The following is a 54,674-nucleotide window of genomic DNA, read 5'->3' as shown; positions in this document are numbered from 1 at the left end:
AACAGGGCGGTGAAGACGCCGGCGAGGGCGGCGTAGATCCCGGTCAGCTGAACGAGGTTGAGCGAGGGTTCGCCGTCAAAACCGAGATCGGGCAGAGCGGATGGCGAAAGCAGATAGGCGCAAATGAAGGCCAGTCCTGCGATGGCGAGATCGGCGAAAACGGTTTCCGCCCGGAAGGCCATGCGCTTCATGGGCCAAGCTCCGCGATTCCTACTCATGGGCACCATAAACGGGCAGGCGAGCCCGTCCAATCGATCTCAATCTGGGGACGAGCCGGGCGTCGCCGGCGCCGGTGGATCAGCCTTCTGCCCGGCGGCGCGCAACATTGCCACCGATCGTGGTGGAAACATGGTCGAAATGAGAAAGCCGCCGCCTTTCGGCGACGGCTTTCAGCGTGCACGATTTTGCAGCGCGACGCCTTAGAAGGCGGCGGTCAGGCTCGCAACGAAACGGCCTTCGGCGATGGAGCCGAGGGTGTCTTCATCGGTGTCGTGCCAGCGCAGGTCGAGACCGATGGTCTCGTTGAAGGCCACGCCCAGACCGACGTTCCAGGTGGTGTAGTCGCCGCCGCCGTCGAACTCCTGACGGCCGACCGCGCCGCTGAGGCTCAGCATGTCGGTCAGCGGGGCGGCGGCGTTGACTTCGTAGTAGAAGGCGTCGCCGATGCCGCCGAAGAATTCCGGCGAGTAGTAGACCGCAGCGCCGACCTCAGCCGGGCCCGCCGGCATGGTGCCGGCCGCGGCGAACTCCCAGTAGTTGTAGTCCGAGCCGTCGGGGGCGTTCACATAGCCATAGTAGATGGCCGAGAAGTCGAGCGAGACCGGACCGGCCGTCGGCGTCACGCCGACATAGACGTCCACTTCGCCGTCGGTGTCGTCGCCGAAGTCCACGTTCGAGGCCCAGACGCCGGCATAACCCATTTCGCCGATCGCAACGTCGACGCCGCCGAACACCTGCGGGCCCTCGTCGGTCTGGCTGACGCCGCGGAACACATAGTCCGAAGCGACGCCGAAGTTGAAGCTGACGGGCGATTCCTGGGCCGCGGCGGCGCCGCTGAAGGCGATGGAAGCGGTAGCGGCGAGAAGCGTAAGCTTAATGGTTTTCATTCGTTTATCCCCTTGAGTTCCCGATCCGGCATGGCCCGACCGACGGTCTTCATCCTCATGGTGAAGGCTGGCAGATCAATTCAGGCACGCCGCTCGCGATCGCCTCCATAGCCGCTGTTCGTTAAATCAGCATTCAGCATGCGCGGCGCCAAAAACGATGGCAGACCCGCGTTACATTTTTGCCACAATTGCTTAACGCATCCCCATCGGCGCGTAGCCCAGGTGAGTCCCCGCATCCACGAGCAGCGTCTCGCCGGTGATGTGGCGCGCCGCAGGCGAGGCGAGGAAGACGGTCGCTCCGGCCACGTCCTCGGCGGTGGAGGCGGCCTTCAGCGGCGTGGAGGCGGCCGCGCCCTGGCGCATCCGTTCGGCGCGGTCCTCCGGCAGTCCCTTGGTGAACCAGGGCGTGTCGATGAAGCCGGGGCAGACGGCGTTGACGCGGATCTTCGGGGCGAGCGCGCGGGCCAGCGACAGCGTCATGGTCGTCAGCGCCCCCTTGGACGCCGCGTAGGGCACCGACGAGCCCACGCCCATCACCCCGGCGATGGAGGAGGTGTTGACGACGGCGCCCGGCTGCGGCGCGGCTTCCAGAAGGCTTCGGCAGGCGCGGATGGCCTGATAGGCCCCGACGACATTGACCCGGTAGAGCGAGAGGAAGTCCTCGGCGTCCACCGCGTCCAGATCGGCGTGGTTGGGCGCGAACTTGGTGATCCCGGCGTTGTTGAACAGGGCGTCGACCCGGCCGAAGGGCTCGGCGGCCGCGGCGATCTTTCGGCAGTCGGCGTCCTCGGCGACGTCGCCCTGGACGAGCACCGCCTTCGCGCCTTCCTGCTCCACCTGCCGAGCGGTTTCCTCAGCTTCCTCGCGGCTGCGGGCGTAGTTGACCACAACGGCGGCCGCGCCGCGTGCGGCCGTCTCCACCGCAATCGCCCGGCCAAGCCCCGTCGAGGCGCCGGTCACCACCACCACATAGTCCTGGAAATCCTTGCCGCTCATCGGGGCCTCCTCCACTTTCGCGCGCTCTCTTAGGACACGTGCCGCGCATTCGACCGGCATAGCCACAAGCGCGCCGCGCCAAAAGAGCCCAAGGCGCCGGTGCGGCGCAGGGCGCACGTTGCAGGGCGCGCGGGCCGGGTCTAAAGCCCGCCCATGGAAGAGACCCAACTGACCCAGCTCGGTCGCGAGGTTCGCGGCTTCGCCAGCCCCGAAGACGCGGTGCTGGAGCGCGTGCCCAATCCGCAGGCCGACACCCTCTATCTCGCCCGCTTCACCGCGCCGGAGTTCACCTCGCTCTGCCCGGTCACGGCCCAGCCGGACTTCGCCCACCTGGTCATCGACTATGCGCCGAAGGACTGGCTGATCGAATCGAAGTCCCTGAAGCTCTATCTCGGCGCCTTTCGCAATCACGGCGCCTTCCACGAAGACTGCACCGTCGCCATCGGCCGCAAGATCGTCGAGGTGGCGCAGCCCCACTGGCTGCGGATCGGCGGCTACTGGTATCCGCGAGGGGGCATTCCCATCGACGTCTTCTGGCAGTCCGGGCCGCCGCCGCAGGGGCTTTGGATTCCCGATCAAGGCGTGGCCGCCTATCGCGGCCGCGGTTGAGGGGCTGCGCCCGTCGCCTTCCGCTGCGCGGCGGCATGACGGGCGAACCGTCGGACAAGTTGTCGAGGCTTCCGCCGCAAGTTCAGCGACAGCTTAACGGCAAGCTTAGCCTTGAAATTCGGGGCGCCCAGATTGGGCTGGTCTCGCCGCCGCCGCGACAAAGCGGCCCATCTCTGGCGAGGCGTCGGATAATACGCTATATGGGTTAGGCCCAACTCTCCTCGGGCGTGTCACCTTGGGCCGGGCGGCGCCGATCGGCGCCGTCCGGTCTTTGCGTTTCTGGGCTGGCGCGGCCGGCGCGCCTTGGCCGATCAGGCCGTCCAGGCGGTGACGAGGCGCCGCCAGTCGGGCCGGTCCCGCTCGAGCGGCGGCTCCTTGGCCGTGCCGATGAAGATGAAACCCGCAACCCGCTCGCCGGCCTCCAGGCCCAGGATCCGCATCGCGCCCGGGTCATAGGCGTACCAGTCGGTGATCCAGTTGGCGCCATAGCCCATGGCGGTGGCCGCATAGAGCAGGTTGGCGCAGACCGCCCCGGCCGACATCAGCTGCTCCCATTCGGGAATGTCGCCCAGCTGCGGCCGCGAAATCACCGCCACGCCCATGGGCGGCGCCTTCAGCTTGCCCAGCTTGGTCACGGCCTTGGCGTCGCCGCGGCCTTGCGCCAGGGCTTCGAGCCGCGCGGCGAATTCGGTCTTGGCCGAGGGCGAGAGCACGATCATCCGCCAGGGGGTCAGCTTGCCGTGGTCGGGGACCCGCGCGGCCAGGCGAAGCAGGATGTCGAGCTCGGCCTCTTCGGGACCGGGCGCGGCCAGGGTCAGGGCGGTCGCCGAGCGGCGCGTGGCCAGGAACTCCAGCACCTCGGGACGGGCGGAAAGGGGAAGCGGCGCGCCCAGCGGGGCGGGATCGGGGAGGGAGATGGCCAAGACGGTCCTTTTCGAAAACTCTGGGCAGGCGACTCACGTTCAAGATGGGTGGGCGCCAACTCGGTTCCAGTTGAGAATATGTCGCAAAAACCCTCCTGGCTCCAGCCCCATGGTTCGCCCTGGGCGGCGGGCGCGCCGCGCCGCCTCTACGCCAACCCGTGGATCGCCCTGGATGAGTACGACGCCGTCGCGCCCACCGGGCGCAAGGCGGTGTATGGCGTGGTGAAGTTCCAGAACCTCGCCCTCGCCGTCCTGCCGCTGCACGAGGACGGAACCATCACCCTGGTGGGCCAGAACCGCTTTCCCCACCGTGACTACAGCTGGGAGATCCCCGAAGGGGGCGGGCCCCTGGGCGAAGATCCCCTCGACGGGGCCAAGCGTGAGCTGCGCGAGGAGGTGGGCCTGGCCGCGGCCACCTGGCGTCAGGTGCTGACGGCGCAGCTCTCCAACTCGGTCACCGACGAGCGCGCCGTGGGCTTTCTGGCCATGGACCTGACCCCCGTCGCGACCGATCCGGACGAGACCGAGGACCTGGCCGTGGTGCGCGCGCCCTTCGCCGAGGCGCTGAACGCCGCCCTTGCCGGACATATTCTAGATATGCTCACGGTGGCGATGCTGCTGCGCGTCTACCATATGGCTCGTGAAGGGGCCTTGCCGGCGGATCTCGCCCGCCGGATGCTGAGCTAGGGAGAGAGCCATGGGCCGGGAAGAGACCAAGCGCCTGGAGATCATCGAGCCGGGGCATGCGCCGCCGGTCTGGCCGGCGCTGCGCAACGAGGCCGAGCGGGCCGCCCGCGACGAGGCGGCGCTCGCTTCGCTGCTGAACGCGGTGATCCTCAGCCATCACACCCTGGGCGATGCGCTCTCCTACCAGCTGGCCCGCAAGCTGGGCGATCAGGAGCTGCGGGCCATGAGCCTGCGCGACATCGCCGAGCAGGCCTACGACGCCGCGCCCGAACTGGTCGACATCGCCGAGGCCGACCTAAAGGCCGTCTTCGAACGCGATCCGGCCTGCAAGGGCTACGTCCAGCCCTTCCTCTTCTTCAAGGGCTTCCTGGCGCTGCAGACCCAGCGCATCGCCCATTGGCTCTGGGGGCAGGGGCGCGACACGCTCGCCTTCTATCTTCAGAGCAAGATGTCGGAAGTGTTCCAGGTCGACATCCACCCCGCCACCCGCATCGGCTCGGGCGTCTTCATCGACCATGGCACGGGCATCGTGATCGGCGAGACCGCCGTGATCGGCGACGACTGCTCGCTCCTGCAGGGCGTGACGCTCGGCGGCACCGGCGCCGAGCGCGGCGACCGCCATCCGAAGATCGGCCGCGGCGTCCTGCTGGGCGCCGGCGCCAAGGTGCTGGGCAACATCACCATCGGCGACCACGCCAAGATCGCGTCCGGCTCGGTCGTGCTCAAGCCCGTGCCCGCCCATTGCACGGCGGCCGGCGTGCCCGCACGTCTGGTCAACTGCCCCACCTGCGACGAGCCGGCCCGCAGCATGGACCACACCCTGGCCGAAGCTGTGTACGACTACGTCATCTGAGGCGATTTTCCGTCCCGGCCCAGGTTTCCCCGAGCGCCGCGAGCGTCTAGGTTCGCGGCTCTCTTGGTGACTTGGAAGGAGTTCCCCGTGGACGAACGCGCCATGCGCAAGATCGAAGGACACCTGCGCGGCACATTCGCCAACGCGCGGATCACGCTCGTGCCGCGGCCCAAGCAGAAGGACTCCGCCGAAGTCTATATCGCCGACGAGTTCATCGGCGTCGTCTACGAGGACGAGGACGAGGACGGCTCCTTCCTCTTCGAAATGGCGATCCTGGCCGAGGACCTGCCCTAGGTCGTCGCGCCTGGGTGCGGCGCGCCCAGGTCGCGCGCAGGCCGTCACTGTCGCTTGTGTCCGGTGAGCTCAGCGATCGCCTCGGCGAGTTCGGCTTGCGTGAAAGGCTTGGCCAGGCGAGGCGGCTGGGGGCCGCCTTCCTCGGAGAGCTCGCCATAGCCGCTGACGAGCAGGACCGGCAGGTCGGGCTGGCGCGCCCGCGCCCGACGGGCCAGCTCATCGCCGGTCATCTGCGGCATGAGCTGATCGGTCACCAGAAGGTCGATATCGTCCGTCAGCAGGCCGAGCGCGGCCTCGCCGGAGGTCGCCTGCAAGACCTCGTGCCCGAGATCCTCCAGCAGCGCGATGGTGTTGTTCAGCACCAGCCGGTCGTCGTCCACCGCCAAGATGGTCAGCGGGACGGGGGGCTTCGCCTCGGGCGCCGCCGCCGGGCTCCGATCCATGTCCGCAGGCGCCTCGCGGCTCATCGCCGGGAGCCACAGGTCGACGGCGGTGCCGGCGCCGGGCCGGCTCACAATATCGAGCTTGCCGCCGGACTGGTTGGCCAGGCCGTGCACCATGGGCAGGCCGAGGCCGGTGCCCTGACCAACGCCCTTGGTGGTGAAGAACGGTTCCAGCACGCGGGCCAGGGTGGGCTCATCCATGCCGCACCCGGTGTCGGAGACGCGGATCCGCACATAGCGGCCCTCGGCCAGGCCGCGGCCGGCGGCCAGAGTCTCTTCCGTCGCCGATATGGTGATGACCCCGCCGTCCTCCATGGCGTCGCGGGCGTTGACGCACAGATTGAGCAGCGCCGCCTCAAGCTGGTTGGGATCGGTCCTCAGGAGCGGCAGGCCCCTGGGAAGGTCGAGATCGATGCGCACCCGCGGACCCAATGAGCGCCGCAGGAAGCTGACCATGCCCTCGGCCGTTGTGGCCAGGTCGACGGCCTCGATCTTCAGTTCCTGGCGGCGGGCGAAGGCGAGCATCCGCTGGATGAGGTTGGCGCCGCGCTCGGCGCCGTGAATGGCGTTCTCCAGGAGCGGCGTGACACCCGGATCATAGGGCAACCGCTTGCGGACAAGCTCGAGCGAGCCCAGCACGGCCATCAGCAGGTTGTTGAAATCGTGCGCCACGCCGCCGGTCAGCTGACCGAGCGCCTCCATCTTCTGAGCCTGGAAAAGCGCCTCCCGCGTCTCGTCCAGGGCCTTCTGGGCCTCCATGCGCTCGGTGACGTCGCGCGTCACCTTGGCGAAACCGATCAGCTCGCCGGCCTCGTCGCGGACGGCGTCGATGACCACATGGGCCCAGAACCGCTCGCCGTCCCTGCGGATGCGCCAGCCTTCATGCTCCCATCGCCCCTCGGCGGCTGCGATGGCCAGGCCCGCGGCGGGCACGCCGGCCGTCTGGTCTTCGGGCGGATAGAAGCGGGAGAAGTGCTCGCCGATGATCTCGTCGGGCGCATAGCCCTTGATGCGTTCCGCGCCCGGGTTCCAGCTCATCACCCGTCCGTCGGGGTCGAGCATGAAGATGGCGTAGTCGGTCACGCTCTGGACCAGCAGCCGAAACTGCTGCTCGCTCTGCGCCAGGGCGGCGGCGGCCTCTCGCCGCTCGCTCAGGTCGCGCGTGATCTTGGCGAAGCCGAGCAGGGCGCCGTCGGGCGCGTAGATGGCGTCCATGACCACGTGCGCCCAGAAGAGGGCGCCGTCCTTGCGCTGACGCCAGCCCTCGGCCTCGAATCGGCCCGCCTGAGCCGCCGTCCGCAGGGCCCGTTCGGGCAGGCCCGCGGCCCGATCCTCCGGGGTGTAGAAGCGAGAGAAGTGTTGGCCGAGAATCTCGGCGGCCGCGTAGCCCTTGAACCGCTCAGCGCCGGGATTCCAGCTCGCCACGACGCCGTCGACGTCGAGCATGTAGATCGCATAGTCGGTGATCGACTCGATCAGGAGCCGGTAGCGGTCCTCCATTTCCGGGGCCCAGCTTCGTGCGGACGCCGCGGCCTGACCCGCGCCGGCGCGGGGGGGCGGCGTATCCGAAGCCTCGGACGATTGAACAGTCATTCTCTACTCATGGCGGCATATGGCGCGGAGGTCATCCCCTTCTCCGCGAGCCGGACGAACCGGGGCGGCGCCGAGGTCGACACATCCAAGGGACGTTTGACGGGTCGTTAACTACCGGGGGCCGAACCTGACCGTATTACCCATTTTGTTGAGTTTCGAATGTTCGGCACCGTTCAGCTCTGGGGAGGCGGCGTAGGGCCGCGGTTCGACGCTGACGCCCTGCGGCCGACCCTTCGTCGCATGGCGCAGGCCGCGCGGGCTCATTTTGCCGCCGATCAGGTCGAAATCGTCCTCCATGATGGCGACGACGCCTTCAAATGCGGCCTCGACGGCGTTCTTGAGCTGGTTCATGACGCGGGGCCGGAATCCCTTTTCCAGCAAGGGGTTTGGTGGAATTCGAAAGAACGGAATGCGGACCTGGGGGTCGCCGAGATGGCCTTCTGCGCCAGTGCGCCCATGCCGTTCGCCCAGGCGCGGCAGCGGGGGCGGCTCACCGTCTTCGGCCGCGAGCCACGCCTGCCCGACGAGGCTCTGGCCGCCATACTGGAGGATCTCGCCGAGGGGGTGGCCAGCACGGCCGAGCGCCTGATCGCCGCACGCGCCCAGGCCTGGGACCGCGCCGAGGCCGACGCCGCCGAGCAGCTTCTCTTCAATCTCATGGCCTCTGCGCCGGTGGCGCTGGCGGTCACCGACCGCGATCTTCGGATTCTGCACGCCAGCCCGCGCTGGAGCGCCGAACTGGGCCTGACCGGCCAGGACGTCCTGGGCGCGCGGCTGGGCGACCTCCTGCCGGAGGTGACCGAGCGCTGGAGCGGCAGGATCGCCGCCTGTCTCGCGGGTGAGCCGATCCAGGTCGATCAGGTGCAACTGCAGGCAGGCGACGGCCGCCGCATCTGGCTGCGGGCCGAGGTGACGCCCTGGCGAGATCCCGACGGACAAATCGGCGGACTCCTCTTTCTCTCGCAGGACATTTCGGACCTTGTCGAAGCGCTCGACCGCGCACAGCGTTCCGAGCAGCGGATGCGGTTCGCCGCCGAACTGGCCGACATCCACGTCTACGAGGTCGACTATCGCGCCCGCGAGCTGCTCAAGGTCGGCGCGGAGGACACCTTCTTCGAACGCGCCCTGACGTTCGAGGACCTCTATGCTGACGTCTGGGGCAGCATCCATCCGGCCGACCGTCCCGCCGCCATGGCCGCCTGGGAAGACCACCTGAAGACGGGCAAGCCCTATCGCGTCGAGTACCGGATCAACCGCACGGACGGGAAGGTCATCTGGGCCTTTTCCTCCTCCGAGCTCATCCTCGACGAGCGCGGCAAGCCCCGCCGCCTGATCGGCGCGCTCCAGAACATCACCGGCCGGAAGCTGGCCGAGGTCGAGATGGCCAAGGCCCGCGACGCGGCCGAGGCGGCGAACCGCGCCAAGAGCGAATTCCTGGCCAATATGAGCCACGAGATCCGTACGCCGATGAACGGCGTGATCGGCATGAACGCTCTGCTGCTGCGCGGGCCCCTGAGCGCCGAGCAACGCCAGTACGCCGAGACGGTGAAGACCTCGGCCGAAAGCCTGCTCGCCATCATCAACGACATCCTGGACGTCTCGAAGCTGGAGGCGGGCAAGGTCGATCTCGAGGCCATCGATTTCGACCTGACGAACCTGGTGGAGGACGTCGCCGAGCTGCTGGCGCCCAAGGCCGCCGAGAAGCACCTGGAGATCGCCTGCTATCTCGACGACGGCGCCCAGGGCGCCTTCACCGGCGACCCCACGCGGCTGCGCCAGGTGCTGCTCAACCTGGTGTCCAACGCCGTGAAGTTCACCGAGCGGGGCTTCGTCGCCGTGGAGGTGAAGTCCCAGCCGCGCCCGACCGGCGCAGCGCGGCTGCGGGTCGAAGTCTCCGACACCGGTCCGGGCCTGACGCCAGAGGCCAAGCTCGGCCTCTTCCAGAAGTTCCATCAGGCCGACGGATCGATCACGCGCCGCTATGGGGGCACCGGCCTTGGCCTGTCCATCTGCCGCCAGCTGGTGGAACTGATGGGGGGGCGGATCGGCGTCAAGGACCGCGACGGCGGCGGCTGCGTCTTCTGGTTCGAACTGGACCTGCCGCGCGCGGTCCAGGCGCCGGCGGCGGCGCCGTCCCGGCCCGACCAGCTGCGAGGCGCGCGCGTCCTCGTGGTCGATGACATCGCCCTCAATCGCGACATCTTCCGGCGTCAGCTCGAGGCCGAAGGGGCGATCGTCGCCGAAGCCGCGTCCGGCCCGGAGGCCCTGCGGCGGCTGCGCGAGGCCGAGGCGCCCGAGGCCGCCTTCGATCTCGTCCTGCTCGATCACATGATGCCCGCCATGGCCGGCGACGAGGTCGCGCGTCAGATCCGCGCCGCCCGAACCCTGCGCCAGCCGCTCATCGTCATGGCCTCGTCCATGGGCGCGCCGAGCCGCGCCGAACTGGCCAACTGGCCGGCGCTCGACGCCTTCCTCACCAAGCCGGTGAGACAGCACCTGCTGATCGAGACGCTCGGCCGCCTGGTCGCCGCGCGCGCTCAGTCGGGGACGGACGCGGCCGAGCCCGTCGCCGCCGATCCGGCCGCGGGCGAAACGGAGCGGCCGGAGGCGAAGATCCTGCTCGCCGAGGACAATGAGGTGAACACCCTGCTCACCCGAACCCTGCTGGAAGAGGTGGGCTTCAGCGTCGACTGCGTGGTCAACGGCGCCCTGGCCGTGGAGGCGGCGAGCCGCGGCGCCTACGACCTCATCCTCATGGACATGCAGATGCCGGTCATGGACGGGCTGGAGGCGACGCGGCGAATCCGCCGGCTGCCCGGGCCGGCCGGCGCGGCGCCGATCGTCGCCATGACCGCCAATGCGATGCAGTCGGACCGGGACGCTTGCGCCGAGGCCGGCATGGACGGCTTCGTCTCCAAGCCCATCCAGCCAGAGGCCTTCCTGGAAACGGTCGCCGCCGCGCTCAGCGGACGGCCGGCCGCAAGCGAGACGTCCGGACACGTCGCTTTCGCAGGTTGAGGCGAGGCCTTAAGGAAGTCGCTCGCAGCTTGCGATCGGCATCGGACACGCCCGCTCATGTTGAAGACCTTCTTGGCCGCCCTGGCGTTCGGCCTGGCGCTCTGGCTGGGCGCCGGCCTGCTCATCGAGGGCCTGTTCGCGCCGCGAACCGTCCGCGGCGAGCGGATCGAGGTCGGCGGGCGGAAGATGCGCCTGGTCTGCGCCGGTCCGGCCAAGAGCGAGCGGCCGACGGTCTGGCTGGAGGCGGGCGCGTTCGGCTTCTCCGCCGACTTCGGCGACCTGCAGGCCGCGCTCGCCGCGCGCGGCCTGCGTGTCTGCGCCTATGACCGCGCCGGCCTCGGCTACTCCGATCCCGGACCGCGCCCGCGCGACAGCCAGGCCGTGGTCGATGACGCCGTCCGGCTGATGGACGCCGCCGGCGTGACGGGCCCCGTCATCCTTCTGGGCCACTCCATGGGCGGACAGCACGTCCGCCTGCTGGCGACCCAGCATCCCGATCGCGTCGCCGGCCTCGTCCTCGTCGATGCGACGACGCCAGAAGCGGTGGAGATTCCGCTGGTGGCCCGCTTCGTGCGCGTCTTCGGCCGGCTCTCCCAGGCGGTGGCGGGGGCCAACTCCGTCGGCCTGGCCAAGCCGCTGTTCTTCCTGGGCGATCGGATCGGTCTGGCCGACGCGGGGGCCGTGCGGGAAAAGCAGGCCATGTTCGTGTCTGGCCGCCACGCGCGCAACGCCGCCGACGAGGCGGTTCACTGGCTGGACGGCGCAGCCCATGCGCGCGCCGCAGGCGGCCTGCCGCCCAGTCTGCCGGTGGCCGTGGTCACCGCCGGTCCCGCCCCGGAGAACGGCGCCGGGGTGTGGGCGCAGGCGCAGGCCGCGCCGGCCCGCGCCTCCGAGGCCGGCGCCTACGCCGCCGTGCGCGAGGCGGGGCATGCGACGATCCTTTCCCACGCGCACAATGCGGCGATCGTGGCCGCTGTGGAGCGCGTGGCGGCGGCGGCGCGTTAGGCTGCCGCCACGCCCGGCCGGCGCGTCGGGGCGCTGCGCGCGGGGCGGGCGAGGGAGGATGAGCCGTGCGGCCGCGCCGACATGACCGATGACCCCTATGATCTGGAGCGCTTCGTCGCCGCCCAGGCCGGCGCCTTCGAGGCCGCCCTTGAGGAGATCCGCGCCGGGCGAAAGCGGAGCCACTGGATGTGGTTCATCTTTCCCCAGCTCAGAGGACTGGGCGCCTCCTCCACCGCCGCCTACTACGGCCTCGGCTCGCTCGACGAGGCGCGCGCCTATCTCGCTCACCCGGTCCTGGGCCCGAGGCTGGAGGCCGCCGTGGCCGCGGTGCAAGCCTGTGGCGCACCCTCGCTGCACGCCCTCTTCGGGGCGCCGGACGACCTGAAGTTCTGCTCGTCCATGACCCTGATTGCGAGCGCCGCGCCGAGCGGGCCTTACCGTGCGGCCCTCGCGCGGTGGTGCGGCGGCCGGCCGGACGCCAAGACGCTGCATCTGCTGGCGCCGGAGGGGTCCGGCTGATGGCGCGCAGGCTCAAAGTGTTCCAGACGCGGCTCGGCTTCTACGACACCGTGGTCGCCGCGCCGAGCCAGGCGGCGGCGCTGCGGGCCTGGGGGCTGAAGCAGAACCTGTTCGAGACCGGTGAGGCCCGGCTGACCGAGGACGAGGCCGCCGCCGCCGCCGCCGTCGAGCACCCCGGGATTCCGCTGCGGCGGGCGGTGGGATCGGACGATCCCTACGCGATCGATCCGCAAGGCCTTCCCAGCCTTCCCGCAGCGCCCAAGCGGCCGCGTGCGAAGCCCGGCGCGAAGACCAGGGCGGCCAAGAGGCCGCCGCCGCCGGCCGACCGCTCCCGGCTCGACGCCGCGGAGGCCGCCCTGGAAGCGCTCAACGAAGCGCGCAAGCAGGAGGAGGCGGCCTTACGGCGCGAAGCCGAGGCGCTTGAGGCGCGCAGGTCGGCGGCGCAGACCGCCTATGTCGCCGCCCACAAGGCCGCCGCGGCCAGGGTGGCCAAGGCGCGGGACGCCTATCGCAAGGCTGGCGGGACCGAGCGGGTCTGATCGCGCCGCCCCGTCCTACTCGCAAGGTTCGGTCTGGCCGCTGTGCAGGTCCACCCGCAGGCAGCATTCCCCGCCGTTTCCGAGATCGCGGATGATCAGGCTGACATCGCCTTCGGCGTCCGCCGGCGGGTGGAAGTCTTCGAGATAGGCCAGCGCGGCGGCTTCAAAGCTGGCTTCCTCGACGATCCGGACGCAGGGCGCGGGGCCTCGGTCGGCGTGGACGCTGAAGCGACGGGGCGGTTCGGCTTGGGCCATGGGCACCTCCTGGGCTTTGAACGCCGCTCGCCCGAAAAGGATTCCTCCGTGCGACCCTGCGCCCGCTCAGGCCGCCTTGAGGGCGGCGGCGTCGAACTCCGCCCGCCAGGCCGCAAGAGTCGGACCCGTCTCCTTCTGATCCCAGGGATGGAAGCCCGGGCGGTACCAGGCGAAGTAGGTCTTCCAGCCGCGGCGGAAGATGCCAGGATCGCCCCAGACGAAGCGCTTGACCGCCTTCAGCGCCGCCTCGGGCGCGTAGCCGTCGGCCTCCAGCAGGCGCGCGGCGTAGCGGGTGATGTTGCGGGTGAACATGAGCGTGATGAAGATCATCGCCATGCACCGCCGGCGGTAGCGCAGGAAGGGCGACCAGTCCTTGGTGGCCGCCATGAAGACGTCGTAGGCCACCGCCTTGTGTTCGGTCTCCTCCAGGGCATGCCAGCGCCAGAGGCGCTCGATGGCCGGGTCGGTCTTGAGGAAGAGCTCGTCGCGATGCCGGATATGGGTTTCGGCCATCATGGCGGTGAAATGCTCCAGCGCGATCGTGGAGATCAGCATGGCCATGGGGCCGCGCGAACGGCTGAAGGCCACCCGCTCGCGCACCTGCGCTTCGATCTCGGCCGCGGGATAGCGGTCCCGGTCGATCAGCTGGTTCAGGCTATGGTGCTCGCGCGAGTGGATCGCCTCCTGGGCGATGAAGCCGCGGACGTCTTCGGCCAGCTTGCCCGAGACCTTGTCCCGGTAGTGCCGCACCGCGTCCATGAACATCCGCTCGCCGTCGGGAAAGGTCAGCGACAGGGCGTTGAAAACCGCTGTCGCCACCGGGTCGCCGTCCAGCCAATGGCCGGAAGCCGGAGGCGTGGCGTCGAAACGGATGTCGCGGGGCGTCACCTCGACATCGGCAGGCGTGGTCTTGGCGGTCATGACGTGGTCCCTTGGCGCGCGGAGTCCGGCTCCGCGAGGTGTCCTGTCCCTGGAATCTGGTGCTATCTACAAAAATGTCAATAGAGCCCGCCCGCCGTGTCCGCCGATCGCCCGAGGCCGCCCGCGCGAACATCCTCAGCGCCGCCGAGGGTCTGCTGATCGATCGGGGGCCGCAGGCGCTGAAGCTGGTGGACGTGGCCAAGGCGGCCGGCGTCTCGCACGCTACGGTGCTCCACCATTTCGGCTCGATCGATGGCGTGCAGGCCGCGCTCGCCGAGGCGATGATCCGTCAGCTGGTCGCCCAGATCCTGGAGGCCGAGCGGCCCGACGATCCCCAGTTGCAGCTGGAGAGCGTCGGGCAGGTCCTCTTCGACACCTTCGAATCGCCGCGCGGCGCACGCCTGGCCGCCTGGCTGGAACTGACCGGCGAGGCGCGACGGCTCACCGTGGTGCGCTCGGCGGTCGAGGAGGTGATCTCAGGCCCGATGGCGCAGCGCGGAATCGAGGCGCGTTCGGCGACCGACCTGGTTCTCGTCGCCGTATCCCTGGCCATGGGCGTCGGCCTGATCGGCCGTTCCCTGGCCGAACTCGTCGGCCGGCCGCCGGAGGCCACGCGTGACGCCGCTCAAACCTTCCTGAAGGCGGGCTTCACCGCCATGGCGGGAGGGGAGGGTCCCGGGCGGGGCTGACCGCCCGGGCGCGAACACGGGCCTAGAGGACGCCGAGCATCTCGGCGACCAGCGGGTGGCGGACGATATCGCGGTCCTTCAGGCGGACGACCGCGACATTGCCGACCTCGTCGAGCTTTTCGGCCACCGGGCCCAGGCCCGAGAGTTCGGGCAGCAGGTCGGACTGGGCCGGGTCGCCGGTGACCACCATGGTGGAGTGCCAGCCCAGGCGGGTCAGCAGCATCTTCAGCTGCACGTAGGTGCAGTTCTGCGCCTCGTCGATCACCACGAAGGCGTTGTTCAGCGTGCGGCCGCGCATGAAGCCCACCGGCGCGATCTCGATGGCGCCTTCGGCCATCAGCGCGCGGACGCGCTTCATCGAGAGGCGGTCCGACAGCGCGTCGTAGAGCGGCCGCAGATAGGGGGCGAGCTTGTCCTCCATCTCGCCCGGCAGGAAGCCGAGGGACTCGCCGGCTTCGACGGCCGGACGCGAAAGGACGATGCGACCCACGCGGCCGGCTTCCAGCGCCTCCACCGCCTTGGCGATGGCGAGATAGGTCTTGCCCGTACCGGCGGGACCAAGCGCGAGCACGAGGTTCTTCGCGTCGATGGCCTTGATCAGCTCTTCCTGGCCCGGGGACTTGGCCTTGATGGTTTTCAGATAGCCCTGCTCGCGCCCTTCATCGGCGCCGCCCAGCGGCGACCAGCCGCGATCCACGGGCAGCCGGCGGATTTTCGAGTCGTCGAATTGCTCGGCGTCGAAGGCGCCTTCGCGCAGCTGTCGCTTCAGGGCTCGCTTGGTCATGAAAGCCTCCATGGGGCCATGAAAAAAGGGCGAGTCCGCAACGGACCGCCCTTCGGGATCGGCAGAAGATGAAAGGGACGAATGTAGGCGCGTCCCGGCGACGGCGCGGGGCCGTCCGGTGCGGGAGGAACCCGCAAAAGCCGCAGTCGCAGCGCCATGCACGCCGTCCAACGCAAAGCTACGGACCGGAAACCGGGCCGGCGAGGGAAACGCGCCGAGTCTATGCTCGGTTCGAATCGCACCGCTAATATGATGCTAGCGTGTTTAACGGGCGGTTAAGTGCGACGTTTTGATCAAGAATGGGGTGTACGGATGAGTGTCTATAACTTGGGCGATGTGGCGCCGGAACTGCCCGGAGACGATGAATACTGGATTGCGCCCACCGCCGCGGTCATGGGGCGTGTGATTCTCAAGAAGAACGCATCGGTCTGGTTCGGCGCCACGCTTCGCGGCGACAACGATCCCATCACCATCGGCGAGAACTCCAACGTCCAGGACGGCTCGGTCCTGCACACCGACACCGGCTGGCCGCTCACCATCGGCCGCGACGTCACCGTCGGCCACATGGTCATGCTCCATGGCTGCACCATCGGCGACAACAGCTTGATCGGCATCGGCTCGATCATCCTCAACGGAGCGAAGATCGGGAAGAACTGCCTGATCGGCGCCAACTGCCTGATCACCGAGGGCAAGGAGATCCCGGACAATTCGCTGGTCATGGGCGCGCCGGGCAAGGTGGTGCGCGAGGTCAGCGCCGACCAGGCCCGTGTGTTGACGGCCTCGGCGCACCACTATGTCGAGAACTGGAAGCGTTACGCCCGAGAGCTGAGACCGATGTGACGTCTCGATTGCGCCCTGTGACCCGACAAGTCGAAGCGCCGTCGCGGGGGCGTCACCAAACCGAAGCGCACCTGCCATGAACGGTCACTAAGCACCCCCGCAACAAATCTTGGGGGTCTCCATGCGCATCGACAAACGTGCGGCCAGCCGGCTTGCGCTTCTCATCGCCGTGTCCTGGTCCGGGGCGGCCTTCGCCCAGGACGACGGCGCGGTCGCCGAACTGGTCGTGACCGGCCAGCGGCTCTCCCAGCAGCGGGCCATCGAGGTCAAGCGCGAGGCGCTCGCCGTCGCCGACGTGATCTCGGCCGACGAACTGGGCCGGCTGTCCGACAAGAATGTCGCGGAAAACCTGGAGCGCCTTCCGGGCGTGGGCGTCGCCTACGACCAGGGCGAGGGCCGCTACGTCTCAGTGCGCGGCACGCCGGCTCAGCTCAACAATGTGACCCTGAACGGGGTCGAGGTCGGCAACCCGGACGGCGACAGCCGCGCCCTGCCGCTGGACGTGGTCAACAGCCAGCTTCTCGGGCGTCTGGAAGTGGTCAAGGCGGTGACGCCCGACATGGACGCCCAGGGGATCGGCGGCACGATCAATCTCGTCACCCAGTCGCCCTTCGACTATCGCCAGAACGTCTTCGCCCGCGCCGGCGCCCAGGTCGGCTATCAGGACTTCAACGAGAAGAGCCCCGTCGAGGCCGACCTGGCGGCGGGCGGCATCTTCGGCGACGGCCGCTTCGGCCTTCTGCTCGGGGCCAGCTACGCCTATCGCGATTATCGCACCGACGGCCTCTATCCGGACGACTGGCGCAGCGTGCCCGGCGTCGCCCGCGGCGGCCTGCCGACCAACATCAAGTTCACCAACTACAATCTCAAGCGCGAGCGGATCGGGGCCAGCGGCGCCCTGGAGTTCCGCCCCAACGACGTCGACCAGTTCTACGCCCGGGGCCTCTATTCCCGCTTCACCGAGGACGAGTACCGCCAGCGCTGGCGGCTGGATTTCGCCTCCAACCTCACCCGGCTGACGCTGAACGCCGACGGCGAGACCGGCGTGGCGACCGGCGTGGAGTCCCGTCAGGATCTGCGGCTGGAATACAAGGAGAAGTCGATCTCCACCTACTCGGTCGGCGGTGTCCACGAACGCGGGCCGTGGGCCTTCGATTACGACCTCTCCTACGGCTACAACGAACTCGTCGAACCCAACCAGGCCTGGCAGTTCCGCGGCGGCAGCTTCACCGTCGACTTCGACATGGGGCCGCTGCTCTACACCGCCGAACCGCGCAATGCGCAGGCGTCGGCGCTGGGCTTCCGCCAGTACACGGCCCAGGACGAGTCCGGCGAGGAAACCAACAAGTCCGCCCGCTTCAACATCCGCCGCGACATCGACGTCGGCCAAGACAGCTTCTTCAAGTTCGGCATGAAGCTGCGCGAGACCGACAAGTCCTTCGACGGGCGCACCAATGTCTGGACGCGCGGCGCCTCGGCCAACCGCTTCACCCTGGCCGACCATGGGCTGCAGGGCCCGCCGATGGAGGTCGACCTCGGCGACTACACCTACCTGAACCGCTTCACCATCGACGCCGATGCGATGAACGCCTTCACCGACGCCAATCTCGGCGGTCCGCTGATGGTGGCCAACCTCGGCGACAGCCTGGCCAACGACGTGCTCAGCGACTACGACCTGACCGAGCGGGTCCTGGCCGGCTACGCCATGGCCAATGTCGATTTCGGCCTCGTGCGCGTGATCGGCGGCTGGCGCATCGAGCACACCGAGACCGACGTCGCGGGCTTCCGCCTGGCGGACGGCGTGGTGACCCCGGTGTCGCGCTCGGGCGACTACACCAACTTCCTGCCCAACCTGCACCTGCAGTTCCGGCCGGCCGACGACGTCGTGATCCGCACGGCCTACACCCACACGCTCGGCCGCCCGCAGTACCCGCAGATGCGGCCGGGCGGCGAGCTGGAGTTCCTGGAACTCTCCCCGGGCCGCTTCGACGGCGCGCTCGAGGAGGGCAATGTCGATCTGAAGCCCTTCCTGTCGGAGAACTTCGACCTCTCGGCCGAATGGTACTTCGCGCCGGGCGGCCTCGTTTCGCTGGGCGCCTTCTACAAGAAGATCGACGACCCGATCTTCACCTTCTCCGAGACGCTCACGGGCGTGACCCTCGATGGCCGCTACTTCGAACGGCTCGAATACGCGCAGCCGCGCAACGCCGAGGAGGGCGAGATCAAGGGGCTGGAGCTGGCCTATCAGCAGCAGTTCGTGTTCCTGCCCGGCGTCTGGTCCGGGTTCGGCGTCTCGGGCAATGTGACGGTGACCGACTCCAGCCTGACCGTGCCGGGCCGCGGCGAGGTTCCGTTCCCCGCCCAGTCGGACCTGCTCTACGGCGCCCAGCTCTTCTACCAGGGCGGCCCGCTGGAGGCGGCGCTCTCCTACCACCACACCGGCAAGGCGGTGCAGGGGCTGGGCTCGAGCGATGAGACCGACACCTTCGACGACGACTACCGCCGTCTGGACGCCAAGGTCAGCTATGCGCTCACCGACAAGATCTCGCTGACCTTCGAAGCGCAGAATCTGAATGACGAGGTGCTGCGCGAGTACCAGGGTGGGCGCGAGGACTGGCTCACCAACTACGAGCGCTACGGGCGCACCTACTATCTGGGGGTTTCGGCGCAATGGTAGGACCGCTCGCCCGCCGCCGCCTGCTGCTCCAGGCCGCGGCCATCGCCGGCGGGGCGCTCGTCCCGCAGGCTTGGACCCCGGCGCTGGCGCAGGCGCGGCTGGGCGAGGATCCCTTCCAGCTGGGCGTCGCCTCGGGCGATCCCACCGCCGACGGGGTGGTGCTCTGGACGCGGCTCGCGCCGCGTCCGCTCTCGCCGGACGGCGGCATGGCGCCGGCGCCGGCGGCCGTCGACTGGGTGATCGCCGAGGATGAGGCCCTGACGCGGGTGGCCGCCCGCGGCCAGACGCTGGCCGTCGCCGAGGCCGGCCACTCTGTCCATGTCGAGGTTTCGGGCTTAAGACCCGACCGCGTCTACTTCTACCGCTTCTACGCCGGCGGCCATGCCAGCCCCACCGGGCGCACCCGCACCGCGCCGCTGGCCGGCGCCGATGTCGCCCGCCTGCGCATCGCCTACGGCTCCTGCCAGAAGTACGAGGCGGGCTACTATCCGGCCTATGCGCACATGGTCGCCGACGCGCCGGACCTGGTGCTCTTCCTGGGCGACTACATCTACGAGGGCGATGCGACCGACAAGGGCGTCCGGCGCCATCCGGGGCCGGAGCCGATGGACCTGGCCGGCTATCGCGTGCGCTACGGCGCCTACAAGTCCGACCCGCAGCTCCAGGCGGCCCACGCCGCCGCGCCGTGGATGGTCATCTGGGACGACCACGAGGTGGAGAACGACTACGGCGGCGACCAGTCCCAGGACGACGTCGACCCGGCGCTCTTCCTGCGCCGGCGGGCGGCCGCCTACCAAGCCTATTACGAACACATGCCGCTGCGCCGCGCCGCCTTGCCGGTGGGCCCGCAGATGCAGCTCTATCGCGCCCTGACCTGGGGTCGTCTGGCCGAGATCCAGCTCTTGGATGACCGCCAGCATCGCCCCCATCGGACCTGTCAGGCGCAGGCGAACGGCAAGCTGATCCCCGACTGCGACGAGCGCCGCGATCCGACACGCAGCCTGCTGGGGCCGGAACAGGAAGCCTGGCTCATGGAGCGGCTGGCCAGCACCCAAGGCCATTGGAACCTGCTCGCCCAGCAGACCCTGATGGGCGAGGGGGTCATTCCGGGCCCTTTGTGGAGCAATGACGGCTGGGACGGCTATCCGGCGACGCGAAACCGGATCCTCGAACAGTGGCGGCGTGCGCAGGTCTCAAATCCGGTGGTGCTGGGCGGCGACATCCACACCTTCGTGGCCGGCGATCTGAAGCTCGATCCCGAGGGCCCGGTCATCGCCAGCGAGTTCGTCGGCGGCTCGATCAGCTCGCTCGGGCGCAGCAACGCCGCCATGGCGCTGCTCCAGAGCGCCAACCCGCATCTGAAGTTCGGCGACGGCGAGGTGAGGGGCTACGGCCTCGTCGATCTGACGCGGGAGACCTGCGCCGTCCGCTTCCGGGCGGTCGAGAGCGCACTCGTTCCGCAGTCGCCGATCCGCAACCTGGCCGCCTTCGTCGTCGAGGACGGCGAGCGGGGACTGAAGCCCGCCTGAGCCGGGAGCGGCGCGTGTGCGCGCGGACAAGCAACGGCGGTGTGAAGATGATGGTGGCGAAAGATTAACCAGGATCAGGGTGAAGCTCTAACAAGCTTCACCGTCAGAAGGTCCAGGTCACCGTGCTCGCACGCCGCTCTCTCTCCGAAAAGCTGATGATCGTCCTGGGCGCGGTGATCGGCGCCCTCCTTATCGCCGCCTGCCTCTGGATTGGCCTGCAGACCCGCAGCGTCGCGACAGAGCTGTCGGACGCCTATGGCTCGGCCCTTGGCGAAGCCGCCGCCGAGACGATCAGCGGCGAGTTGACGAGCGTCCAGGCCACGGCGAACAGCATGGCCGAGGCGATCGGCGCCGCCCATGCCGGCGGCGTGCGTGACCGCGCCCTGGTCATGGCCATGCTCAAGCCCAACCTCGACGCCTCCCCCCTGGTGATGGGCAGCTGGTTCTTCGCCGCGCCGGAGGCCTTCGACGGCCGCGACGCGGAATTCGTCGGCCGCGCCGACCTCGGCTCCAACAGCAGCGGTCGGTTCGAGGCCTACTGGGCCCGGGTCGACGGCGCCGACATCATGGAGCCGCCCGAGGACGCCGACGTCTTCGACGAGGCCTTCTACACGCTCTCGGCCAAGAGCGGTAAGCCGGCCATCACCGAGCCCTATCCCTACGAGGTGAACGGCAAGACCGTGCTGATGACCTCGATCACCGCGCCCGTCTTCTCCGACGGCGAGCTGATCGGCGTGGCGGGGCTGGACATCGCCCTGAACGATCTGACGGCGCAGCTCGAAGGGCTGAAGCCGTTTGGCGACGGCCGGGTGCTTCTCCTCTCGGGCGCCGGCGCCTGGGTGTCGCATCCCAATCACGAACTGCATATGAAGCCCTATGCCGACGCGGGGGCGGAGACCGTCAAGACGGCGATCGCGCAGGCCGAGAGCCTCAAGGTCGGCGGCGTCCGCGAGGGGGGAGAGGCGCTTTCGCGGCGCATCGTGCCGGTGAATCTGCAGGCTTCGAACGCCACCTGGGCCGTCGTCGTCGATGCGCCGGCCAAGACCGTCGACGCCCCGGCGCGCAATCTCGCCATCGGCCTGCTGCTCGGCGGCGTGGTGATCATCGGGGCGGTGCTGGCCTGCCTGATGTTGGCCGTGCGGAAGATGGTCGCCCAGCCGCTGTCGCGCCTCGTCCGGTCGGTTCAGGCGCTTGCCTCCGGACGCTACGACGAACCGGTGGCCGCATCGGACGGTCAGGACGAGATCGCCCAGATCGGCCGCGCCCTGGAGGATCTGCGCCACGAGCTGGCCGACGGGGTCAAGGCGCGCGGAGAGCAGGAGGCGCTGCGGACCGCCACCGAGGCCGAGCGGCGCTCCAATCAGGCCGAGCAGGAGCGGACCGCCCGCGAGCAGGCGATCGTCGTCGAAGCTCTGCAGGGGGCGCTGTCCCAACTCTCCAAGGGCGATCTGCGCGCCCGGATCAGCGCGGCGTTTTCGACCGAGTACGCCCAGCTGAAGACGGACTTCAACGCCGCGGCCGCCAGCCTCGAACAGGCGGTGTCGGCCGTCGCCAGCAAGACCGGCGCGATCACCGCCGCGGCCGCCGAAATCAGCAGCGCCGCCGACGACCTTTCGCGGCGCTCCGAGCAGCAGGCGGCGAGCCTGGAGGAGACGGCCGCCGCCCTCGACGAGATCACCGCCACCGTCAATCGGACCGCTCAGGGCGCGGGCCAGGCCCGCAGCGCGGTGGCGTCGGCCAAGGCCTCGGCCGAAGAGTCCGGCGCGGTCATGCGCTCGGCCGTCGAGGCCATGGAGCAGATCGAGCAGGGGGCTCGGGAGATCGGTCAGATCATCAGCGTCATCGACGAGATCGCCTTCCAGACCAATCTCCTGGCGCTCAACGCCGGCGTGGAGGCCGCCCGCGCCGGGGAAGCCGGCCGCGGCTTCGCCGTCGTCGCCTCGGAGGTCCGGGCGCTGGCCCAGCGCTCGGCCGATGCGGCTCGCGAGATCAAGCAGCTGATCTCCACCTCCTCGACCCAGGTGGAAGCGGGCGTCAGCCTCGTGGCCCGGACGGGCGAGGCGCTCAGCGGCATCGTCGCTCAGGTCAACGAGATCAACGCCCTGGTCGCCGAGATCGCCGGCTCGGCGCAGGAACAGGCCACCGGCCTGGCGCAGGTCAACACCGCGGTCAATCAGATGGACCAGATGACCCAGCAGAACGCCGCCATGGTCGAGCAGAGCACCGCCGCCAGCGGCGCCCTGGCCGGCGAGGCGAACGAGCTGAAGCGCCTGATGGGGCAGTTCCAGGTCGGATCCGTCGCCGCCCCGGCCTCGCCGGCGCGGCTGCAGCAGGAGCGGCTGCGCGCCGCCATGGGCGCCTGACCGGATAGCGGCGGGAACGGCGCTGCGCCCCGGCTACGGGGCTCCGTTCCCGGCGAAGGCCGCCGGCTGTTTCCACGGCGAGGCGAGGTAGGGGTCGCTCATTCGGGCCATGTCCACCGGGGCGCACCACTGAAAGGGCTCCGAGGCGCGACGTACGGCGAGGCCCCTCTCGATGAGCGCCTGGCCGAGATCCTCGCCGTCCAGGGCCACCTGGGCCAGGGGCGAGCCGTCCGGCGCTGCGCGGGCCGTCGTGGCCAGCCGGATGTCATAGGCCTGGGCCAGGAGCTCCTCGGCGGCGGCGCGGGCTTCGCGGGCGGCGACCGCTTCGGCCCAACAGCCGGCGAACGGCGGCGCCTTGGGCGCCACCGCATTGGCCAGACGGATGCGCTGGCCGTCGATCACCAGCGTGTCGGCCTCCACCACCAGCAGGTCGTGCGCCGGCAGCGCCGAGGCGCCGTCGCTGAAGATCGAGGCCGGCGGCCCGCAGCTGGCCAGGGCGAGGCTGCCGGCCGCTGCGAAGGCGCTCATCAGGATGCGCATGGGCTCATCTTCCAAAGGCGACGCCGGCCGGCCTCGCGGCCGACCGGCGGGGCGGGGCTCAGCGCCCCAGCGGGTAGCGGAGGCCGACCGTCACGGCGTGGCTGGAGAAGTCCCCGTCCAGGCGGCTGGCGCCGGCGCCCAGCTCGACCTCGCTGACGGTCACATAGCGGTAGCCGATCTCGCCGATGGCCCGCTGGCCGAGCGGCCGCGCGAGGCCCGCCTTGAACTGGTAGGCGAGGCCGGCGTCGTCATCGTCGACGCCGCCGCCGTCGAGCTCGACCGAGCCGTAGCCGACGCCCGCGCCCACATAGGGCCGCCACACGCCGTCGGGGTTGAAGTCGTAATAGCCGTTCAGGAAGGCGGCCGTGGTCTTGAGATCGCCGCCGCCGTCGCCGTCGGCCTGCAGGTAGGCGAGTTCGCCCTCCAGCCGGATGTTGGGCGTCAGGTGGGCGCCGGCGCCGCCGGAGACGATCAGTCCGTCATCGGCTTCCACCGTCGGCGAGGCGTCGATCTCGGCCTGGAACGTGCCGCCGATGTCGCCACGGACGTACCAGTCCGAAGGCTGGGCGGCGGCCGCGCCGGCGGTCAGGGCGGTGGCGGAAAGCAGGGTTGCGGCGAGAGAGGTCAGTTTCATTGTCGTTGCACTCGTAGTTCGTTACGGCCCAGGCGATCTGGGCGACTGGACGATCAGATGTGCAGGCCTCGCCGCCGCCGCTTGCATCGGCGACGCGCCGTTTTCATCGCTGTGCGGAAATCGTTTGGGCCGCGTCGATTGCGCCGCCGCCCTGGCGACCTACATGACGGCTAAGCTAAAGGTTCAGGCCGTCCCCATGTCATCGCCGCCATCCCAAGGGCTCGCCGCCGCCGGCGCGTCTTCCGTCCCGACCGCGTTGCGTGACGGGGAGGTGGCCTATGTGCAGTACGGCGGCGTGCGCATCCGCCACCAGGCCCCCGGTCCGTTCAGCCTGGACTGGAAGGGCGAGCAGCCCCTGTTGCTCTACCGGTTCAGCGGCCGGCGTGCGGCGGACGCGCAGACGCCGCCCGAAGCCTTCGTCCTTCTGCCCCCCGGCCTGAGCGCCGACTGCGACGAGGCCGGTCCCATGGAGGTGCTGGCCGTGGCCTATGACCGGCTGCCCCATCCGCTCCGCGAGGCGGTGCAGGGCCTGGGCGAGGCCGAGCCGCAGGAGCAGGCCGATCCAGGCCTGCGCGCGCTCGCCCACGAAATGCGCCGGGTGGTGCTCGGCGAGCGGCTCGACCACGGCGACTATCTGACCGGTCTGGCCCGCACCATGCTGCTCCGGGCCCTGCAGGTGGCGGGCGAACCCTCGCCTCGGCCGCGCTCGGCCCCCCTGCCGCCGGCGCGGCTGCGGCGCGTGGTGCAGGCGATCGAGGATCATCTCCCCGAACCGCTCGCCGTCGCCGAACTGGCCGACATCGCCGGCCTGAGCCGAACCCACTTCACCCGGGCCTTCGAGAGCGCCACCGGCCAGACGCCGCACCGCTTCATCCTCTCGCGGCGGCTGGCGCGGGCGCGCGAGATGCTGCAGGCCACCGATCTCGACCTCGCCTCCATCGCCGTCCGGCTCGGCTTTTCCAGCCACTCCCACCTGGCCACCGCCTTTCGTCGCGCCTTCGGCACGACGCCCAGCGCTTACCGCCGCGCCCGTCGGGAGGCGGCCGACGCCTCGCAGCGCTGGATCGGTTCTGTGGTCTAGCGCGACGGAGCGACCGTCTGGCCGCGCACGGGCCGGCCATGTTCCCGGGCCTGGCCGTCGATCCGGAGACCTGAGAAGACGGCCGGAACGCCGCGGGCCGGCGGACCAAACGTCCCACGATCCTGCAGATGAAAGTGCACATGGGGCTCGGAGGACGCCCCGCTGTTGCCACAGGCGCCGAGCCGCTGGCCGGCCCGCACCCGCTCTCCCTCCTCGACTGCGATCGAACCGCGCTGAAGGTGCCCCAGCAGGGCATAGACCCCTTCGCCCTGGTCGATGATCACGTGGTTGCCCGCCGGCGCCTGAGCGTTCATGGCGCCGACCGGGCGATTGTCCTGGATGTCTGAGACGACCTCGACCACCTGGCCGTCGGCCGGGGCGAGGACAGGCTCGCCCCAGCAGTGGTAGGCGGCTGGGTCGCTGGCGGGCCCACGAAAGGTGGCGCCGTCCCGCACCACCAGGAAGTCGTAGGCGAAGGCCTGGTCGCGAGCGGCCAGATGGTAGTTGGCCGCAGCCTCATCCCCACCCCAGTAAGTCAGCCATTGTCCGTCTGAAGGCGTTCCGAACGGCAGGGCGACGGTCCGCGGCGGGCCGGCGTCCTCCGGCGCGGCCGGCGCGGGCCGCACCTGGGCGGCCGAGACCTTGCCGTCGGCCGTCCAGGCTAGCGTCGTGACGGCCAGTCCTTGCGCATGCCTGTCCAGGCGCCGGTAGACGGTCGCGCCGTTCAGGGTCAGGACGTTCTCGCCGAGTTTCGCTTCGCGCGCGCCCAGCTGCTGGCCCAGGCCTGCGGCCATGGCGGCGGGGCCGCCGGCGCTTTCGACCACGCCGGCCAATTGTGGCGTGGCTGCGGCCGCCAGCGATCGCAGGCTTTCTGCGGAGGTCAGGTCGCCCAGCGCGCGGCCTCGGGCAAGGTCGGCTTCATCTCCGACAGGACCGGCGCCGACCAGCGCCAGCGCCGCCATCGTCAGCACGAGCGCATGTGCAGATCGCATGGTGTTTCTCCTTGTCCCGTCGGTTGCAAGTCGCCGACGCCGTCTGACGTTCCGCCAGCGGCCTCTCCGCCTTTCCGAAAATTCACTTCGGGCGTGCGGCGTCACATCCTAAGCCTGTGTGACGCATTGGGGGACAAACGCATGACTCGCACCTTCACCTCGACCCTGGCGCTCGGCCTCGCCCTCGTGGCTGCGCCGGCCATGGCGCAGACCGCGCCGGCCGCCGCGCCGCCGGCCGCAGCGCCGGCGGCCTCCGAGGACGCCCGGCTCGCCGCCTTCTTCCAGGACGCCTTTCTGGAAAGCGCACGCCTGAGCCCCGAGACCCTGACGGCGCTCGGCATGAAGGAGCGCTATGGCGAACTTGGCGACTACACCAAGGCCGGCCAGGACGAGGCTCTGGCGCTCGCCGAGCGTCAGCTGGCGCAGATGAAGCGTCAGTTCGACCGCAGCCGGCTGAGCGAGGACTCCAAGCTCTCCTACGATCTCTTCGAGCAGTCGGTGGAGAACCAGCGCCGCGCCGACAAGTGGTACTGGCAGAACTACGCCGTCTCCTCCAACGGCAGCGGACTCGACCAGCTTCCCGTGATGCTGATCAACAACCACCGCGTCGACACGGTGGCGGACGCCGAAGCCTATGTCGCCCGCCTGCAGGCGGTGGAGCGGGTGGGGGGCGAGATCGCCGCCGAGATCGAGACGCGCACGAAGGACGGCTTCCTGCCGCCGGCCTTCGTCTTCGCGCGCGTCATCCCGGATGCGAGGAACAAGATCACGGGCGCGCCCTTCGGGACGGGTGAGGACAACGCCGTCTGGGCCGACTTCCAGAAGAAGGTGGCCGCCCTCGATGCGGCGCCGGAGGTGAAGGCCAAGCTGCTGGACGACGGCCGCGCGGCCCTTCAGGGGCCCTGGCGGCGGGGCTTCGAACGCTATCTGGCCGCCCTGGAGGTGATGTCGGCGAAGGCCAAGGACGTGAACGGCGTCTGGGCCCTGACCGACGGCGACGCCTACTACGCCGACATGGTCGCCTTCTTCACGACCACCGACCTGACGCCCGATCAGATCCATCAGACCGGCCTCTCCGAGGTGGCGCGCGTGCGCGGGGAGATGGAGGCCATCAAGCAGAAGGTCGGCTTCGAAGGCTCGCTGGAAGACTTCTTCACCTATGTGAAGACCGACCCGAAGTTCCACTACCCCTCGACGCCGGAAGGCCAGCAGCAGTACCTGGCCGACGCCAAGGCCCTGATCGCCGGCTACATGGCCGTGGCCGACACTCAGTTCTCCACCCTGCCCAAGCAGGCGCTGGAAGTCCGCGCCGTGGAGCCGTTCCGCGAGAAGACGGCCTCGGTCGCCTTCTACAATCCCGGCACGCCGGACGGCTCGCGGCCGGGGATCTTCTACGTGAACCTCTCGGACATGAGCCAGGTGCTCAAGCCCCAGCTGGCGGCGATCGCCTATCACGAGGGCGCGCCGGGCCACCATTTCCAGATCGCCCGCAGCCTGGAGCAGGAGGAGCTGCCGATGTTCCGCCGGTTCGGCTACTACGGCGCCTATCTGGAAGGCTGGGGCCTCTATGCCGAAAAGCTCGCCAAGGAGGCCGGCTTCTATCAGGACCCCTACGAGGACTTCGGACGCCTGTCGCTGGAGCTCTGGCGCGCCGCGCGCCTGGTGCTCGACACCGGCATCCACGCCAAGCGCTGGAGCCGCGACCAGGCGGTCGCGTACATGCGGGCCAACACCCTGAACTCCGAGCGCGACATCCAGAGCGAGGTCGACCGCTACTTCACCAATCCGGGCCAGGCGACGAGCTACAAGATCGGCCAGCTGAAGATCCTGGAGCTGCGGGAGAAGGCCAAGACGGCGATGGGCCCGCGGTTCGATCTTCGCGACTTCCACGAGGTGATCCTGGAGGAGGGCGCCCTGCCGCTGGACGTGGTCGAAGCGCGCGTCGACGCCTACATCGCCGGCCGCTGAGGCCGAAAAGCGGAGCCTTGCGGCCCGGCGATCGTCTATTATAGTGTCCGCATGGACACTATAATAGACGACGCGGGGGAGCGCCTGGCCGCCCGCATTCGGCTGGAACGGGAGTTGCGGGGCTGGTCCCTGGCCGAGGCGGCCGATCGCGCCGGCGTCGCCAAGGCCACGATCAGCAAGATCGAGCGCCAGGAGATAAGCCCCACGGCGGTGACCCTGGTGCGGCTGGCCAGCGCCTTCGGCCTCACCCTGGCGGGCCTGCTTGTTCGGGCCGAGTCCGACGCCGGAGGCCTGCAGCGCGCCGCTGACCAGCCCATCTGGCGCGACCCGGCCACGGGCTATGTGCGTCAGCAGGTCTTCACCCGTCCCGACCACCCGGTGGAGCTGGTCCGGGTCGAGCTGCCGCCGGGCCGCGAGGTCCGCATGCCGGCAAGCTCCTACGCCCAGATTCGGCAGGTCTTGTGGGTCATATCCGGGGAACTGAGCCTCACCGAAGGCGCGGCGCGACGCGAGCTGAGAGCCGGCGACGCCCTGGGCTTTGGTCCGCCCAGCGACGTGGTCTTCGAAAACGTCTCGACCTCGCCCTGCATCTATCTCGTGGCTCTGGCGCGGAGCTGATCATGCCGACTTTCACGATCCGGCCGCTTGGCGAGGCGGCGGCCACCCTCGACCAGCTCGCCGACATCCTTGTCGAGGTGGTGGCCGACGGCGGCTCGGTCAGCTTCATGCATCCGCTCGCGCCGGAGGTTGCGCGGGCCTTCTGGGCGGGGTCGCTGGCCTCAGCCGCCCGCGGCGAGCGGATCGTCCTCGGCGCCTGGGACGGCGGCGGCGCCCTGCTGGGCACGGTGACCCTCCTGCTCGACACGCCGCCCAATCAGCCGCACCGGGGCGAGATCGCCAAGATGATGACGCGGCCCAGCGCCCGCGGCCGCGGCGTGGCCACGGCCCTGCTCGCCGAGGCCGAGCGTCTGGCGCGCCAGCACCATCGCCACCTGCTCGTCCTCGACACGGCCAGCGACGGCGGAGCGGGGAGCCTCTACGAGCGCTGCGGCTACCAGTTCGCCGGCGAAATCCCGCAGTTCGCGCTCAAGCCGCACGGCGGCCTGAGCGGCACGCGGATCTATTTCAAGCTTCTTGCGCCTTCTCGCGGCGACGCCGCCTAACCGCTGGGGCCGCGGTCGGGCGTGATCGCCGCCTGCTCGTCGCCGCCGGCCTCGCGGCTGCGCTCGGGCTCGGTCAGGTCGATCGCGATCAGCCGGCCGTCGGCCGCCTGAACGGCGACCGTCGCCGGCTCGCCCGTGTGGATCAGCTCGTGCGCCAGGCGGACGGCTTCATGGGTGGCGCGCTCCACATGGCCGAAGCTGTGGACCTCGCGGCCGTCGCGAAGCAGGCGCCACGTTCCGGCGTGGGACTCGATACGCAGTTCGACAGGCTCGGCCATACGGGCCTCCTTCAACCTACTTCTGGGTGACGACGAGCACGGCGTGCGGAACGACTTCGGCCGGTGCGTTGCGCCCGGCGCTGGTGATGCGGGCCGGGTCCAGGCCGTTCTCCACGAAGACCTGAGCCACCCGCGCGGCCCGGTCCTCGGAGGCCTCGCTGACGCGGTCGGACTGCGGGTTCGTGTGGGGGACGACGATCTGCACGCGCGCCTGGGGATGGGCGTTCAGGATGGTCACCAGGTTGGCGATCGTGCCGTCGGGGTCCTCACGCACCTGCACGCCCTGCACGAAGCTGATCGCGGTCAGCTCGAACTCGCGCGGCGCCGCTTCGCCGGACTCCAGGAAGGCCTGCAGCTCGCGAGCCATCTCCGTCGCATAGACCGTCGTGCCGTTGGCGATCGTCGTGGGCGTACGCGGCGAGGCCTGGGTGTTCGGGGGGGTGCGCATGGCCCCGGCGTCGATGGTGGCTTCGTCGAGTTCGCCGTCCTCCTGACCGCAGGCGCCCAGCGCCAGGACGAGTGCGAGGGCGGGTGCGCGCAGGTCGATGTGCGCCATCTTCGGGCCTCCCATGCCAGATGATCGCCGGCGCGCCGCCGGCGGGTCGCCACCGGCTCACCCGGCGGCAGGGGGTGAACAAGGCCGTGCCTTCGCCTGTTCCCTGCCGGGCCGGCGGCTTCAACGGCTCATCGGCGCGCAACGGCGCGGAACCGTCCTTCGCGCTCCCCCGTTCCGCACGGCCAAGGTCCGTCGAGGGACATGCGCCGAGGAGGTCATGGAGCAGGCGACGCCTCAAAGCTCAGCGGAGTCCGCACCGCAGCCTGCGCGGCGGGGCGAACCCGTCGCCGTGCCGCTCGACAACCGGCAGTTCCTGGTCGGCCTGGGCCGCGCCTTCGCCGGGGCGCTCATCTTCACCCTGCCCATGCTGATGACCATGGAGATGTGGTGGCTGGGCTTCTACATGCAGCCGCTGCGGATCGCGCTGCTGCTGGTGCTGACCTTGCCGATCCTGGTGGCGCTGTCCCGCTTCGGCGGCTTCCGCCGGACGGCGGACCTGGCGGGCGATGTCGCCGACGCCCTCGTCGCGATCGTCGTGGCCGCCGTCGCCGCGGCGGCGACCTTGAGCATCTTCGGCGTCGTCGGCCCTCAGATGAGCCTGTCCGAAGCCATCGGAAAGCTCGTCCTCCAGATCCCCTCCGGCGCGCTGGGCGCCATGCTCGCGCGCAGCCAGCTCGGCGGCCAGTCCCAGGATCGCTCCGAGGAGCCGGTCTCCTACGCCGGGGAGCTCTTCCTGATGGGCGTCGGCGCGCTCTTCCTGTCGTTCAACGTCGCGCCCACCGAGGAGATGGTGCTGATCGCCTACAAGATGACCGTCTGGCAGGAGCTGACCCTGCTCGCGGCGACGCTCCTCCTCATGCACGCCCTGGTCTACGCCGTGAACTTCCGGGGCGGCACGCCGGATGCGCACATGGCCGGGGCCCTGCTGAAGTTCACCATTCCCGGCTACGCCATCGTCCTGCTGGTCAGCCTGACCGTTCTGTGGCTGTTCGGCCGGCTCGACGGGCTGTCGACCGAGGAGGGCCTGAGCGCCGGGATCGTGCTGGCCTTCCCGGGCGGCGTCGGCGCCGCACTTGCGAGACTGATCCTATGAGCCAGGACGAAGAGCGGCCGAAGGTCGCCGAGAAGACCTCCCGCCTCGAATGGGCGGTCGCCCTGCTGGGCCTGGTCCTGGTGCTCGGCGCGGCCGGCTACATGGCCGCCTACGGTCTTGCGGGACCGAAGCGGCCGCCCGTGCTGATGATCGAACAGGTGTCGGTGGTCCCGGTGGAGGGCCGCTACGCCCTGCGCTTCGAGGCCCGGAACGAAGGCGACGCGACGGCCGCATCGGTGCAGCTGGCGGCCGAACTCCTCGAGGATGGAGAGGTGGTGGAACGGGCCGAAGCCGTGCTGGACTATCTGCCCCGGGACTCCCGTCGCGAGGGCGCCTTCCTCTTCACCCGCGATCCGCAGGCCTATGTGCTGGACCTGCGGATCGAGGGCTACACCGCGCCCTAGCCGGCGGCCAGGATGCCGCTGTCGACGATGAAGGTCAGCGGCGCCCAGAAGGCGAGCGCCAGCAGGATGGCCACCCAGAGGAAGATGATCTCTCCGTTCACGCCGCCCGAACGCTGGGCGGCGGGACGCGGATGGGCGGCGGTTTCGGTGGTGGTGACGTGACTCACGGGCAGCTCCTCAGGAAACGGGCGTCAGGTGGGGCGCCTTGCCGGTCTGGCGGGCGATGGGATCGTGGTTCTCGGCCAGGGTGGTCATGAGCGGGGCGGCGGCCTGGGCGACCGGCCCGTCGGAGTCGAGGCGGCGCGCCACGAAGACGCCGATCGCCAGCAGGATGGCGCCCACGATCAGAGCCGACATCCAGCCGGCGCTGGTGCAGAAGGCGATCACGAAGGTCGTGCCGGCCACGACGTGGGCCACCACGGCCCAGCGAACGAGGAAGAGGAAGCGGTGATAGGTCCGCGCCTGCTCGTCGATATCCATCGAGCCGGGGACATAGTCGTCGTCGGTCATGAGGCTCTCCAGTCGTTGGGGGCGAGAGCCGAACCGAGGTGACGTCCGATGGGTTCCCGGCGCGCCGCTTCAGCCGTCCGGCGACGGCGGCGGTTCGGCCACTTCGGCCGGGTCCAGGGGCAGCCGCAGGGCGAAGACCGCGCCGCCGGCCGGCGGGCTGTGGAGCGACAGAGCGCCGCCGTGCCGGCTGGCGCACTCCTGGACGAGCGCCAGGCCCAGCCCGACGCCGCCGCCGCCGCTGCGGCCGCGCACGAAGGGCCTGAGGATCGCCTCGGCCTGCCCTGGCGGCATGGCGGGGCCCGCATTGGCCACCTCGAAGACGGCGAACGCGCCATCCTGCCGGAGGGCGCAGCCGACCGGGGTCGCGGGCGCGCCATGCTTGAGCGCGTTCTCGATCAGGTTGGTCAGCGCCCGGGCGATGAGGCTGCGGTCGCCGCAGATCGGCAGGGCCACATCGTCCCCCTCGAGCGCCAGGGCGACGCCGGCCTTCTGCGCCAGCGGCCAGAGCGCTTCGACCGCCTCGACCGCCAGGTCGGCGAGGTCGAGGGGTTCGAGGGTCAGGGCGTTGGCCTCGGCGCGGGCCAGGTGGATGAAGTTGTCGGCCAGGTCGAGGGTGCGACGGGCATGGCCGCCGATCCTCTCGGCGAGGCGCGGGGGCACGGGCGGCTCGGCCGGCGTCTCCAGGAGGGCGAGGATCGCCGCCTGCGGCGCGCGCATGTCGTGGCTCAGAAAGCTCAGCAGCCGCTCACGCTGGGCGGCTGCGGCGCGGGCGTCCGTCACGTCGGAGAGGCGGACGATCCAGGCCGCCGCGCCAGGGCCGTCGCTCTCGTAAGGCGCGCGCTCGACCTGGAAGACCGCGCCGGCCGGCGAGGTCAGCTCCTCGCCGGCGGACGGGACGCCCGCCTGCGGAACGGGCGGGCCGGCGCGCCTCGACCAGCCGGCCAGCAGGTCCTCCAGCCGCCGCCCCTTGGCCTCGCCAACCTGGGCGGCGGCCGCGGCGTTGGCGAAGAGAACCCAGCCCCCCGCATTGAGGATGAAGGTCGGGTCGGGCAGGCTCTCCAGCGCGTCGGCGGCGAAGCGCCGGAGATCGCGCGCCCGCGCGATCGCATCCTCCATCAGGCCGATCTGACGCGCCACCACGTCGGCCGCAGGCGGGTCGGGGCCGCTGGCGCCGAGGATGTCCGGCTCGAGCGCGAACCTGCCGAGCTCGTCGGCCATGTAGCGGTTGGCGGCCGCCAGCCTGCGCCACGCCCAGAGCGGCAACAGGGTCACAAGCCCGACGGCGGCGGGCGCGGGCGGCGCCCAGATGCGGAAGACCAGGAGGAGGAGGGCGCTGAAGGCGATCCAGCCGAGGACGAGGCCGGCGCCGGCGACGAGGTTCGCCCGCGGCCCCAGGCGCCTCAGCGCTAGCAGCAAGGCGATGACCGGCAGGCAGGACAGGAGCGCCAGGAGCGCCGGGGGCGCGATCCGGATGGCGCGGCCCTCCAGCAGGGCTTGCAGGATATTGGCGTGGATCTCGATTCCCGGCGTCAGCTGGGCCGGGCCGCTCGTCGGCGTGGCGTAGCGATCGTGCAGGCCGCTGGCGGTCGCGCCGACCAGAACATAACGGTCTGCGAACAGGGCGGGGGGCGCCTCGCCCTTCAGGACCGCGGCCGCCGGGATCGCGCGATGGCTGCCGGGCGGGCCCACGAAGGGGACGAGCTGCGGGGGCGGCCGGATCAGGACGCCGTCCTGCGTCGGCCGCTCGGCCGCCGGCGCCGCGACGCCCTCGCCGATGGCGTGCAGCGCGACCATGAGCTGGGGGATGCGCCGGTCGCCGGCCTGTTCGAACGGCGCGGTCCGCCGGACTACGCCGTCGGCGTCGAAGTGCAGATTGGCCTGGCCGAGGGCGGCGGCCGAGCGCCCGACGGCGCCGGGCGGCTCGACAAGGTCGTAGGCCCGCCCGTCGAAGCCGGGCGTGACGACCATCAGCGGAAGGGCCACGTGGCCGGCCCGACGCAGGGCGCCGGCGAGCGCCTGGTCTTCCGCAGGGTCCCGGGCGGGCTCGATGAAGAGGACATCGTAGCCGATGGCGCGAGGGCGGGCCTGGGCCAGCCGGTCGAGCAGCCGGGCGTGAACGCTGCGCGGCCAAGGCCAGGCGCCGAGTTCGGCCAGGCTGTAATCGTCGATGGTGACTAGGATGATGCGCTCGCTCGCCGGGCGCGGCGTGGCGCGCAGGACCCCGTCGTAGAGGATGCTGTCCAGGCGTTGGGTCGCGCCGGTCAGCGCGAGCACGACCGTCAGGGCAAGCGCGAGCGCCGCTGTCAGACGCCATTCGGCGGCGAAGGCGCGGGCGCGGGCGGCGGCGGGCGCCGGCTCCGGACTCACCGGCCGATCTGGAGGCGCTGGACCGATGACCACGTTTCCGAAATCTGCCGCTCGTCGAAGCGCCGGACGAAGACTCGCCAGTAGTAGACGCCGGCCGGTGGCGCGGCGAGGCCGAAGCGAGCCTCCGACAGGTTGTCGACGTCCACCAGCGGCGAGGACATGTCCGGCTGGGCCGAGAGCTGGAACCGGTAGAGCGCCTCGCCTGCGCCGCTGGCCCGCCAGCGGAAGTCGAGGCCCGCGCTCGTCTGCTCCGGCGCCAGAAGGTCGACGGCGTTGAGCCATCGGCCGACCCCGTAGGCCGCCGGCAGGCCTTCCAGCCCGCCGGGCGTCAGGGCCGTGAAGCGTACGAAGTAGTGGCCGTTTTCCAGCCCCTCGAAGACGAAGTCGGGCGTCCGGCTGCGCTGCTCTGCGAAGACGTCGATGAAGTCGGGGTCGGTGGCGAGCTGGGCGCGATAGGCCCCGGCGCCCTCTACGGCCGTCGTGCGCAAGCGGACTTGCCGTTCGCTCTGCTCGCGCTGGGGATCGATCAGCCTGGGGGCGGGCAGAAGCGGTTCGGGCGCCCCGCCGCCGGTCGCGTCGCTCGTTCGCCCGAAGGTCGCCGGCACCATTGTCTCGGCCGCCTCACCCAGGGCCCGGTCGGCCACATGGCCCTCGACGACGCCCAGCGTGGCGCGGCCGGCCTCCTGATCGTAGCCGACGCGGAACTCGGTGCCGCGAACCGCCGCGACCGTGACGGGCGTCGTGATGATGAACCGGCCGCGCGCGTCGGGCGTCGGGGTGACGACCGAGGTGCTGCGACCGTCCTCGAGGCGGAAGACGCGATGGATCTCGCCGGTCAGCCGAAGGCGCCGCAGCCGCTCAACGCGGATCCGGCTTTGCGACGGCAGGGAGACGCGCGACCCGTCGGCGAGCTCGACGGTGACGAAGGCGTTCGGACCGGTGGTGATCAGGGCGCCTTCGCCGACGGACGCCCCGACCCGGGCGGCCCGGTCGCCGCCCCGGCCGGTGATCGTGACTTGGCCTCGAAAGGCGGCGATCCGTGCGGCGACCGGGGCGCCGCGCAGCAGGCGGACCGGAATCTGCAGGACCGTGCCTGGCTGAAGCCTGCGCGGATCGGCGACGCCGTTCAGCTGCTGGACGAGCAGATAGTCCGAAGGCTGTTCCATATAGCGGCCGGCCAGCGCGATCAGGGTGTCGCCGGCCACCACCTGATAGGCGGCCATGGGCTCCTGCGGCTGGGCTGCGGCTGCCGATTGCGCCGCGAGCCAGACGAGAAGGGCGGACAGCAGGCGCAGCATCGTTCTCACGCGTCCGCCTCGTCGGGCTGTTCGTGGATCGCTTCCAGGCGATAGCCGTAGCTGTAGACGGGCGCCAGCCGATAGCCGAATTCCGGCCGTAGTCTCAGCTTGCGGCGCACGCGCGACACGTGGGCGTCCAGCGTTCGGGTCGCCAGGTTCGGGTGGCGTCCCCAGATGCTCTCCAGAAGGTAGGCGCGCCCCAGCGGCCGGTTGAGGTTCCGGAACAGCGTCAGGGCCAGGGCGTACTCCTTGGAGGTGAGCTTGGCCGACTGGCCACTCCAGGACACCGTCTCGGTCATGGGGTCGAACTGATAGCCGGCGACGGTCTCGCGGCCGACCGCCGTCTCGCTGGGGTAGGCGCGCCGCAGGACCGCGCGGATGCGGGCCGTCAGCACGTTTCGCTCGATCGGCTTGACCACGAAGTCGTCGGCGCCGCCGTCCAGCGCCGAGACGACGTCGGCCGCGGCGTTGCGGGCGGTGATCATGACCACCGGCGGGGGCGAGGCCAGCGACGTCCGCACCCAGTTGAGCACCTCCAGACCCGACAGGTCGGGGAGATTCCAGTCGAGAAGCAGCAGATCGAAGGTCTCCTGCCGAAGGCGCGTGATCAGTTCGCGGCCGGCGCGGAAGCGGACCGCCGAATGAGCCTCGGCCCTCAGCACGGCCTCGATCAGGTCGGCGTGCGCCGACTCGTCTTCAAGGATCGCGACCCTCACCGCCGTTCCATCCCCCTGAACGGACTGCTCATGCCGTCGGTGAGGGCGAGGCGCGTGGGAGCGCGCGCCCTCGCGCCGACCGCTCCACGGCGCAGCTGCACCGTTAACATGTCGGTCGGCCGGCGTGTTCGCAACGCGCGGGGAACAGAATGTAAGAAGTTGTGAAATCGAGCCGGCGGCCGACTGGAGATGGCGTCGCTCGGGCTAAGAGCGCGGGTCAGGACGCCACGACGGACGGCTTCGTCGCGGCGGAAAGCGGAGGCCCGGCGTGACGCCCCACTCGGAAGATTTCGCCCGAACGGACGGGGCCGAGGGCCCCTTGCGTGTCCTCGTCGCCGATGACGATCTCAGGAGCCAGCGCCTCCTGGCGGCGCTGCTCGACTTCGCCGGCGCCTGCCCGGTGATCGCAAGCGACGGCTCCGAGGCGCTGGAGGCCTGGCGCCAGGCGCGCTGGGACCTGATCCTGATGGACGTGAAGATGCCCTTCCTCGACGGACTGGCGCTCACCCGGATCATACGCCACGCCGAGAAGACCGAGCCGCGCGAGCGGACCGCGATCCTGGGCGTCACCGCCTGTGCGACCTGGCAGGATCAGAAGGCCTGCCTCGCCGCCGGCATGGACGCGGTCATCTCCAAGCCCTTCTCGGCGCGGCAGCTCTTCGAGGCGATGGAGCAGCTCTGTGGCGACGTGATCCGGCCCGGCGGCCCCCGCGGCCTGGTGCACTAGGGGCTGGCGATGACCGGAGGCGCCAGGAAGGCCGGCTGGTCCGGCGGCCCGCAGGCCGCTGAAGATGCCGGTCTCCAGGCGCCGCACCCGCACGATGTGGCGATCGTCTGGTTCCTGCCGGCGGGCGTCGGCACGCTGGGCCTGATCGTCGCCGGCGCGCCTTTGGCCGCGGTCTCTGGCGGCGGCCTCCTGCTCGCCGCCGCCTGCGTCCTGGCCTGGAGACTGCTCGCCTCCAGGCCCTCGGACTTCGAGACGATCGTCGCCGTCGCGCGCGGACATCGGCTGACGGCCCTGCGCGCTCGGCGCATCTGGGCGCCGCTCAACGGGCAATGGCGCCGTCCCCGCCAGTATCGCGTGGTGGTCCGCGACCGAAGGCGGCAACTCCGGAGCCTGCAGGTGGCCTTTCCCGTCCTTGGCCGCGGGCCGGTGTGGGTGCGGCTGAGCCTGGACGGCGCGCCGGAAGGGCGGTCCTGAGCCGCCTCCGGGCGGCGCGCCTCGGGGGCGATCAGCTTCCGTCGCGCTTCGGCTGGAAACTGGGGGGATCGCTGGCGGGGAAGCTCTCTTCCACGGACTCGTCGGTCCGGGCCTCCTCGGCGTCCTTCGTCTGCGCGACCTTGTCGGCGAGCTGATCGGGCTTTTCGTCCGGGGCCAGGGGCTTGGCCGGGCGGGCGTAGGGCGCGTCGATGTAGCGGTCCTCGGGGTTGGGCCGCCCTTCCACCGCATAGTCGGCGGTCGAGTTGCTGGAACCGTGCTCGAGCGCGCGGCGGTTTTCGCGCGCGTCCTGGCGGTCAGCGCCGGGGTCCTGTCCCTCATCGGTCCGCTTCATGGGAGCCTCCTCTTCGTCTCGGGCCGCCGGGGCGGCGCGTTGAGCTGCGGAGTGGGTCAACCCGGCGGCGGCGGGGCCTGTTCCACCCCGGACGCCTCCTGGCGCGCGCGGCGCTACGACCAGACCCGGCGCGCCGTGGCGGCTGCGGCGCGGTCGGCCGTCGGGCGGCCGCCCTGGCTCTTGGGTTCGAAGCAGCCCGGCGCCGCAGGCTCTGTGATCAGGCGAGAGCGGCGGCCGAAGGTCACATATTCCCAGAACCAGCTGAAGGCGACGGCGATGCGGTTGCGCGTCCCGATCAGGAAGAAGATGTGGATCGCGCTCCAGAAGACCCAGCCGACGAAGCCCGTCAGCTGCATGTCGTTCCGCTTCACGATGGCGGCGTCGCGGCCGATGGTCGCCAGGTCGCCCTGGTGCCTGTAGGCGAAGGGCTCCGGCGGCGCAGTCCCGGCCGCCTGGGCGGCGATCACCCGGCCGACATAGGCCCCCATCTGCTTGGCCGCCGGCGCGAGCCCGGGCACGGGCTTGCCGTCTTCGGTCTTCGCCAGGGCCGTGTCCCCGATGGCGAAGATTTCCGGCGCGCCCGGAACGGAGAGGTCGCGCGAGACCAAGACGCGGCCGGCGCGGTCCTGCTCGGCGTCCAGCCACTTGCCCGCCGCCGAAGCCGCCACGCCGGCGGCCCAGACGACCGCGCCGGCGTGGAGCGTCTCCTCGCCGATCCGCACTCCGCTCGCGTCGATCTCGGTGACGGCCGCGCCGGTGCGGACCTTGACGCCCCGCTTCTCCAGGGCCTGCCGGGCGTAGTCGCTCAGGTCCTCCGGAAAGGCCGACAGAATGCGAGGTCCCGCCTCGACCAGGATCACGCGCGCCTCACGCGGATCGATGCGCCGGAAGTCAGGGGGCAGGGCCTGACGGGCGATGTCGGAGATGGCGCCGGCCATCTCCACCCCCGTCGGGCCGCCGCCGACGATGACGAAGGTGGTCAGGTCGCGACGTTCGTCGTCCGTGTCGGCCAGCTCCGCCTGCTCGAAGGCCATCAGGACGCGCCGGCGAATCTCCGTGGCGTCCTCCAGCCGCTTCAGGCCCGGCGCGAAGGCCGCCCATTCCTCATGTCCGAAATAGGCGTGGGTGGCGCCGGTGGCGAGCACGAGCCAGTCGTAGGCGAAGTCCCCGCCCGAGGTGATCAGCCGCCGCCGGGCCCGGTCGATCCCCTGCGCCTCGGCCATGTACACCTGAGCGTTCTTCTGGCCCCGCAGCATCCATCGGATCGGCCAGGCGACATCGGCCGGCGTCAGCGCCGCGGTCGCCACCTGATAGAGCAGGGGCTGGAACGACTGGTGGTTCTGGCGGTCGATCACCACCACCTCGACCGGCGCCTCGGCCAGGGCCTTGGCCGCCTGCATGCCTGCGAAGCCAGCGCCGGCGATGACCACACGGGGCGGCCTGGATCGAACTTGCGTCACAGGGACCTCCAGGAGTGTCGGGCGCGATTGACCTGGGCCAACGCGCCATGGCCGCAAAGGCGCCGGGCCGGCGCCTCACGGGCCTGTGAACGCCAGCCGGCGCCGCGCCGGCCTTGACGGACCCAAGGGCGCCTCGCCCAGCCTCCGCCGACAAGAATGGGAGGACGACCGTGGCCTACGAGCACATCAAGATCGACCGCGAGGGGCCGGTGACGGTGGTGACCCTCAACCGACCGGACGTGATGAACGCCCTGCATGCGCCGGCCCACTTCGAGCTGCACGAAGCGTTCGACGCCTTCGCCGCCGATCCGGATCAGTGGGTGGCGATCGTCACCGGCGCGGGGGAGCGGGCCTTCTCCGCCGGCAACGACCTGAAGCATCAGGCGAGCGGCGGCGGCATGGGCCTGCCGCCCAGCGGCTTTGCGGGCCTGACCCAGAGGTTCGATCTCAACAAGCCGCTCATCGCCGCGGTCAACGGGGTGGCCATGGGCGGCGGCTTCGAGATCGCGCTCGCCTGCGACCTGATCATCGCCGCCGACACCGCCACCTTCGCCCTGCCGGAGCCGCGCGTGGGTCTGGCGGCGCTGGCTGGCGGCCTGCATCGCCTGCCGCGCCAGATCGGGCTGAAGGCCGCCATGGGCATGATCCTGACCGGCCGGCGCGTGGCGGCGGCCGAGGGCCAGGCGCTCGGCTTCGTCAACGACGTGGTCCCCGCCGCCGACCTGATGGATGCGGCCCGCCGCTGGGCGGCCCAGATCTGCGAGCTGTCGCCGATGTCGATCCGCGCCTCCAAGGAGGCGGTGTTCAAAGGCCTGGACGAACCTTCGCTGGAGGCCGCGATGGCCGGCCAGATGCGCTACCCCGCCACCGCCGCCATGCTGCGTTCGGAGGATTTCAAGGAAGGCCCCCGCGCCTTCGCCGAGAAGCGCAAGCCCAACTGGCAGGGGCGTTGAGGCGGTTGCGAAGGCCTCAGAGCCGCGCAATGGTGTAACTAAACAGCGTTCAGGGAGGGGCGGTCATGGACCGGTACGACTACATCATCATCGGGGCCGGCTCCGCCGGCTGCGTGCTCGCCAATCGCTTGAGCGAGGACCCGGCCAACAAGGTCCTGCTGCTGGAGGCCGGCGGCCGCGACAACTCGGTCATGGTCCGCATGCCGGCCGGCGTCGGCGGGCTGATCAGCAAGGAAGGCCCCTACAACTGGGGCTTCTGGACCGAGGCCGAGCCCCATCTCGACGATCGGAAGCTGTGGTGGCCGCGCGGCCGCGGCTGGGGCGGGTCGTCCTCGATCAACGGCATGATCTATATCCGCGGCCACGCGCGCGACTACGACCAGTGGCGCCAGATGGGCCTGACCGGCTGGTCCTATGCCGAGGTGCTGCCCTACTTCAAACGCTCCGAGGCGCTGGAGGGCGGCGGCGACCAATGGCATGGCGGAGAGGGGCCTCTGAAGGTCTCCAAGGCCTCGTCGACCAATCCGATCTACGCGGCGACGATCGAGGCCGGCCGCCAGGCGGGGCATCCGATCACCAAGGATTTCAACGGCTTCCAGCAGGAAGGTTGGGGGCCGTATCAGCTCACCATCCACGATGGCCAGCGCTGGAGCGCCGCCCGCGGCTATCTGCATCCGGCCCTGAAGCGGCCCAACCTGACCTGCCTGACCGGCGCGCGCACGACCCGCATCGTCGTCGAGAACGGCAAGGCGACCGGCGTCGAGTTCATTGACGACAAGACCAAGGCCAAGCGCGTGGCGCATGCCAACGCCGAGGTGCTGCTCTGCGCCGGCGCGGTCCAGTCGCCCCAGATCCTGCAGCTCTCCGGCATCGGCGATCCCGACGACCTGCGCCAGCACGGCGTCCCGGTGGTCCACGAACTGAAGGGCGTCGGCGCCAATCTCCAGGACCATCTGGATGTGACGCTGAACTGGGAATGCCCGCTGCCGATCACGGCCTATTCCATGCGCAAGGGGCTCCTGCGCACCCTCGGCGTCGGCATGAACTATGTCTTCTTCAACAAGGGGCCGGGCCGGCAGCAGTTCCTGGAATCGGGCGCCTTCCTGCGCTCGCGGCCCGACCTTGACCGGCCCGACCTGCAGATCCACTGCGTGCTCGCCATCATGCAGGAGCACGGCAAGGTGGCCATCGCCAAGGACGGCTTCACCTTCCACGTCTGCCAGCTGCGCCCCGAAAGCCGCGGCAAGGTCAGCCTGCGCTCGGCCGATCCCATGGATCATCCGGCCATCTTCGCCAACTACCTGGCCACCGAAGAGGACCGGCGTGCGGTGCGCGAAGGCGTCAAGATGATGCGCGACGTGGCCCGCCAGAGCGCGCTCGACCCCTATCGCGGCGAAGAGATCAATCCGGGGCCGGCGGTCGCCAGCGACGCAGACATCGACGCCTGGATCCGGCGCACGGCCGAGACGATCTATCACCCGGTCGGCACCTGCAAGATGGGCGCGGACGGCGACGCCATGGCCGTCGTCGACGCCGAGCTGAAGGTGCGCGGGATCGCCGGCCTGCGGGTGATCGACGCCTCGGTCATGCCGACCCTGATCGGCGGCAACACCAATGCGCCGACGATCATGATCGCGGAGAAGGCTTCGGATATGATCCTCAAGCGCCCGGCCCTGCCGGCCGAGGACGCGCCGGTCTATGAAGGAGGTCTGCAGGCCGCCTGACGGAGACCGCCTGATCATAACAAGGGGAGGGAGGTCCTCATGGAACTGCGCCGACTGGGTCGCTCGGAGCTGAAGATCGCACCCCTGGTGCTGGGCACGAACGTCTTCGGCTGGACGGCCGACGAGAAGACTTCCTTCGCCATCCTCGACACCTTCGTCGACGGCGGCTTCAACGCCGTCGACACCGCCGACGTCTATTCCCGCTGGTCGCCGGCGGGCGCGGGGGCCTCGGAGACGGTCATCGGGAACTGGCTCGCCCAGGGCGGCCGGCGCGACAAGATCGTGCTCGCCACCAAGGTCGGCTCCGAGATGGGCGAGGGGATGAAGGGCCTGTCGGCCAAGTACATCGAGCAGGCGGTCGAGGCCTCGCTCAAGCGCCTGAAGACCGACTATATCGACCTCTACCAGTCCCACCGCGACGATCCCGACACGCCTCAGGAGGAGACGGCCGAGGCCTATGCCCGGCTGATCAAGGCCGGCAAGGTGCGGGCCATCGGCTCCTCCAACTTCACGCCCGAACGGCTGAAATCGGCGCTGGACGTCGCCAGGGCCAAGGGCCTGCCGCGCTATGAGAGCGAACAGCCGCTCTACAACCTCTATGATCGCGCCGGCTTCGAGGCGGGCCTGCAGAAGCTGTGCCTCGAGGAGGAGGTCGGGGTGATCCCCTATTACGGCCTCGCCAGCGGTTTCCTGACTGGCAAGTACCGTTCCGAGGAGGATCTGTCGAAGAGCCCCCGCGGCCGTGGCGTGAAGAAGTACCTCGACGATCGGGGCCTGAAGATCCTGGCCGCCCTCGACGAGGTCGCCGCCGGCCATGCGGCCACCAACGCCCAGGTGGCGCTCGCCTGGGTGATGGCTCAGCCGGGCCTCACGGGCCCCATCGCCAGCGCCACAAGCGTCGATCAGCTGAACGATCTCATGGCCTCGGCGCGGCTGAAGCTCTCGGATGCAGACCTGCGTCGCCTCGACGAGGCCAGCGCGCCAGCGCCTGCGGGAGGATGAGCGCGGCGGGGCGGAGCCGCACCCGGTGCTGACCGATCCCTTCTTCTACGCCATGGCCGTGCCGGCCGTGGTCCTGATGGGCCTGGCCAAGGGCGGCTTCGCCGGCGTGGGCGCGATCGCCATGCCGCTGCTGGCGCTCGCCATCTCTCCGGTCAAGGCCGCGGCGATCCTGTTGCCCATCCTCATCCTGCAGGACGTGGTCGGCGTCTGGGCCTTCCGGCGCAGCTGGGACCGCGGCGTGCTGGCCCTGATGATCCCGACGGCGGGGATCGGAATCCTGCTCGGTTATCTGCTGGCCGCCCAGGTCTCGGCCACCGTGGTGCTCGGCGTGCTGGGCGCGATCAGCATCGTCTTCGCCCTTCACCGGCTCTGGCTGATGCGAGGCGGCGGCGTCCGGGCGCCGAAGGACGCGCCGCCGGCCCTCGGCGCCGCCCTGGGCGTGGCGGCTGGTTTCACGAGCCAGATCGCTCATGCCGGCCAGCCGCCGTTCCAGATGTGGGTGCTGCCCAAGAACCTCGCCCCGCCGGTGCTGGTGGGGACCACCGCCATCTTCTTTGCGACAGTGAACTGGCTGAAGGTCCCCGCCTATCTGGCGCTCGGCCAGTTCACGCGCGAGAACCTGATGACCGCCGCCGTGCTGGCGCCGGTCGCCGTCGTCTCGACCCTGGCCGGCGTATGGCTCGTCCGGCGCATCCGTCCCGACCGCTTCTACCTGGCCATCTACATCCTCATGATCCTGGTCGGCGGCCAACTCCTGTGGGAGGCACTTACGGCCTGACCGCCTCGTCAGGCGATGCGGCGACCGTCCAGCGTGGCCAGGCGCAGGCGTGGGGCCGCTTCGTTGGCGGGGCCGCCCTTGCGGATCTCCTCGATGGCGAAGCTCAGGATCGGCGCGCCGCGCAGGCGTGAGACCATGGCGAGCGGCTGATAGAGGACCAGGAAGCGGTCGGGGCCTTCGTCGGGGCCGGCCAGCGGCGCGAACAGGATCTCCATGCCGATCGAGACGCCCTCGGCGCGGGCCTGGGCGGTGACGACGATCGGCTCGGGACGGCGCCGCGCCATCTCCAGGGCCGACTGCAGGTCCATGCGCTCGCGGGGCCCGAACAGCGAGATGGCGTTCTGCTGGCGCAGGTCGCGCTGGTGCAGTTCGCTGACCAGGCCGCCCACCAGGCGGATCGGATAGACGCCCGAGGAGACGCGGCCGACCATCATCACCTGCGGCAGCAGATCGGCGAAATCGGCCGGACTTATCGCCGTGCGTGCCGGCGGCGCGCCGGGTCGAGCGCGCTCGCGCCAATAGTCTATCAACCGTTCTGTATTTGAATGGCACATCGACATCGCTGCCGGCTCCGGTCGCGGCCAATACGTGGCCGCATGGGGCTTGCAGAAAGATGCGGGCCATGCCGCCCCTGTCCCCCGATGGGACGCGCTTCGGGAAGGGCGCAGGCCAAGTCGTCCGGAAGGGCGACGCGGCCTGATTCTTGCAAGGTCCGAGTGACCGTTTTGGAGGCCGTCATGGCGCCGCAAAAGACCCTGCTGGGCCTCGTTCTGGGCCTCGGCCTGTTCCTTCTGGCGAGCGCGACGCCCGAGCGTGCGGAGGCCCAGTGCTGTGAGCCGCCGCCGCCGACCTGCTGCACGCCGCCGGCGCCGCCCGTCTGCTGCACGCCGGGGCACGGGGTGAAGGTGCCGGGCGTCAATGTGGTGGTCGCCCCCACGGTGGTCGTCAACGCCAGCGCCAGTGCGACCGTCACGGCCTCGGCCCGCGCCGGGGCGGGGGCGGGCGGCGGCGCGGCCGTCTATTACGGCGGCGGCGGGGGAGGGGGCTACTACTCCCCGCCCGTGGCCACCGGCCTGATCCAGGGCCTGAACGTCGAGGGCTCGCGCAGGAAGAAGCGGGTGGCCTACGAGGCCAGCCGGACCCGCACGCGCCGCGTCGTCATCCAGGCGGTCTGCATCGACGCGCGGCAGACGCCGCACCCCGCCTCGCAAGTGTTCCCCGAGCGGGAGGTGCAGGACCTCTACGACGGCGAGCTCTACCGCTGCCTGGCCGGGACATGGCTGCAGGCGACCATCGCCGAGTTCTCGGGCGAGGTCGATTTCTCCGGCGGCCAGACCCTCGTCTGCGGCAAGGACGAGGCCCTCTATCACGCGCCGGGCGGTCAGGTGACCTGCCGTCCGCAGAAGCCTGCCCGCGACTGCAACGAGCGCTCCCTGCTGCGTCGCTTCGGCGCCGGCGTGAAGATCCTGACCATGGTCTCGACGGAGACCTACACCGCCTACCGCGAGGAGGAGGAGGTGTCCGAATCCTCCAGCTCGATGGCACTCAGCCTCGACGGGGGCGTCGGAGGCACCGTCTACTGAGACGCGTGGTCAAGCTTGCCTCCGCAGGGCCGCCGGGCGATCAACAGGCGGGGGCGAGCGGAGCCAAGATGACCACGAGACTTCTGGCGGCGTGCCTGTTCGCCGCAACCACCTGCCTGACCTCATCGGCCTGGGCGGCCCCGGGCGACCGGGCGTTGCAGGATGTGCAGGTCCTGGCCGCCGACGAGATGCAGGGCCGCGCCACCGGCACCGACGGCGCCGCCGCCGCCCGCATCCACATTCTGCAGCGCTTCGCCGAGATCGGCGTACAGCCGGCCTATGGCCGGTTTCAGGCGCCCTTCGTCTTCGCCTCTGCGGACGGCGCAAGCCGGGAGGGCGTCAATCTGGTCGGCCAGATCCCCGGCCGGGGGCCTGGGCCGGTGCTCCTGATCACCGCCCATTACGACCACCTGGGCGTCAAGGACGGTGAGATCTTCAACGGCGCCGACGACAACGCCTCGGGCGTGGCGGGCCTGCTGGCCATCGCCGAGGCCTTCGCCGAGGAGGCCCCGCGACACACCGTGCTGTTCGCCGTCCTCGACGCCGAGGAGCTGGGCCTGGCGGGCGCCAAGGCGCTGGCCGCCAATCCTCCGGTCCCGCTTTCGCAGATCGCCCTGGCGATCAATCTGGACATGATTTCGAAGAGCGCCGAGGGCGAGCTCTACGCCGCCGGCGCGGCGCACTTTCCTTGGCTGCGACCGCGGCTGGAGGCCGTCGCCGCCGCCGCGCCTGTCCAGTTGCGGCTGGGGCACGATGGCCCGCCGTGGACGGGCCACGACGACTGGAGCGAAGCCTCCGACCATGCGGCCCTGGGCGCGGCGGGCGTCCCCTGGGCCTATTTCGGCGTCGAGGACCACCCGGAGTACCACCAGCCGACGGACGACGTCGGCGGCATCCCGCGGGACTTTTTCGCCGATGCGGTGGCCACCGTGGTCCTGGCGGCCCGGCGGTTCGACGCCGAACTCTCGACCATCGCCGAGGCCGCGAAGCGGCCTGCCCCGTCCGCGCCGGAGGCCGCGCCCTAGGAGGCCGGCGCCTCCGGCACGACCTCCATCTTCCAGGCTGCGGCGGGGTTCAGGATCCGCCGGGCGGCGCGCTGGACGTCCTCGCTCGTGACCCGCTCCGTGCCGGGAACCGCCGCACGGATGGCGTCCAGCCGGCGCGGGTCCGCCTGGCCGCCGGAAAGCTCGCTCAGCCAGTACTCGTTGCCGACCCGGGCGCGCTCGATGCGTTCGATGCGCGGCTGCTTGGCGCGTTCCAGCTCGTCCTTCGAGATGGGCGTGGCGCGCAGATCGGCCGCGATCTTCGCCACATCGTCGAAGAAGGCGGGCAGACCGGCGGGCGGGATTTCCACGCTGGCCGACATGTAGCCCCAGCCTTCCCAGACATAGGAGTGGTTGTAGCCGACCGACGGCGAATAGGTCGCCCCCTGGCTCTCGCGCAGCTCGTCGAGCAGACGCAGGCGCAGGACCTCGCCCAGCACCGCCGCCTCCCGCGCCGCCTGCGGATCGGCGAAGAAGTCGGTGGTGGGCCAGGCCACGAAGCCGATGGCCTGATCCTGACGCCCCTTGTGGGTGCGGACGACCGGCTCGGCGGTCGGCGCGGGGAAGCGAACGCCCTGCGCCAGCGCCGCGTCCTGCGGCGCCGGACGCGGCGGCAGGGCGCCGAACGTGCGGGCGACGGCCTCGATGGCCTTGTCCACCGTCGTGTCGCCGACCACGACGACCTCGACGGGCGCCGTGGCGAGCGGCCCGGCGAGCTGCGCCTGGAGGGCCGAAAGCTCGGCGTCGGCGATCTGCGACTTGGAGGGGAACTGGAACCTCGGATCGCCCGAGTGGAGCAGTCCGGCCAGATCGCGCGACAGGACGCCGCCGGCGGTCGACTCGTACTGCTCGTGGATCGTCGCACCCGCCGCCTGGATGCGGGCGAAGGCTTCCTCCCGCCAGGCCGGATCGGCCAGATAGGCGGCGAGCACCTCCATCTGCACGTCCAGGTCCTCCGGCCGCGTGGAGCCCGACAGCACGAAGGCTTCGTCGGTCACGCGCAGGCGCGCGCCGTAGACGTTGGAGGCGAGCACCCGTTCGATGTCCTCGGCGGTGATCTGGCCAAGGCCGCCCTCCGTGAAGGCCTGGGCCGCCCAGGCGAGACTCGGCGCGTCGCTGGGCAGGCTCTGCTGCCCGTCGCCCACATTCACCCGCACCAGAATCTCGTCGTCCTGGAACCGGGTCGGTTTGACGGTCAGCCGCACGCCATTCTCGAAGCGGACGAAGACCGTGTCCAGGTCGGCCACTTCACGGGTCTCCACGACCTTGCCGACCGCGCCGAAGCCGCCATAGGGCCACTCCAGAGCCGAAAGGGCGGCAGGCTCGGCGACCGGCGTCTTGCGGGCGGCCTCGAAGGCCTCGAGCACGGCGGCTTCCCCGCCGTTCACCGCAGTGGGCGTGGCCAGGAAGATGAGCGGGCCTTCGCCCTGGAAGGCCGCCTTGAGCGCGGCGCTCACGCGCTCGGCGGTCAGGCTCGCCACCGTCTCCTCGAAGAGGGCCAGATCCTGGGCGGGGCTGGTGACCACCTGATCCTCGGCCGCGGCGCCCAGGATCTCCTGAGCCAGGGCGGCGGGCCGACGGGTGGCGGCGCCGGCCACCTCGGCTTTCAGGCGGGCGCGCAGCTCGGCGATCTCCCGGTCGAGTTCGTCCTGGCGGACGCCGTAGCGGACGGCGCGCCGCTGCTCCTGTTCGATGGCCGCCAGCGCCTCACGCCAGCGCCCCTCCTGAGCGTTGGCGATCAGGCTCGTGGTCTCGGCGGAGTCGAACTCGTCGTTCACGAAGGCCGCAGCGCCGAGGAAGGGCGGGTCAGGCGCCCGCGCCAGGGAGGAGAGCCGGCGGTTGAGGACCGCAAAGCCCAGCTGCTCCGTCAGATCGGCGACCCGGGTGGCGCGCGTGTCGGGCCGCTGGTCCGGCGGGCGCACCCACGCCACCTGGAGGGATTCCTGCACGCCAGGCTCGACGTGGACCTTGGCCTCCAGCTGGCGGTCGGCCACCGTGCCGAGCTCCGGATCGCCGCCGTCGTCCACGGCGGGCGCCCAGTCGGCGAAGGCCTCGCGGATCTCCCGCTCCATGAGATCGACGTCAAAATCGCCGACGGCGACGATCACGGCCCGTTCGGGCCGGTAATAGGCTTCGTAGAAGTCGCGGATCCGCTCGGCCGGCGCGTCCTGCAGCACCTGCGTCACGCCGATCGGATAGCGCTCATTGACCCTCTGCCCCTTCAGGAGGAAGGCCAGGCGCGCCTTGTAGGTGCGATAGGCGGGCGTGTCCCGGGCGCGCTCCTCCGACAGGACGACGCCGCGTTCGCGATCCACCGCGTCGGGGGCGATCAGCAGATTGCGCGCCGTCTCGCGCATCAGCATGAGACTGGTGTCGACCGTCTCGGCGTCCGTCCGCGGCAGGTCGAGCTTGTAGACCGTCTCGTCGAAGCTGGTGGAGGCGTTGGTGTCTGCGCCGAAGGCCAGGCCCAGCCGCTCGAGGATCTTGATCATCTCCCCTTCGGGCACGGCCTCGGAGCCGTTGAAGGCCATGTGCTCGAGGAAGTGCGCCAGGCCCTGCTGGTCGTCGGCCTCCATCAGCGAGCCGGCGTCGATGCGCAGCCGCAGGGCGGCCTGTCCCTCAGGGATCGTCTGCCGGCGGATGGCGTAGCGCATGCCGTTGGGCAGGGTCCCGAAGCGGATGTCCGGATCCACGGCGATGTCGGACCGGGCCTGGGGCCACTCGTCCGGAGCGAGCTTGATCGGCCTTTCGGCGGCCGGGGCGGCGGCGAAGTCGGGGCGAAGATCGGGAAGGGCCGAACAGGCGGCCAGGGCGAGGGCGGCGAGGAGCGCAGACGCCGCTCGCGGAAAGAAGGTCATCGAAAAATCCGCAGACGCGCAAGAACAGGGGTTCACCATCGCCGCGGCAGGAGGCGAGGGCAAGGCGGCAAGTCGGCGGAATGTGGCGAGCGCCTTGCGGCCCTACGGGCTCGGCTGGCTCACATAATAGGTGGCGGTGTTGCCGATGGCGTTGGCGACGCCGGTGGCCGACCGGGCGTAGCCGGTGACCGTCACATTGGCCGTGGCGCCGACATCGACATTGTTCACCTGCTGGCTGGTCGCCGTGATGCGCCCGTCGCAGTCGCTGCAGGCATAGCCGGTGGCGGCGTTGCCGATGGCGGTCGCCGAGGCCGATGCGTCATAGCCTTCTGCGCCCGTATAGCCGGCGATCACCTCCACGCCGCCGCCGTCGTTCAGCTGGACCGCGTCGATCACCGTCTCCGGACCATAGTTGCCGGCCAGGAGAGAATTGCCCACCCCATAGGCGAGGCTCGCCCCGGCGCCGAACTGGTAGCCCGAGGACTCCGTCTGGGCCCGCACATAGGTCTGGTTCTCCTGGGTCGTCGTGACGTCCAGAAGGCCGCCTTCGTTGGTGGCGGCGATGTTGTTGCCCGTGGCGGTCGAACTGGTGGTCGTCAGATAGCCGTTGCCGAAGGCCGTGAACTGGCTGGCCTGGGTCAGGCCGGCCGAGTTCGTCTGGTTGATGACGTAGCGTTCGCCGGCCGCGCCGACGGCCGTGCTGGTGACGTTGTTGCCCGCCGCCGCGCCGGCGAAGGTGGCGTCTCCGGTGACATAGCCGTAGGTCCCGCCGCCATCGGCCACCACGTCGGCTTCGTTCGTCTGGTTCACCAGGGCGCCCACCGCGCCATAGGAGACGCCGAAGCCCTGACTGTTGCCCGAGGCCTGGACCGAGGCCGAGACGTCGCCCGCCTCGGCGTCGGGGGCCTCGACATGGCTGTGGCCGTAGATCGTGCCCGGGCCCGTCGTCTGGTTGTAGACGCCCGTCAGCACGCCGCCATAGATGTTGGAGTCGCCGGTGTTGCCGGTCGCTGCGGTGCTCAGCACCGTCGTCTGGCCGGAATAGACCGCCGCGTCGAGCCGCGTGTCGGCGGTGACGTCGGCCTGCAGGTTCTGGTTGGCGCGGACGTCCAGCGTCACGCCCTCGCCCGAGCCCTGGAAGGCGTTGCCGGTCGCCGTCGTCGTTGCGGTGGTGGTCTCGGTTACCTCGACCACGTCCAGGCTCTGGCCGGAGAAGATATCGTCGACCTGGACCTGATCGCTGACGATGACGCTGTCGAGCGTCTGGCTAGTAGCGGCCGCGCACGGCAGAATCGCGACGAGAATTCCAGCGGTTAGGATCTTCGCGGGTCTGCGCATTGTTCGTCCCGAGGTTGTTGTAGGCGGGCACGTAGGCGCCGGTCAGGCCGACGGTGCCGCCGCCCAGGGGGTCGGAAGAGAGGCAGGCCTGCGGACCAGGCATGCCATAGAGGTTGGCCGTCATCTCGACCACGGCGCGCTCCACCAGGGAGCGGACCGCCAGCTGCATGGGCTCCAGGGCGCCGGTGCCGGCCGAGACGTCGAAGACGTTGCCGCCCAGGAAGTCGAACAGGCCCACCCCCACTTCGCGCCCGATCACCTGCTTCTGGTAGGAGATGACGTCGACGACCTCGAGCGTGCGGGTGTTGATCAGCCGCAGGTCCATGCCGATGTTCATGATGAAGAGCCGCGCGCCGAGCGTGCCCTTCAGATCCTCCGGGTCGGGGTCGCCCCCCGCCATGTCGAAGCCGGAGGACCGGATGTTGAAGTTCAGCTCCGTCAGGCCGCCGGCGACATAGAAGTCGGAGCCGGGCACCTGGCCGGCCAGGATGCGGCGATAGTCGGCCGGCTCGTTGGGCGCCCGGTTGGGCACGTCGGAGATCAGCTTGTTGTTGGCGTATTTCAGCTCGAGCTCGGACACCGAAGTGTCGAAGCGTTCGACCAGCGGCATGCCCGCCTTGGCGAAGGCCGACATGGCCATCAGCGAGGCGCCCTGGGTGATCTTCCGGCCCGAACCGTCGGACTCCGTCTTGCCGGTGTAGTCGGCGATCCGGCCGACGGCGATGCGCGGGGCGGTGACGTTGCTGGCCCGCGCATAGTTGGCCATGCAGACCAGCGCGTCCGAATAGGGCGTCGGGTTGGCCGTCACTGGCGCGCCGCCGATGGGCCGGCTGTAGTTGCCGCCGGGGCCGGCCACTGGCGTGGCGCAGGCGCTGAGCGTCAGAGCCGAGGCCGCCAGGGCCAGGGCGGTGCGGGTGAGGCGGCTAGTTGTCATCGCCGACCCCGCCGGAATTGATCTGACTGTTGGCGATCACGTCGCCATTGTTGATCTGGCTCGAGTTGACGATGACCGTGTTGTAGTTGCCCTGCGTCACCACCACGAGATTGTTGCCGATGGCGCTGGCCCCGCCGCTGCTGGAGCCGACCCCGGAATAGGCGTCGCCCGAACCCCAGGAGCGGGCGAAGGAGGACTGGTCCTCTCCGCGCAGGATGACGCCGTCGACGATGACGCGGTTGCCGTTGGCGTCGCGGGTGGAGACGTCCACCGGCTGGTTCTCGCTGCCGGCGTAGCGCCCGTATCCGGCGTTGAAGTCGGCGGAGTTGGTGGTCATGTACTGCGCCTGGGCCGCGCCGGCGCCGGCGGCGCCGACGAGAAGAGCGGAAAGCCAGAGCGCGGGCCTGGCGGCGAGGGGGGCGACGGCCATGGGCTTAAGCGAACTCCGCAGTGGGCGTGACGGGCGCACGGTCGTTAAGCAAACGACGTGCCAAATTCGGACAGGCCCGATATGGCGGCGCCAACCCTGGCGATTTCGTTAAGGCTAGAGAGGACTCTGGGTTTAAGTGACCATTCCTGAAGGCGAAATCCCCCCGCGCCGCGAGCCGGTCTTCAAGGCGCCGTGGCCGTCCATGACGCTGGTGGGCGCGCTCCTGGGCGCCTATGCGCTGCAGGTCTTCGTCCTGGGCGAGGCCGCCTATCAGGCGTTCGGTTTTTCGCCGGCGGGCCTGGAGACGGGCGGCTGGCCGGGCCTCTTCACCGCCCTCTTCGTCCACGGAAACCTGGCGCACGTCCTGATGAATACGGCCGGCGCCCTGGCCTTCGGGGCGCCGGTGGCCCGCCTGCTGGGCGTTCGCGGTCTCGGTCCCGTCGTCTTCTTCGCATTCTTCCTCGTGTGCGGCGCGCTCGCCAACTACGGCTTTGCGAGGCTGCATCCGGGAGCGGACGTTCTTCTGGTGGGGGCGTCGGGCTCGGTCTTCGGCCTGATCGGGGCGGCGACCCGGATCCTGGCCGGGCGCGGCGGCTTGGCGCCGGTGTTCGCTCCCCGCGTGCTGGCGATGACCGCCGCCTGGATCGGGCTCAACCTCGTGGTCGGACTCCTCGGCGCCTCGCCCGGACTGGACGCGGGTCAGGCCGTCGCCTGGGAGGCGCATGTCTTCGGTTTCCTGGCCGGACTGCTTCTGATCGGGCCGGCCGTCTGGATCGCGCGGCGCGGGCAGGGCGCCCGCGCCTGACGCGGCCTCGCAACATCCTGATTGTCCTGGCGATTGCCAGAACCGACGTTATGCGACAGGCTGCGTTCTTGAGGGGATAAGGGAGAGGTAGAACCATGCTGGTGTCCCAGATCCTGAAGGCCAAGGGCGACCTCGTCTTCACCGTCACGCCCGGCGACACCGTCGCTGCGGTGGCCGCCTTGCTGCACGCCCGGCGGGTGGGCGCCCTGGTAGTGGTGGACGGCGGGCGCGTCGTCGGCATCGTGTCCGAGCGCGATCTCGTCCGCATCGTGGCCGAGGCGGGCGCCGGGGCCCTGGACCGGCCGGTCTCCAGCTGCATGACCTGCGACGTGCTCTATGCCCGCCCGCAGGAGACGGTCGACGCCCTGCTCGAGCGGATGACCGATCGGCGCATCCGCCACCTGCCGGTGTGCGAAGACGACAAGCTGCTGGGCATCGTCTCCATCGGCGACCTGGTGAAGCACAAGATTTCCGAGGTCGAGGCCGTGGCCGACGAGCTCAAGGCCTATATCGCGGCGGGCTAGTCCGCCCGCCTCAGGCCGCGCGCCTCAGGCCGGCTGCCGCAGGACTTCGGCGCCGGCGCCGGCCGCCGCGTCGGCCAGGCTGTAGCCCTCCAGAACCTCGGCGGTCGCATCGCGGGCGCGCAGGAGCGCCTCCCGGAGGGAGCAGGTGGCGAGGTCGGGGCAGTCGTCGCACTTGCGGAAGGCCGTGCGGCTGACGCAGGGGGCGAGGGCCAGCGGCCCGTCCAACACCCGTATGACCTCGGCGAAGGAGATGTCGCCGGCGCCTCGGGAAAGAGTGTAGCCGCCGAACTTGCCCCGCCGGCTGATCACGATGCGGTTGCGCGCAAGCTCAAGCAGGATCGCCTCCAGGAACTTGCGCGGCGCGTCCGCGCGCACGGCCAGTTCGCCGGAGGTCAGCTGCGTTCCTTCGACCCGGGCAAGTTCCACCAGGGCGCGCAGGGCGTAGCGGGTCTTCTGGGACAGCATCGCAGCGGCGCCTCCTTAGCGCCACGTCTTCTCATAGGGGCCGAGCCGAAGCTTCTGCAAGGCGCGGAACGCCGGAGGCGAAAAGGTCGCGACGATTGCGGGGCCGATGCGATTGACTCGGCGCGGGGGGGCGCATAGAAACCGCGCCTCGCCGGGCCGACGGGGTCTGAAGCGGCAAGAGGGGCGCCGAAAGGGCCTTGATTTCCAGCTTCGAACTCGCTAGGTTCCGGTCCTTCAATCGAATCGCTGCGGACTTGGAGGGTAGCCCCTCGGCGGCCCGAAGTGATTTTTGCGCCAAATTCCTCCTAAGGGGGCGGCGTAAAGAAAGCCTGAAAAGGCCGATTGACACCTCCGAGGTCGGCCACTAGATAGCCGCCTCCGCCGGCCACCGGCGCTAAACAGTGGGGCGGGCGAGAGCCGGTCACGGTCTTTGACATTGTTGAAAAGGAAAGAGAAACGCAGGCGGCGGCGTTCTGGCGGTAGGCTTTATGGCCTATCTGGACGCTGACGAAATCTGCGGTCTCTTGAAGACAATACCATGTCGCCGCGGGGCCTTTCGGGGTTTTGCGGTGGATGGGAACTCGTCAAGAACTACGTAGACCAATGCCAAGTGGCGTCGATGCTTTCGGGTGTCGGCGTTGTGAGACGTTGGGTCAGATGTCAACTCAACCTGAGAGTTTGATCCTGGCTCAGAGCGAACGCTGGCGGCAGGCCTAATACATGCAAGTCGAGCGCCCTTTCGGGGGAGCGGCGGACGGGTGAGTAACGCGTGGGAACGTGCCCTATGGTGCGGAACAACTGAGGGAAACTTCAGCTAATACCGCATGAGCGCTACGGCGGAAAGATTTATCGCCATAGGAGCGGCCCGCGTTGGATTAGCTAGTTGGTGGGGTAATGGCTCACCAAGGCTACGATCCATAGCTGGTCTGAGAGGATGATCAGCCACACTGGGACTGAGACACGGCCCAGACTCCTACGGGA

Annotated in this window: 56 protein-coding genes and 1 rRNA gene (1 of these 57 running past the window's edge); 30 read left to right on the top strand and 27 right to left on the bottom strand. The window is 70.1% G+C overall.

Annotated features, from left to right (window positions below; all coding sequences use genetic code 11):
* The 3 genes from H2041_RS13200 to H2041_RS13190 form a co-directional block, all read right to left on the bottom strand.
* Positions 1-191 carry the start of a polysaccharide biosynthesis protein gene (locus H2041_RS13200; RefSeq protein ID WP_293413318.1) on the bottom strand. 1,747 nt of this gene lie to the left of the window's left edge, so only the first 191 of its 1,938 coding nucleotides appear in the window; it begins with the start codon at positions 189-191; its stop codon lies off the left edge, out of view.
* A gap of 228 nt (positions 192-419) precedes the next feature.
* Positions 420-1,106: a TorF family putative porin gene (locus H2041_RS13195; RefSeq protein WP_293413317.1), complete on the bottom strand. Its 687-nt coding sequence runs from the start codon at positions 1,104-1,106 to the stop codon at positions 420-422.
* 192 nt (positions 1,107-1,298) lie between these two features.
* Positions 1,299-2,102, bottom strand: coding sequence for an SDR family NAD(P)-dependent oxidoreductase (locus H2041_RS13190; RefSeq protein WP_293413315.1), 804 nt, complete (start codon positions 2,100-2,102; stop codon positions 1,299-1,301).
* A gap of 153 nt (positions 2,103-2,255) precedes the next feature.
* Here H2041_RS13190 and queF point away from each other — a divergent pair, with 153 nt between their 5' ends.
* Entirely contained in the window at positions 2,256-2,711 is a 456-nt protein-coding gene (gene queF / locus H2041_RS13185) for a preQ(1) synthase (RefSeq protein WP_293413313.1), read from the top strand.
* Positions 2,712-3,022: 311 nt separating this feature from the next.
* Here queF and H2041_RS13180 read toward each other — a convergent pair whose 3' ends face one another.
* Positions 3,023-3,634, bottom strand: a complete 612-nt coding sequence (locus H2041_RS13180) for a nitroreductase (protein ID WP_367133779.1) — start codon at positions 3,632-3,634, stop codon at positions 3,023-3,025.
* Positions 3,635-3,712: 78 nt separating this feature from the next.
* On the opposite strand from H2041_RS13180, the gene H2041_RS13175 reads away from it, so the two are divergent.
* The 3 genes from H2041_RS13175 (at position 3,713) to H2041_RS13165 (ending at position 5,468) form a co-directional block, all read left to right on the top strand.
* Positions 3,713-4,321 (top strand): NUDIX hydrolase, encoded by a 609-nt coding sequence (locus tag H2041_RS13175; protein ID WP_293413311.1) that lies wholly within the window; start codon positions 3,713-3,715, stop codon positions 4,319-4,321.
* Positions 4,322-4,331: 10 nt separating this feature from the next.
* Positions 4,332-5,174 carry a serine O-acetyltransferase gene (gene cysE, locus H2041_RS13170; protein ID WP_293413309.1) on the top strand — a complete coding sequence of 281 codons (843 nt, stop codon included), beginning with the start codon at positions 4,332-4,334 and terminating at the stop codon, positions 5,172-5,174.
* Positions 5,175-5,261: 87 nt separating this feature from the next.
* Positions 5,262-5,468, top strand: a complete 207-nt coding sequence (locus H2041_RS13165) for a DUF3126 family protein (RefSeq protein WP_293413307.1) — start codon at positions 5,262-5,264, stop codon at positions 5,466-5,468.
* 44 nt (positions 5,469-5,512) lie between these two features.
* Here H2041_RS13165 and H2041_RS13160 read toward each other — a convergent pair whose 3' ends face one another.
* Complete coding sequence (locus tag H2041_RS13160; RefSeq protein WP_293413305.1) at positions 5,513-7,504, bottom strand: PAS domain-containing sensor histidine kinase; 1,992 nt, start codon at positions 7,502-7,504, stop codon at positions 5,513-5,515.
* Positions 7,505-7,615: 111 nt separating this feature from the next.
* Entirely contained in the window at positions 7,616-7,855 is a 240-nt protein-coding gene (locus tag H2041_RS13155; protein ID WP_293413303.1) for a hypothetical protein, read from the bottom strand.
* Between the two features lie 81 nt (positions 7,856-7,936).
* Between H2041_RS13155 and H2041_RS13150 the strand changes: the two genes are divergently transcribed.
* From H2041_RS13150 to H2041_RS13135, 4 genes are all read left to right on the top strand, one after another.
* Positions 7,937-10,522 (top strand): response regulator, encoded by a 2,586-nt coding sequence (locus tag H2041_RS13150; RefSeq protein ID WP_293413301.1) that lies wholly within the window; start codon positions 7,937-7,939, stop codon positions 10,520-10,522.
* Between the two features lie 57 nt (positions 10,523-10,579).
* On the top strand, positions 10,580-11,527 hold the full coding sequence (locus tag H2041_RS13145) for an alpha/beta fold hydrolase (RefSeq protein WP_293413299.1): 948 nt from the start codon (positions 10,580-10,582) through the stop codon (positions 11,525-11,527).
* 81 nt (positions 11,528-11,608) lie between these two features.
* Positions 11,609-12,046, top strand: coding sequence for a DUF1810 domain-containing protein (locus tag H2041_RS13140; RefSeq protein WP_293413297.1), 438 nt, complete (start codon positions 11,609-11,611; stop codon positions 12,044-12,046).
* On the top strand, positions 12,046-12,585 hold the full coding sequence (locus H2041_RS13135; RefSeq protein ID WP_293413295.1) for a hypothetical protein: 540 nt from the start codon (positions 12,046-12,048) through the stop codon (positions 12,583-12,585). Before H2041_RS13140 ends, H2041_RS13135 begins: the two co-directional genes overlap by 1 nt.
* A 15-nt stretch (positions 12,586-12,600) precedes the next feature.
* Here the strand turns inward: H2041_RS13135 and H2041_RS13130 are convergent, their stop codons facing one another.
* Both H2041_RS13130 and H2041_RS13125 read right to left on the bottom strand, forming a co-directional pair.
* Entirely contained in the window at positions 12,601-12,840 is a 240-nt protein-coding gene (locus tag H2041_RS13130) for a DUF5961 family protein (RefSeq protein ID WP_293413294.1), read from the bottom strand.
* Between the two features lie 66 nt (positions 12,841-12,906).
* Entirely contained in the window at positions 12,907-13,761 is an 855-nt protein-coding gene (locus H2041_RS13125) for a metal-dependent hydrolase (RefSeq protein ID WP_293413293.1), read from the bottom strand.
* 74 nt (positions 13,762-13,835) lie between these two features.
* Between H2041_RS13125 and H2041_RS13120 the strand changes: the two genes are divergently transcribed.
* Positions 13,836-14,450: a TetR/AcrR family transcriptional regulator gene (locus H2041_RS13120; RefSeq protein WP_293413292.1), complete on the top strand. Its 615-nt coding sequence runs from the start codon at positions 13,836-13,838 to the stop codon at positions 14,448-14,450.
* A 22-nt stretch (positions 14,451-14,472) separates the two neighbouring features.
* Here the strand turns inward: H2041_RS13120 and H2041_RS13115 are convergent, their stop codons facing one another.
* The gene (locus H2041_RS13115; RefSeq protein WP_293413290.1) at positions 14,473-15,246 is read right to left on the bottom strand and encodes a PhoH family protein; all 774 of its coding nucleotides are present in this window, start codon (positions 15,244-15,246) and stop codon (positions 14,473-14,475) included.
* A 300-nt stretch (positions 15,247-15,546) separates the two neighbouring features.
* On the opposite strand from H2041_RS13115, the gene H2041_RS13110 reads away from it, so the two are divergent.
* From H2041_RS13110 to H2041_RS13095, 4 genes are all read left to right on the top strand, one after another.
* Positions 15,547-16,074, top strand: coding sequence for a gamma carbonic anhydrase family protein (locus H2041_RS13110; protein ID WP_293413289.1), 528 nt, complete (start codon positions 15,547-15,549; stop codon positions 16,072-16,074).
* Positions 16,075-16,195: 121 nt separating this feature from the next.
* Positions 16,196-18,751 (top strand): TonB-dependent receptor, encoded by a 2,556-nt coding sequence (locus H2041_RS13105; protein WP_293413287.1) that lies wholly within the window; start codon positions 16,196-16,198, stop codon positions 18,749-18,751.
* The gene (locus tag H2041_RS13100) at positions 18,745-20,280 is read left to right on the top strand and encodes an alkaline phosphatase D family protein (protein WP_293413285.1); all 1,536 of its coding nucleotides are present in this window, start codon (positions 18,745-18,747) and stop codon (positions 20,278-20,280) included. The genes H2041_RS13105 and H2041_RS13100 overlap by 7 nt, the downstream gene beginning before the upstream one ends.
* A 122-nt stretch (positions 20,281-20,402) precedes the next feature.
* Positions 20,403-22,643, top strand: coding sequence for a methyl-accepting chemotaxis protein (locus tag H2041_RS13095; protein WP_293413283.1), 2,241 nt, complete (start codon positions 20,403-20,405; stop codon positions 22,641-22,643).
* A gap of 33 nt (positions 22,644-22,676) precedes the next feature.
* On the opposite strand, the gene H2041_RS13090 is transcribed toward H2041_RS13095, so the two are convergent.
* Positions 22,677-23,183 (bottom strand): nuclease, encoded by a 507-nt coding sequence (locus H2041_RS13090; RefSeq protein WP_293413281.1) that lies wholly within the window; start codon positions 23,181-23,183, stop codon positions 22,677-22,679.
* A gap of 58 nt (positions 23,184-23,241) precedes the next feature.
* Positions 23,242-23,817 carry an outer membrane beta-barrel protein gene (locus H2041_RS13085; RefSeq protein WP_293413279.1) on the bottom strand — a complete coding sequence of 192 codons (576 nt, stop codon included), beginning with the start codon at positions 23,815-23,817 and terminating at the stop codon, positions 23,242-23,244.
* 196 nt (positions 23,818-24,013) lie between these two features.
* On the opposite strand from H2041_RS13085, the gene H2041_RS13080 reads away from it, so the two are divergent.
* On the top strand, positions 24,014-24,898 hold the full coding sequence (locus H2041_RS13080; protein WP_293413277.1) for a helix-turn-helix domain-containing protein: 885 nt from the start codon (positions 24,014-24,016) through the stop codon (positions 24,896-24,898).
* Here the strand turns inward: H2041_RS13080 and H2041_RS13075 are convergent.
* Positions 24,895-25,890, bottom strand: a complete 996-nt coding sequence (locus H2041_RS13075; protein WP_293413275.1) for a M23 family metallopeptidase — start codon at positions 25,888-25,890, stop codon at positions 24,895-24,897. The genes H2041_RS13080 and H2041_RS13075 overlap by 4 nt on opposite strands.
* A gap of 141 nt (positions 25,891-26,031) precedes the next feature.
* Between H2041_RS13075 and H2041_RS13070 the strand changes: the two genes are divergently transcribed.
* The 3 genes from H2041_RS13070 to H2041_RS13060 are packed head-to-tail and all read left to right on the top strand — an operon-like array spanning position 26,032 to position 29,021.
* Entirely contained in the window at positions 26,032-27,858 is a 1,827-nt protein-coding gene (locus H2041_RS13070; protein WP_293413273.1) for a DUF885 family protein, read from the top strand.
* A 51-nt stretch (positions 27,859-27,909) separates the two neighbouring features.
* On the top strand, positions 27,910-28,476 hold the full coding sequence (locus H2041_RS13065) for an XRE family transcriptional regulator (protein ID WP_293413271.1): 567 nt from the start codon (positions 27,910-27,912) through the stop codon (positions 28,474-28,476).
* 2 nt (positions 28,477-28,478) lie between these two features.
* The gene (locus tag H2041_RS13060) at positions 28,479-29,021 is read left to right on the top strand and encodes a GNAT family N-acetyltransferase (protein WP_293413269.1); all 543 of its coding nucleotides are present in this window, start codon (positions 28,479-28,481) and stop codon (positions 29,019-29,021) included.
* Here the strand turns inward: H2041_RS13060 and H2041_RS13055 are convergent.
* Both H2041_RS13055 and H2041_RS13050 read right to left on the bottom strand, forming a co-directional pair.
* The gene (locus H2041_RS13055; RefSeq protein ID WP_293413267.1) at positions 29,018-29,299 is read right to left on the bottom strand and encodes a hypothetical protein; all 282 of its coding nucleotides are present in this window, start codon (positions 29,297-29,299) and stop codon (positions 29,018-29,020) included. The two genes, H2041_RS13060 and H2041_RS13055, sit on opposite strands and share 4 nt — an antisense overlap.
* Before the next feature lie 16 nt (positions 29,300-29,315).
* Complete coding sequence (locus H2041_RS13050) at positions 29,316-29,855, bottom strand: hypothetical protein (protein ID WP_293413265.1); 540 nt, start codon at positions 29,853-29,855, stop codon at positions 29,316-29,318.
* Between the two features lie 217 nt (positions 29,856-30,072).
* Between H2041_RS13050 and H2041_RS13045 the strand changes: the two genes are divergently transcribed.
* Positions 30,073-30,948 (top strand): TIGR02587 family membrane protein, encoded by an 876-nt coding sequence (locus H2041_RS13045; protein ID WP_293413263.1) that lies wholly within the window; start codon positions 30,073-30,075, stop codon positions 30,946-30,948.
* A complete protein-coding gene (locus H2041_RS13040) occupies positions 30,945-31,352 on the top strand; it encodes a hypothetical protein (RefSeq protein ID WP_293413261.1) in 408 nt (135 codons plus the stop codon). Before H2041_RS13045 ends, H2041_RS13040 begins: the two co-directional genes overlap by 4 nt.
* On the opposite strand, the gene H2041_RS13035 is transcribed toward H2041_RS13040, so the two are convergent.
* The 5 genes from H2041_RS13035 to H2041_RS13015 form a co-directional block, all read right to left on the bottom strand.
* Positions 31,349-31,519, bottom strand: coding sequence for a hypothetical protein (locus H2041_RS13035; RefSeq protein WP_293413259.1), 171 nt, complete (start codon positions 31,517-31,519; stop codon positions 31,349-31,351). The two genes, H2041_RS13040 and H2041_RS13035, sit on opposite strands and share 4 nt — an antisense overlap.
* Before the next feature lie 10 nt (positions 31,520-31,529).
* The gene (locus H2041_RS13030; protein ID WP_293413257.1) at positions 31,530-31,862 is read right to left on the bottom strand and encodes an aa3-type cytochrome c oxidase subunit IV; all 333 of its coding nucleotides are present in this window, start codon (positions 31,860-31,862) and stop codon (positions 31,530-31,532) included.
* A 69-nt stretch (positions 31,863-31,931) separates the two neighbouring features.
* Complete coding sequence (locus H2041_RS13025; protein ID WP_293413255.1) at positions 31,932-34,229, bottom strand: CHASE2 and HATPase_c domain-containing protein; 2,298 nt, start codon at positions 34,227-34,229, stop codon at positions 31,932-31,934.
* Positions 34,226-35,527 (bottom strand): FecR domain-containing protein, encoded by a 1,302-nt coding sequence (locus H2041_RS13020; protein WP_293413434.1) that lies wholly within the window; start codon positions 35,525-35,527, stop codon positions 34,226-34,228. Before H2041_RS13020 ends, H2041_RS13025 begins: the two co-directional genes overlap by 4 nt.
* 5 nt (positions 35,528-35,532) lie before the next feature.
* Complete coding sequence (locus tag H2041_RS13015; RefSeq protein WP_293413253.1) at positions 35,533-36,243, bottom strand: response regulator transcription factor; 711 nt, start codon at positions 36,241-36,243, stop codon at positions 35,533-35,535.
* A 319-nt stretch (positions 36,244-36,562) separates the two neighbouring features.
* Between H2041_RS13015 and H2041_RS13010 the strand changes: the two genes are divergently transcribed.
* On the top strand, positions 36,563-36,970 hold the full coding sequence (locus H2041_RS13010; protein ID WP_293413251.1) for a response regulator: 408 nt from the start codon (positions 36,563-36,565) through the stop codon (positions 36,968-36,970).
* A 9-nt stretch (positions 36,971-36,979) separates the two neighbouring features.
* Positions 36,980-37,444, top strand: a complete 465-nt coding sequence (locus tag H2041_RS13005; RefSeq protein WP_293413249.1) for a hypothetical protein — start codon at positions 36,980-36,982, stop codon at positions 37,442-37,444.
* 31 nt (positions 37,445-37,475) lie between these two features.
* Here the strand turns inward: H2041_RS13005 and H2041_RS13000 are convergent, their stop codons facing one another.
* Together H2041_RS13000 and H2041_RS12995 are read right to left on the bottom strand one after the other, a co-directional pair.
* Positions 37,476-37,796, bottom strand: a complete 321-nt coding sequence (locus H2041_RS13000) for a hypothetical protein (protein WP_293413247.1) — start codon at positions 37,794-37,796, stop codon at positions 37,476-37,478.
* Between the two features lie 113 nt (positions 37,797-37,909).
* Positions 37,910-39,256 carry an NAD(P)/FAD-dependent oxidoreductase gene (locus H2041_RS12995; RefSeq protein ID WP_293413245.1) on the bottom strand — a complete coding sequence of 449 codons (1,347 nt, stop codon included), beginning with the start codon at positions 39,254-39,256 and terminating at the stop codon, positions 37,910-37,912.
* A gap of 170 nt (positions 39,257-39,426) precedes the next feature.
* Here H2041_RS12995 and H2041_RS12990 point away from each other — a divergent pair, with 170 nt between their 5' ends.
* The 4 genes from H2041_RS12990 to H2041_RS12975 all read left to right on the top strand — a co-directional run bounded on the left by H2041_RS12990 (position 39,427) and on the right by H2041_RS12975 (position 43,713).
* A complete protein-coding gene (locus tag H2041_RS12990) occupies positions 39,427-40,209 on the top strand; it encodes an enoyl-CoA hydratase-related protein (RefSeq protein WP_293413243.1) in 783 nt (260 codons plus the stop codon).
* 65 nt (positions 40,210-40,274) lie between these two features.
* The gene (locus tag H2041_RS12985; RefSeq protein WP_293413241.1) at positions 40,275-41,933 is read left to right on the top strand and encodes a choline dehydrogenase; all 1,659 of its coding nucleotides are present in this window, start codon (positions 40,275-40,277) and stop codon (positions 41,931-41,933) included.
* A 39-nt stretch (positions 41,934-41,972) separates the two neighbouring features.
* Entirely contained in the window at positions 41,973-42,935 is a 963-nt protein-coding gene (locus H2041_RS12980) for an aldo/keto reductase (RefSeq protein ID WP_293413239.1), read from the top strand.
* A gap of 25 nt (positions 42,936-42,960) precedes the next feature.
* A complete protein-coding gene (locus tag H2041_RS12975) occupies positions 42,961-43,713 on the top strand; it encodes a sulfite exporter TauE/SafE family protein (RefSeq protein WP_293413432.1) in 753 nt (250 codons plus the stop codon).
* A gap of 8 nt (positions 43,714-43,721) precedes the next feature.
* On the opposite strand, the gene H2041_RS12970 is transcribed toward H2041_RS12975, so the two are convergent.
* Complete coding sequence (locus H2041_RS12970; protein ID WP_293413430.1) at positions 43,722-44,267, bottom strand: PAS domain-containing protein; 546 nt, start codon at positions 44,265-44,267, stop codon at positions 43,722-43,724.
* Positions 44,268-44,450: 183 nt separating this feature from the next.
* Here H2041_RS12970 and H2041_RS12965 point away from each other — a divergent pair, with 183 nt between their 5' ends.
* Both H2041_RS12965 and H2041_RS12960 read left to right on the top strand, forming a co-directional pair.
* A complete protein-coding gene (locus H2041_RS12965) occupies positions 44,451-45,296 on the top strand; it encodes a hypothetical protein (RefSeq protein WP_293413237.1) in 846 nt (281 codons plus the stop codon).
* Between the two features lie 68 nt (positions 45,297-45,364).
* Entirely contained in the window at positions 45,365-46,321 is a 957-nt protein-coding gene (locus H2041_RS12960; RefSeq protein ID WP_293413235.1) for a M28 family peptidase, read from the top strand.
* Here H2041_RS12960 and H2041_RS12955 read toward each other — a convergent pair.
* The 4 genes from H2041_RS12955 to hfaA all read right to left on the bottom strand — a co-directional run bounded on the left by H2041_RS12955 (position 46,318) and on the right by hfaA (position 51,899).
* The gene (locus tag H2041_RS12955) at positions 46,318-49,197 is read right to left on the bottom strand and encodes a pitrilysin family protein (protein ID WP_293413233.1); all 2,880 of its coding nucleotides are present in this window, start codon (positions 49,195-49,197) and stop codon (positions 46,318-46,320) included. The genes H2041_RS12960 and H2041_RS12955 overlap by 4 nt on opposite strands.
* Before the next feature lie 102 nt (positions 49,198-49,299).
* A complete protein-coding gene (hfaD, locus tag H2041_RS12950; protein ID WP_293413231.1) occupies positions 49,300-50,535 on the bottom strand; it encodes a holdfast anchor protein HfaD in 1,236 nt (411 codons plus the stop codon).
* The gene (hfaB, locus tag H2041_RS12945; RefSeq protein WP_293413229.1) at positions 50,465-51,469 is read right to left on the bottom strand and encodes a holdfast anchoring protein HfaB; all 1,005 of its coding nucleotides are present in this window, start codon (positions 51,467-51,469) and stop codon (positions 50,465-50,467) included. The genes hfaD and hfaB overlap by 71 nt, the downstream gene beginning before the upstream one ends.
* Positions 51,459-51,899 carry a holdfast anchoring protein HfaA gene (gene hfaA, locus H2041_RS12940; RefSeq protein ID WP_293413227.1) on the bottom strand — a complete coding sequence of 147 codons (441 nt, stop codon included), beginning with the start codon at positions 51,897-51,899 and terminating at the stop codon, positions 51,459-51,461. Before hfaA ends, hfaB begins: the two co-directional genes overlap by 11 nt.
* 136 nt (positions 51,900-52,035) lie before the next feature.
* On the opposite strand from hfaA, the gene H2041_RS12935 reads away from it, so the two are divergent.
* Positions 52,036-52,704 carry a rhomboid family intramembrane serine protease gene (locus H2041_RS12935; RefSeq protein WP_293413225.1) on the top strand — a complete coding sequence of 223 codons (669 nt, stop codon included), beginning with the start codon at positions 52,036-52,038 and terminating at the stop codon, positions 52,702-52,704.
* Between the two features lie 95 nt (positions 52,705-52,799).
* The gene (locus tag H2041_RS12930; protein ID WP_293413223.1) at positions 52,800-53,228 is read left to right on the top strand and encodes a CBS domain-containing protein; all 429 of its coding nucleotides are present in this window, start codon (positions 52,800-52,802) and stop codon (positions 53,226-53,228) included.
* Between the two features lie 24 nt (positions 53,229-53,252).
* Here H2041_RS12930 and H2041_RS12925 read toward each other — a convergent pair whose 3' ends face one another.
* The gene (locus H2041_RS12925; protein ID WP_293413221.1) at positions 53,253-53,693 is read right to left on the bottom strand and encodes an Rrf2 family transcriptional regulator; all 441 of its coding nucleotides are present in this window, start codon (positions 53,691-53,693) and stop codon (positions 53,253-53,255) included.
* A gap of 666 nt (positions 53,694-54,359) precedes the next feature.
* Here H2041_RS12925 and H2041_RS12920 point away from each other — a divergent pair.
* Positions 54,360-54,674 (top strand): 16S ribosomal RNA (locus H2041_RS12920); the annotation flags it as partial.

It is taken from the genome of Phenylobacterium sp. (genome assembly GCF_013911965.1).
GTDB lineage: Bacteria > Pseudomonadota > Alphaproteobacteria > Caulobacterales > Caulobacteraceae > Phenylobacterium.
The sequence above is the reverse complement of the archived record's forward strand: the minus strand, read 5'-3'. Positions and strand labels throughout refer to the sequence as shown.

Excerpts from the sequence above, each read along its gene's own strand:
- H2041_RS12965 (WP_293413237.1), top strand. The coding sequence starts at position 44,451 with ATGGCGCCGCAAAAGACCCTGCTGGGCCTCGTTCTGGGCCTCGGCCTG.
- H2041_RS13125 (WP_293413293.1), bottom strand. The coding sequence starts at position 13,761 with ATGACCGCCAAGACCACGCCTGCCGATGTCGAGGTGACGCCCCGCGAC.
- H2041_RS13030 (WP_293413257.1), bottom strand. The coding sequence starts at position 31,862 with ATGACCGACGACGACTATGTCCCCGGCTCGATGGATATCGACGAGCAG.
- H2041_RS13085 (WP_293413279.1), bottom strand. The coding sequence starts at position 23,817 with ATGAAACTGACCTCTCTCGCCGCAACCCTGCTTTCCGCCACCGCCCTG.
- H2041_RS13130 (WP_293413294.1), bottom strand. The coding sequence starts at position 12,840 with ATGGCCCAAGCCGAACCGCCCCGTCGCTTCAGCGTCCACGCCGACCGA.
- H2041_RS13050 (WP_293413265.1), bottom strand. The coding sequence starts at position 29,855 with ATGGCGCACATCGACCTGCGCGCACCCGCCCTCGCACTCGTCCTGGCG.
- H2041_RS13155 (WP_293413303.1), bottom strand. The coding sequence starts at position 7,855 with ATGAACCAGCTCAAGAACGCCGTCGAGGCCGCATTTGAAGGCGTCGTC.
- H2041_RS13005 (WP_293413249.1), top strand. The coding sequence starts at position 36,980 with ATGACCGGAGGCGCCAGGAAGGCCGGCTGGTCCGGCGGCCCGCAGGCC.
- H2041_RS12985 (WP_293413241.1), top strand. The coding sequence starts at position 40,275 with ATGGACCGGTACGACTACATCATCATCGGGGCCGGCTCCGCCGGCTGC.
- hfaD (WP_293413231.1), bottom strand. The coding sequence starts at position 50,535 with ATGCGCAGACCCGCGAAGATCCTAACCGCTGGAATTCTCGTCGCGATT.
- H2041_RS13195 (WP_293413317.1), bottom strand. The coding sequence starts at position 1,106 with ATGAAAACCATTAAGCTTACGCTTCTCGCCGCTACCGCTTCCATCGCC.
- H2041_RS12955 (WP_293413233.1), bottom strand. The coding sequence starts at position 49,197 with ATGACCTTCTTTCCGCGAGCGGCGTCTGCGCTCCTCGCCGCCCTCGCC.
- H2041_RS13140 (WP_293413297.1), top strand. The coding sequence starts at position 11,609 with ATGACCGATGACCCCTATGATCTGGAGCGCTTCGTCGCCGCCCAGGCC.
- H2041_RS12925 (WP_293413221.1), bottom strand. The coding sequence starts at position 53,693 with ATGCTGTCCCAGAAGACCCGCTACGCCCTGCGCGCCCTGGTGGAACTT.
- H2041_RS13065 (WP_293413271.1), top strand. The coding sequence starts at position 27,910 with ATGGACACTATAATAGACGACGCGGGGGAGCGCCTGGCCGCCCGCATT.
- H2041_RS13110 (WP_293413289.1), top strand. The coding sequence starts at position 15,547 with ATGAGTGTCTATAACTTGGGCGATGTGGCGCCGGAACTGCCCGGAGAC.
- queF (WP_293413313.1), top strand. The coding sequence starts at position 2,256 with ATGGAAGAGACCCAACTGACCCAGCTCGGTCGCGAGGTTCGCGGCTTC.
- H2041_RS13135 (WP_293413295.1), top strand. The coding sequence starts at position 12,046 with ATGGCGCGCAGGCTCAAAGTGTTCCAGACGCGGCTCGGCTTCTACGAC.
- H2041_RS13100 (WP_293413285.1), top strand. The coding sequence starts at position 18,745 with ATGGTAGGACCGCTCGCCCGCCGCCGCCTGCTGCTCCAGGCCGCGGCC.
- H2041_RS13045 (WP_293413263.1), top strand. The coding sequence starts at position 30,073 with ATGGAGCAGGCGACGCCTCAAAGCTCAGCGGAGTCCGCACCGCAGCCT.
- H2041_RS13080 (WP_293413277.1), top strand. The coding sequence starts at position 24,014 with ATGTCATCGCCGCCATCCCAAGGGCTCGCCGCCGCCGGCGCGTCTTCC.
- H2041_RS13120 (WP_293413292.1), top strand. The coding sequence starts at position 13,836 with ATGTCAATAGAGCCCGCCCGCCGTGTCCGCCGATCGCCCGAGGCCGCC.
- hfaA (WP_293413227.1), bottom strand. The coding sequence starts at position 51,899 with ATGGCCGTCGCCCCCCTCGCCGCCAGGCCCGCGCTCTGGCTTTCCGCT.
- cysE (WP_293413309.1), top strand. The coding sequence starts at position 4,332 with ATGGGCCGGGAAGAGACCAAGCGCCTGGAGATCATCGAGCCGGGGCAT.
- H2041_RS13070 (WP_293413273.1), top strand. The coding sequence starts at position 26,032 with ATGACTCGCACCTTCACCTCGACCCTGGCGCTCGGCCTCGCCCTCGTG.
- H2041_RS13105 (WP_293413287.1), top strand. The coding sequence starts at position 16,196 with ATGCGCATCGACAAACGTGCGGCCAGCCGGCTTGCGCTTCTCATCGCC.
- H2041_RS13090 (WP_293413281.1), bottom strand. The coding sequence starts at position 23,183 with ATGCGCATCCTGATGAGCGCCTTCGCAGCGGCCGGCAGCCTCGCCCTG.
- H2041_RS13150 (WP_293413301.1), top strand. The coding sequence starts at position 7,937 with ATGGCCTTCTGCGCCAGTGCGCCCATGCCGTTCGCCCAGGCGCGGCAG.
- H2041_RS13040 (WP_293413261.1), top strand. The coding sequence starts at position 30,945 with ATGAGCCAGGACGAAGAGCGGCCGAAGGTCGCCGAGAAGACCTCCCGC.
- H2041_RS13055 (WP_293413267.1), bottom strand. The coding sequence starts at position 29,299 with ATGGCCGAGCCTGTCGAACTGCGTATCGAGTCCCACGCCGGAACGTGG.
- H2041_RS13000 (WP_293413247.1), bottom strand. The coding sequence starts at position 37,796 with ATGAAGCGGACCGATGAGGGACAGGACCCCGGCGCTGACCGCCAGGAC.
- H2041_RS13060 (WP_293413269.1), top strand. The coding sequence starts at position 28,479 with ATGCCGACTTTCACGATCCGGCCGCTTGGCGAGGCGGCGGCCACCCTC.
- H2041_RS13075 (WP_293413275.1), bottom strand. The coding sequence starts at position 25,890 with ATGCGATCTGCACATGCGCTCGTGCTGACGATGGCGGCGCTGGCGCTG.
- hfaB (WP_293413229.1), bottom strand. The coding sequence starts at position 51,469 with ATGACAACTAGCCGCCTCACCCGCACCGCCCTGGCCCTGGCGGCCTCG.
- H2041_RS13145 (WP_293413299.1), top strand. The coding sequence starts at position 10,580 with ATGTTGAAGACCTTCTTGGCCGCCCTGGCGTTCGGCCTGGCGCTCTGG.
- H2041_RS13160 (WP_293413305.1), bottom strand. The coding sequence starts at position 7,504 with ATGACTGTTCAATCGTCCGAGGCTTCGGATACGCCGCCCCCCCGCGCC.
- H2041_RS12970 (WP_293413430.1), bottom strand. The coding sequence starts at position 44,267 with ATGTGCCATTCAAATACAGAACGGTTGATAGACTATTGGCGCGAGCGC.
- H2041_RS13190 (WP_293413315.1), bottom strand. The coding sequence starts at position 2,102 with ATGAGCGGCAAGGATTTCCAGGACTATGTGGTGGTGGTGACCGGCGCC.
- H2041_RS12980 (WP_293413239.1), top strand. The coding sequence starts at position 41,973 with ATGGAACTGCGCCGACTGGGTCGCTCGGAGCTGAAGATCGCACCCCTG.
- H2041_RS13175 (WP_293413311.1), top strand. The coding sequence starts at position 3,713 with ATGTCGCAAAAACCCTCCTGGCTCCAGCCCCATGGTTCGCCCTGGGCG.
- H2041_RS13020 (WP_293413434.1), bottom strand. The coding sequence starts at position 35,527 with ATGCTGCGCCTGCTGTCCGCCCTTCTCGTCTGGCTCGCGGCGCAATCG.
- H2041_RS12930 (WP_293413223.1), top strand. The coding sequence starts at position 52,800 with ATGCTGGTGTCCCAGATCCTGAAGGCCAAGGGCGACCTCGTCTTCACC.
- H2041_RS13115 (WP_293413290.1), bottom strand. The coding sequence starts at position 15,246 with ATGGAGGCTTTCATGACCAAGCGAGCCCTGAAGCGACAGCTGCGCGAA.
- H2041_RS12960 (WP_293413235.1), top strand. The coding sequence starts at position 45,365 with ATGACCACGAGACTTCTGGCGGCGTGCCTGTTCGCCGCAACCACCTGC.